This window comes from Pseudomonas sp. WS 5011 (genome assembly GCF_012985775.1).
In the GTDB taxonomy this organism is placed as follows: Bacteria; Pseudomonadota; Gammaproteobacteria; order Pseudomonadales; family Pseudomonadaceae; genus Aquipseudomonas; species Aquipseudomonas peli.
Map to the genome: position 1 here is coordinate 1 of NZ_JAAQXA010000019.1, position 55,562 is coordinate 55,562.

The 55,562-nt window shown below is 58.7% G+C and carries 59 protein-coding genes, 2 tRNA genes and 2 pseudogenes (1 of these 63 running past the window's edge); 23 read left to right on the forward strand and 40 right to left on the reverse strand.

Going from position 1 to position 55,562, the window contains the following annotated elements:
* Positions 1-394: 394 nt before the first annotated feature.
* From HBN63_RS17505 to dapA, 4 genes are all read right to left on the reverse strand, one after another.
* Positions 395-484 (reverse strand) — tRNA-Ser (locus HBN63_RS17505).
* Between the two features lie 193 nt (positions 485-677).
* A complete protein-coding gene (locus HBN63_RS17510) occupies positions 678-1,547 on the reverse strand; it encodes a phosphoribosylaminoimidazolesuccinocarboxamide synthase (protein ID WP_170050296.1) in 870 nt (289 codons plus the stop codon).
* A gap of 87 nt (positions 1,548-1,634) precedes the next feature.
* Complete coding sequence (gene bamC, locus HBN63_RS17515) at positions 1,635-2,753, reverse strand: outer membrane protein assembly factor BamC (RefSeq protein WP_170050297.1); 1,119 nt, start codon at positions 2,751-2,753, stop codon at positions 1,635-1,637.
* A gap of 17 nt (positions 2,754-2,770) precedes the next feature.
* Positions 2,771-3,649, reverse strand: a complete 879-nt coding sequence (gene dapA, locus HBN63_RS17520) for a 4-hydroxy-tetrahydrodipicolinate synthase (RefSeq protein ID WP_170050298.1) — start codon at positions 3,647-3,649, stop codon at positions 2,771-2,773.
* A 226-nt stretch (positions 3,650-3,875) separates the two neighbouring features.
* Here dapA and HBN63_RS17525 point away from each other — a divergent pair, with 226 nt between their 5' ends.
* Positions 3,876-4,433: a glycine cleavage system protein R gene (locus HBN63_RS17525; protein WP_090252644.1), complete on the forward strand. Its 558-nt coding sequence runs from the start codon at positions 3,876-3,878 to the stop codon at positions 4,431-4,433.
* A gap of 14 nt (positions 4,434-4,447) precedes the next feature.
* Positions 4,448-4,921: a peroxiredoxin gene (locus tag HBN63_RS17530; protein WP_170050299.1), complete on the forward strand. Its 474-nt coding sequence runs from the start codon at positions 4,448-4,450 to the stop codon at positions 4,919-4,921.
* A gap of 52 nt (positions 4,922-4,973) precedes the next feature.
* On the opposite strand, the gene HBN63_RS17535 is transcribed toward HBN63_RS17530, so the two are convergent.
* Together HBN63_RS17535 and HBN63_RS17540 are read right to left on the reverse strand one after the other, a co-directional pair.
* Complete coding sequence (locus tag HBN63_RS17535; RefSeq protein ID WP_170050300.1) at positions 4,974-6,038, reverse strand: AI-2E family transporter; 1,065 nt, start codon at positions 6,036-6,038, stop codon at positions 4,974-4,976.
* A gap of 66 nt (positions 6,039-6,104) precedes the next feature.
* A complete protein-coding gene (locus tag HBN63_RS17540) occupies positions 6,105-6,356 on the reverse strand; it encodes a sulfurtransferase TusA family protein (protein WP_090252637.1) in 252 nt (83 codons plus the stop codon).
* Positions 6,357-6,462: 106 nt separating this feature from the next.
* Between HBN63_RS17540 and HBN63_RS17545 the strand changes: the two genes are divergently transcribed.
* Positions 6,463-7,896: a M48 family metalloprotease gene (locus tag HBN63_RS17545; RefSeq protein WP_160087514.1), complete on the forward strand. Its 1,434-nt coding sequence runs from the start codon at positions 6,463-6,465 to the stop codon at positions 7,894-7,896.
* A 60-nt stretch (positions 7,897-7,956) separates the two neighbouring features.
* Here the strand turns inward: HBN63_RS17545 and nadA are convergent, their stop codons facing one another.
* From nadA to aspS, 16 genes and pseudogenes are all read right to left on the reverse strand, one after another.
* Positions 7,957-9,015 (reverse strand): quinolinate synthase NadA, encoded by a 1,059-nt coding sequence (gene nadA, locus HBN63_RS17550; protein WP_160087516.1) that lies wholly within the window; start codon positions 9,013-9,015, stop codon positions 7,957-7,959.
* Positions 9,016-9,181: 166 nt separating this feature from the next.
* A tRNA-Lys gene (locus HBN63_RS17555) sits at positions 9,182-9,257 on the reverse strand.
* A 58-nt stretch (positions 9,258-9,315) separates the two neighbouring features.
* Entirely contained in the window at positions 9,316-9,990 is a 675-nt protein-coding gene (queC, locus tag HBN63_RS17560) for a 7-cyano-7-deazaguanine synthase QueC (RefSeq protein ID WP_170050301.1), read from the reverse strand.
* Between the two features lies 1 nt (position 9,991).
* Positions 9,992-10,639 (reverse strand): 7-carboxy-7-deazaguanine synthase QueE, encoded by a 648-nt coding sequence (queE, locus tag HBN63_RS17565; protein ID WP_170050302.1) that lies wholly within the window; start codon positions 10,637-10,639, stop codon positions 9,992-9,994.
* Between the two features lie 260 nt (positions 10,640-10,899).
* A complete protein-coding gene (ybgF, locus tag HBN63_RS17570) occupies positions 10,900-11,721 on the reverse strand; it encodes a tol-pal system protein YbgF (protein WP_170050303.1) in 822 nt (273 codons plus the stop codon).
* Positions 11,722-11,727: 6 nt separating this feature from the next.
* Positions 11,728-12,225 carry a peptidoglycan-associated lipoprotein Pal gene (gene pal / locus HBN63_RS17575; protein WP_090252626.1) on the reverse strand — a complete coding sequence of 166 codons (498 nt, stop codon included), beginning with the start codon at positions 12,223-12,225 and terminating at the stop codon, positions 11,728-11,730.
* Positions 12,226-12,294: 69 nt separating this feature from the next.
* The gene (tolB, locus tag HBN63_RS17580) at positions 12,295-13,593 is read right to left on the reverse strand and encodes a Tol-Pal system beta propeller repeat protein TolB (protein WP_170050304.1); all 1,299 of its coding nucleotides are present in this window, start codon (positions 13,591-13,593) and stop codon (positions 12,295-12,297) included.
* Positions 13,590-14,540 carry a cell envelope integrity protein TolA gene (tolA, locus tag HBN63_RS17585; RefSeq protein WP_170050305.1) on the reverse strand — a complete coding sequence of 317 codons (951 nt, stop codon included), beginning with the start codon at positions 14,538-14,540 and terminating at the stop codon, positions 13,590-13,592. Before tolA ends, tolB begins: the two co-directional genes overlap by 4 nt.
* A complete protein-coding gene (tolR, locus tag HBN63_RS17590) occupies positions 14,540-14,992 on the reverse strand; it encodes a protein TolR (protein ID WP_170050306.1) in 453 nt (150 codons plus the stop codon). The genes tolA and tolR overlap by 1 nt, the downstream gene beginning before the upstream one ends.
* Before the next feature lie 32 nt (positions 14,993-15,024).
* A complete protein-coding gene (tolQ, locus tag HBN63_RS17595) occupies positions 15,025-15,720 on the reverse strand; it encodes a protein TolQ (protein WP_090252616.1) in 696 nt (231 codons plus the stop codon).
* Positions 15,701-16,175: pseudogene (gene ybgC, locus HBN63_RS17600) on the reverse strand (tol-pal system-associated acyl-CoA thioesterase). The gene tolQ and the pseudogene ybgC overlap by 20 nt, the downstream one beginning before the upstream one ends.
* A gap of 52 nt (positions 16,176-16,227) precedes the next feature.
* Positions 16,228-17,280, reverse strand: a complete 1,053-nt coding sequence (ruvB, locus tag HBN63_RS17605; RefSeq protein ID WP_160087532.1) for a Holliday junction branch migration DNA helicase RuvB — start codon at positions 17,278-17,280, stop codon at positions 16,228-16,230.
* Positions 17,280-17,885 (reverse strand): Holliday junction branch migration protein RuvA, encoded by a 606-nt coding sequence (gene ruvA / locus HBN63_RS17610; protein WP_160087534.1) that lies wholly within the window; start codon positions 17,883-17,885, stop codon positions 17,280-17,282. The genes ruvB and ruvA overlap by 1 nt, the downstream gene beginning before the upstream one ends.
* A 23-nt stretch (positions 17,886-17,908) precedes the next feature.
* Positions 17,909-18,433, reverse strand: coding sequence for a crossover junction endodeoxyribonuclease RuvC (ruvC, locus tag HBN63_RS17615; protein WP_090252604.1), 525 nt, complete (start codon positions 18,431-18,433; stop codon positions 17,909-17,911).
* 242 nt (positions 18,434-18,675) lie between these two features.
* Positions 18,676-19,425 (reverse strand): YebC/PmpR family DNA-binding transcriptional regulator, encoded by a 750-nt coding sequence (locus tag HBN63_RS17620; RefSeq protein ID WP_170050308.1) that lies wholly within the window; start codon positions 19,423-19,425, stop codon positions 18,676-18,678.
* A gap of 103 nt (positions 19,426-19,528) precedes the next feature.
* Entirely contained in the window at positions 19,529-21,304 is a 1,776-nt protein-coding gene (aspS, locus tag HBN63_RS17625; RefSeq protein ID WP_170050309.1) for an aspartate--tRNA ligase, read from the reverse strand.
* A gap of 291 nt (positions 21,305-21,595) precedes the next feature.
* Between aspS and HBN63_RS17630 the strand changes: the two genes are divergently transcribed.
* From HBN63_RS17630 to HBN63_RS21985, 5 genes and pseudogenes are all read left to right on the forward strand, one after another.
* The gene (locus HBN63_RS17630; protein WP_170050310.1) at positions 21,596-22,714 is read left to right on the forward strand and encodes an HD domain-containing phosphohydrolase; all 1,119 of its coding nucleotides are present in this window, start codon (positions 21,596-21,598) and stop codon (positions 22,712-22,714) included.
* Between the two features lie 148 nt (positions 22,715-22,862).
* Positions 22,863-23,333, forward strand: a complete 471-nt coding sequence (locus HBN63_RS17635) for a Dps family protein (protein ID WP_160087544.1) — start codon at positions 22,863-22,865, stop codon at positions 23,331-23,333.
* Between the two features lie 102 nt (positions 23,334-23,435).
* Positions 23,436-24,503 (forward strand): GGDEF domain-containing protein, encoded by a 1,068-nt coding sequence (locus HBN63_RS17640; RefSeq protein ID WP_160087546.1) that lies wholly within the window; start codon positions 23,436-23,438, stop codon positions 24,501-24,503.
* Between the two features lie 167 nt (positions 24,504-24,670).
* A pseudogene (locus HBN63_RS22145) lies at positions 24,671-24,991 on the forward strand (cold shock domain-containing protein membrane protein); the annotation flags it as partial.
* Positions 24,992-25,048: 57 nt separating this feature from the next.
* Positions 25,049-25,273: a cold-shock protein gene (locus HBN63_RS21985; RefSeq protein ID WP_169852850.1), complete on the forward strand. Its 225-nt coding sequence runs from the start codon at positions 25,049-25,051 to the stop codon at positions 25,271-25,273.
* A gap of 53 nt (positions 25,274-25,326) precedes the next feature.
* Here the strand turns inward: HBN63_RS21985 and HBN63_RS17650 are convergent, their stop codons facing one another.
* On the reverse strand, positions 25,327-25,533 hold the full coding sequence (locus HBN63_RS17650; protein ID WP_170050311.1) for a SlyX family protein: 207 nt from the start codon (positions 25,531-25,533) through the stop codon (positions 25,327-25,329).
* A gap of 3 nt (positions 25,534-25,536) precedes the next feature.
* A complete protein-coding gene (locus HBN63_RS17655) occupies positions 25,537-25,962 on the reverse strand; it encodes an HIT domain-containing protein (protein WP_170050312.1) in 426 nt (141 codons plus the stop codon).
* 741 nt (positions 25,963-26,703) lie between these two features.
* On the opposite strand from HBN63_RS17655, the gene HBN63_RS17660 reads away from it, so the two are divergent.
* On the forward strand, positions 26,704-28,002 hold the full coding sequence (locus HBN63_RS17660) for an OprD family porin (protein ID WP_170050313.1): 1,299 nt from the start codon (positions 26,704-26,706) through the stop codon (positions 28,000-28,002).
* A 64-nt stretch (positions 28,003-28,066) separates the two neighbouring features.
* Here HBN63_RS17660 and HBN63_RS17665 read toward each other — a convergent pair whose 3' ends face one another.
* Entirely contained in the window at positions 28,067-28,474 is a 408-nt protein-coding gene (locus tag HBN63_RS17665; protein WP_170050341.1) for a PaaI family thioesterase, read from the reverse strand.
* Between the two features lie 115 nt (positions 28,475-28,589).
* Here HBN63_RS17665 and HBN63_RS17670 point away from each other — a divergent pair, with 115 nt between their 5' ends.
* The 3 genes from HBN63_RS17670 to HBN63_RS17680 are packed head-to-tail and all read left to right on the forward strand — an operon-like array spanning position 28,590 to position 31,865.
* Positions 28,590-30,305: a proline--tRNA ligase gene (locus HBN63_RS17670; protein ID WP_170050314.1), complete on the forward strand. Its 1,716-nt coding sequence runs from the start codon at positions 28,590-28,592 to the stop codon at positions 30,303-30,305.
* Positions 30,306-30,331: 26 nt separating this feature from the next.
* Complete coding sequence (locus tag HBN63_RS17675) at positions 30,332-31,285, forward strand: hypothetical protein (RefSeq protein WP_170050315.1); 954 nt, start codon at positions 30,332-30,334, stop codon at positions 31,283-31,285.
* Positions 31,286-31,292: 7 nt separating this feature from the next.
* The gene (locus HBN63_RS17680) at positions 31,293-31,865 is read left to right on the forward strand and encodes a transglycosylase SLT domain-containing protein (RefSeq protein WP_167144949.1); all 573 of its coding nucleotides are present in this window, start codon (positions 31,293-31,295) and stop codon (positions 31,863-31,865) included.
* Between the two features lie 6 nt (positions 31,866-31,871).
* Here the strand turns inward: HBN63_RS17680 and HBN63_RS17685 are convergent, their stop codons facing one another.
* Together HBN63_RS17685 and HBN63_RS17690 are read right to left on the reverse strand one after the other, a co-directional pair.
* On the reverse strand, positions 31,872-32,147 hold the full coding sequence (locus HBN63_RS17685; protein ID WP_170050316.1) for an acylphosphatase: 276 nt from the start codon (positions 32,145-32,147) through the stop codon (positions 31,872-31,874).
* Positions 32,148-32,150: 3 nt separating this feature from the next.
* Entirely contained in the window at positions 32,151-32,630 is a 480-nt protein-coding gene (locus HBN63_RS17690; protein ID WP_170050317.1) for a TlpA disulfide reductase family protein, read from the reverse strand.
* Between the two features lie 30 nt (positions 32,631-32,660).
* Here HBN63_RS17690 and HBN63_RS17695 point away from each other — a divergent pair, with 30 nt between their 5' ends.
* Together HBN63_RS17695 and HBN63_RS17700 are read left to right on the forward strand one after the other, a co-directional pair.
* Positions 32,661-34,070, forward strand: a complete 1,410-nt coding sequence (locus tag HBN63_RS17695; protein ID WP_170050318.1) for a PilZ domain-containing protein — start codon at positions 32,661-32,663, stop codon at positions 34,068-34,070.
* Positions 34,071-34,209: 139 nt separating this feature from the next.
* Positions 34,210-34,602 carry a hypothetical protein gene (locus HBN63_RS17700; protein WP_160087569.1) on the forward strand — a complete coding sequence of 131 codons (393 nt, stop codon included), beginning with the start codon at positions 34,210-34,212 and terminating at the stop codon, positions 34,600-34,602.
* A 49-nt stretch (positions 34,603-34,651) separates the two neighbouring features.
* On the opposite strand, the gene HBN63_RS21990 is transcribed toward HBN63_RS17700, so the two are convergent.
* Together HBN63_RS21990 and HBN63_RS17705 are read right to left on the reverse strand one after the other, a co-directional pair.
* The gene (locus HBN63_RS21990) at positions 34,652-34,873 is read right to left on the reverse strand and encodes a hypothetical protein (protein WP_262499007.1); all 222 of its coding nucleotides are present in this window, start codon (positions 34,871-34,873) and stop codon (positions 34,652-34,654) included.
* A 167-nt stretch (positions 34,874-35,040) separates the two neighbouring features.
* On the reverse strand, positions 35,041-36,270 hold the full coding sequence (locus HBN63_RS17705; RefSeq protein WP_090252557.1) for a virulence factor BrkB family protein: 1,230 nt from the start codon (positions 36,268-36,270) through the stop codon (positions 35,041-35,043).
* Positions 36,271-36,377: 107 nt separating this feature from the next.
* Between HBN63_RS17705 and arsC the strand changes: the two genes are divergently transcribed.
* From arsC to HBN63_RS17720, 3 genes are read left to right on the forward strand one after another with little or no spacing between them, the layout of a single operon-like run.
* Positions 36,378-36,731 (forward strand): arsenate reductase (glutaredoxin), encoded by a 354-nt coding sequence (gene arsC / locus HBN63_RS17710; protein WP_167144954.1) that lies wholly within the window; start codon positions 36,378-36,380, stop codon positions 36,729-36,731.
* Positions 36,728-37,333 carry an NAD(P)H:quinone oxidoreductase gene (gene wrbA / locus HBN63_RS17715; protein WP_170050319.1) on the forward strand — a complete coding sequence of 202 codons (606 nt, stop codon included), beginning with the start codon at positions 36,728-36,730 and terminating at the stop codon, positions 37,331-37,333. The genes arsC and wrbA overlap by 4 nt, the downstream gene beginning before the upstream one ends.
* The gene (locus HBN63_RS17720; protein WP_170050320.1) at positions 37,326-37,736 is read left to right on the forward strand and encodes a DUF2069 domain-containing protein; all 411 of its coding nucleotides are present in this window, start codon (positions 37,326-37,328) and stop codon (positions 37,734-37,736) included. Before wrbA ends, HBN63_RS17720 begins: the two co-directional genes overlap by 8 nt.
* A 52-nt stretch (positions 37,737-37,788) precedes the next feature.
* Here HBN63_RS17720 and hda read toward each other — a convergent pair whose 3' ends face one another.
* From hda to HBN63_RS17735, 3 genes are all read right to left on the reverse strand, one after another.
* Positions 37,789-38,493 (reverse strand): DnaA regulatory inactivator Hda, encoded by a 705-nt coding sequence (gene hda, locus HBN63_RS17725; protein ID WP_090252546.1) that lies wholly within the window; start codon positions 38,491-38,493, stop codon positions 37,789-37,791.
* The gene (locus tag HBN63_RS17730) at positions 38,490-39,581 is read right to left on the reverse strand and encodes an AI-2E family transporter (RefSeq protein ID WP_090252543.1); all 1,092 of its coding nucleotides are present in this window, start codon (positions 39,579-39,581) and stop codon (positions 38,490-38,492) included. The genes hda and HBN63_RS17730 overlap by 4 nt, the downstream gene beginning before the upstream one ends.
* A 121-nt stretch (positions 39,582-39,702) precedes the next feature.
* The gene (locus HBN63_RS17735) at positions 39,703-40,752 is read right to left on the reverse strand and encodes a DUF2066 domain-containing protein (RefSeq protein ID WP_170050321.1); all 1,050 of its coding nucleotides are present in this window, start codon (positions 40,750-40,752) and stop codon (positions 39,703-39,705) included.
* Positions 40,753-41,063: 311 nt separating this feature from the next.
* Here HBN63_RS17735 and purM point away from each other — a divergent pair, with 311 nt between their 5' ends.
* Genes purM through HBN63_RS17750 form a run of 3 tightly spaced genes read left to right on the forward strand, consistent with a single transcriptional unit; the run spans position 41,064 to position 43,502 of the window.
* Positions 41,064-42,122 (forward strand): phosphoribosylformylglycinamidine cyclo-ligase, encoded by a 1,059-nt coding sequence (purM, locus tag HBN63_RS17740; RefSeq protein ID WP_170050322.1) that lies wholly within the window; start codon positions 41,064-41,066, stop codon positions 42,120-42,122.
* Positions 42,122-42,772, forward strand: coding sequence for a phosphoribosylglycinamide formyltransferase (gene purN / locus HBN63_RS17745; protein ID WP_170050323.1), 651 nt, complete (start codon positions 42,122-42,124; stop codon positions 42,770-42,772). The genes purM and purN overlap by 1 nt, the downstream gene beginning before the upstream one ends.
* Positions 42,773-42,785: 13 nt before the next feature.
* Positions 42,786-43,502: a DUF3108 domain-containing protein gene (locus tag HBN63_RS17750; protein WP_160087587.1), complete on the forward strand. Its 717-nt coding sequence runs from the start codon at positions 42,786-42,788 to the stop codon at positions 43,500-43,502.
* A 77-nt stretch (positions 43,503-43,579) separates the two neighbouring features.
* Here HBN63_RS17750 and HBN63_RS17755 read toward each other — a convergent pair whose 3' ends face one another.
* From HBN63_RS17755 to cysM, 5 genes are all read right to left on the reverse strand, one after another.
* Complete coding sequence (locus HBN63_RS17755) at positions 43,580-44,119, reverse strand: DUF2058 domain-containing protein (RefSeq protein ID WP_090252530.1); 540 nt, start codon at positions 44,117-44,119, stop codon at positions 43,580-43,582.
* Positions 44,120-44,189: 70 nt separating this feature from the next.
* The gene (gene mazG, locus HBN63_RS17760) at positions 44,190-45,020 is read right to left on the reverse strand and encodes a nucleoside triphosphate pyrophosphohydrolase (protein ID WP_170050324.1); all 831 of its coding nucleotides are present in this window, start codon (positions 45,018-45,020) and stop codon (positions 44,190-44,192) included.
* A gap of 27 nt (positions 45,021-45,047) precedes the next feature.
* Complete coding sequence (gene relA / locus HBN63_RS17765; protein ID WP_170050325.1) at positions 45,048-47,291, reverse strand: GTP diphosphokinase; 2,244 nt, start codon at positions 47,289-47,291, stop codon at positions 45,048-45,050.
* 129 nt (positions 47,292-47,420) lie between these two features.
* Positions 47,421-48,773, reverse strand: a complete 1,353-nt coding sequence (gene rlmD, locus HBN63_RS17770; RefSeq protein WP_170050326.1) for a 23S rRNA (uracil(1939)-C(5))-methyltransferase RlmD — start codon at positions 48,771-48,773, stop codon at positions 47,421-47,423.
* A complete protein-coding gene (cysM, locus tag HBN63_RS17775) occupies positions 48,773-49,684 on the reverse strand; it encodes a cysteine synthase CysM (RefSeq protein ID WP_170050327.1) in 912 nt (303 codons plus the stop codon). Before cysM ends, rlmD begins: the two co-directional genes overlap by 1 nt.
* Before the next feature lie 149 nt (positions 49,685-49,833).
* Between cysM and HBN63_RS17780 the strand changes: the two genes are divergently transcribed.
* The 3 genes from HBN63_RS17780 (at position 49,834) to HBN63_RS17790 (ending at position 53,489) form a co-directional block, all read left to right on the forward strand.
* Positions 49,834-52,584 carry an ATP-binding protein gene (locus tag HBN63_RS17780; RefSeq protein ID WP_170050328.1) on the forward strand — a complete coding sequence of 917 codons (2,751 nt, stop codon included), beginning with the start codon at positions 49,834-49,836 and terminating at the stop codon, positions 52,582-52,584.
* Between the two features lie 63 nt (positions 52,585-52,647).
* Positions 52,648-53,088, forward strand: coding sequence for a hypothetical protein (locus HBN63_RS17785; RefSeq protein ID WP_170050329.1), 441 nt, complete (start codon positions 52,648-52,650; stop codon positions 53,086-53,088).
* A complete protein-coding gene (locus HBN63_RS17790; protein WP_170050330.1) occupies positions 53,085-53,489 on the forward strand; it encodes an META domain-containing protein in 405 nt (134 codons plus the stop codon). Before HBN63_RS17785 ends, HBN63_RS17790 begins: the two co-directional genes overlap by 4 nt.
* Before the next feature lie 187 nt (positions 53,490-53,676).
* Here the strand turns inward: HBN63_RS17790 and HBN63_RS17795 are convergent, their stop codons facing one another.
* The 3 genes in view from HBN63_RS17795 to HBN63_RS17805 are tightly spaced (at most 9 nt apart) and all read right to left on the reverse strand, a layout consistent with a single transcriptional unit that may run on beyond the window.
* Complete coding sequence (locus tag HBN63_RS17795) at positions 53,677-54,438, reverse strand: amino acid ABC transporter ATP-binding protein (protein ID WP_160087619.1); 762 nt, start codon at positions 54,436-54,438, stop codon at positions 53,677-53,679.
* Positions 54,439-54,447: 9 nt separating this feature from the next.
* Positions 54,448-55,545: an amino acid ABC transporter permease gene (locus HBN63_RS17800; RefSeq protein WP_090252492.1), complete on the reverse strand. Its 1,098-nt coding sequence runs from the start codon at positions 55,543-55,545 to the stop codon at positions 54,448-54,450.
* 9 nt (positions 55,546-55,554) lie between these two features.
* Positions 55,555-55,562, reverse strand: partial view of an amino acid ABC transporter permease gene (locus HBN63_RS17805; protein ID WP_160087623.1) — the final stretch only. It continues 1,177 nt past the right edge of the window; 8 of the gene's 1,185 nt are visible here — the last part of the coding sequence; the start codon falls outside the window, past its right edge — the gene reads right to left on this strand; its stop codon occupies positions 55,555-55,557.

The window sequence follows — 55,562 nt, forward strand, 5'->3', positions numbered from 1 at the left end:
AATGCCACCCCTGCGTCGCTGCGCTCCGACTGCCCGGCCGGATGGCCGTGGAACAGGTGGCCAGATGGCCCTGGAATGCCTGGCCAGATGAGAGCGGACTGGGTGGCCGGATGGCGTGGAATCCGCATACGCCATTTCCAGCACCTTGGGTCGATGAGAGTGACGGACTCTATTCCCCCATCCTGAGATCTGTCAAACGCCTTTTCCTCATCCGGGCAAAATGATGGGTAAAGGCCAGGCTCTTGTGCAAATCGCTCCCCCAGAATTCCCCCAGCTCGTTCACTTGGAGTGGGAGCGCTCCCCCACAATTCCCCCAAATGCCCAAAAATCGCAGGCAAAGAAAAAGGGCTTAGAGATGTGGAATCCTCTAAACCCTTGATCTGTATAGCTAATATGGCGGGAAGATAGGGATTTGAACCCTAGGAACAGTCGCCTGTTCAACGGATTTCGAATCCGTCCCGTTCGGCCACTCCGGCATCTTCCCGTGGCGGCGCGAATAATAACAGCTGAAGTACGTTTGGCGAACCCCAGTTTTGAAATTTTTCACATACTTTCAGATGCTTGCGATCAAAGGCAGTTAACAACGGCAAAATCTGGCTGGTGGGAAGCTAAACAGTCGCCCACAAAAAGGGGCGCCGCAGCGCCCCTCTCTGTCGCGCTTAAGCGCGTGTTGCTGCTTAGACGGTGAGGCGCGTCAGGGCTTCGCGGTATTTGTCGGCGGTTTTTTGCGCGACGTCGGCGGGCACTGCTGGGGCTGGTGGCTCTTTGTTCCAGCCGGTGGATTCCAGCCAGTCGCGTACGAACTGCTTGTCAAAGCTTGGCGGGTTCTTGCCTTCTGCATAGCTGTCTGCTGGCCAGAAGCGACTGGAGTCCGGGGTCAGGGCTTCGTCCATCAGGGTCAGGGTGCCGTCTTCGTCCAGGCCGAATTCGAACTTGGTGTCGGCGATGATGATGCCGCGTGTGGCGGCGTATTCCACCGCTGCGCTGTACAGGGCAATGGCGGTGTCGCGCACTTTGGCGGCCAGCTCGGCGCCGATGATCGCTTCGCATTGCTCGAAGCTGATGTTCTCGTCATGGTCGCCCACGGCAGCCTTGGTCGAGGGGGTGAAAATTGGTTGCGGCAGTTTGGCCGCTTCTTTGAGGCCCGCAGGCAGTTGAATGCCGCAAACGGTGCCGCTCTTCTGGTATTCCTTCCAACCGGAGCCAACGATATAGCCTCGCACGATGGCTTCCACCGAGACTGGCTTGAGGCGCTTGGCGACTACTGCGCGGCCTTCCACCAGAGGCAGTTCGGCGGCGGGGACGATGTCTTCAACCTTGTCGCCGGTGAAGTGGTTGGGCACCAAATCCTTGAGCTTGTCGAACCAGAAGTTGGAGATGGCGGTGAGGATCTTGCCCTTTTCCGGGATCGGCTCGTTGAGGATCACGTCGAATGCCGAAAGGCGGTCGGTGGCGACCATCAGCATGCGTTTGTCGTCGATCTCGTAAAGATCACGGACTTTGCCCGAATAGATTTTCTTCAGACTCAGGGTGGTGGCTGTGCTCATGTCGGAATTTCCGCCTTTGGTAAACAAAACAGGCGAAACCCGCCGGGTTTCGCCTATTGGTATTGCCGGTGTAGCAGTTGCCTGCTGTCAGCCAAGATTTTCCTGGATCAGGTCCAGCACCTTGCGCGCCACGTCGGCGGGGGCAATGGTGTTGAGGTCTTTTTCCACGGTGACCTGCACGCTGTCGCCAACGGCGGTCAGGCGTACCTGATAGCGTTCGGCACGAGCGTCGATTTCTTCCTTGCTCGGCGCGCTGCCAAATACGCTACCGAAGAAGCCAGGTTTTTCGTCCGGCTTCTGCGCGCGCTCGGCCAGGTTGATGTAGTACACACCCAGGCTGCGGTTGATGTCGTCGATGCGCACATCTGCCATTTCCAGGGAGCGACCCACACCGGACCAGGCGCGATCGAAATCAGCACCCAGGCTCAGCACCGGGTTACCGTTACCGTCTTCGGACAGGCTGACGCGATTCGGTGCATCGTAATCACGGGCGGCCAGCAGAGAGACCGAACCACCCTGCTCTGCGCTGCGCGCCAGGGTCACGAGCATTTCATCGAGCAGCGCGGCATCCAGACTTGGATTGCTGCTGCGGTTGGTGAAGGCGACATCGGCAGTGCTGCCAGCTGGACGCTCGGCACTGACCACGAAGATTTCGCTGGTATTACGCTGCACGCCTGGCTCGATACGCACCCGCACGCGGGTTTCGGCATCTGGATTCACGCCGGAAACGCGGCTGCTCAGGCGACGCGCCATGGATTCAGACAGGGCATCAAAACGCTGCCAGGAGGTGCTGAACTCGCCCGTTTGCGGACGTTCTTCTGCAATCTGGAAGCCGTTGTCAGCAAAAAACTGACGCGCTACAGGCCAGACTTCGGCCGGTACGCGCTGCGCCACAACCCAGCGCGACTCGCCGCTCTTCTGTAGGCTGAACTCGCTGGCATCACCTGCCACAGCCAGAGCTTGCGGGCGCGGTACGATAAATTCGCCGGTATCGGTGGTGGTGGCTACCTGCTGCGGCACTGGCAACAGTGGGTCGATACGCTTGGCGTCGACGTTTGGCGGCATTTGCATCGTGGCCGTCTGACGGGCTTCGAGGTAGTCGCTGCCACGGTCACGGAAATAGCCGTTTTCGCCATAGATCCAGCCGCAACCGCTGGTACCAGCGATGATCAGGGCCAGGGCAGAGAGTCCGGTGAGTCGCTTCATGCGTAGTAATTCCTCAATTAAACCAATACGCCGGACTGGCGCAGGGCCTGACGCAGCGGTTCATGACAACGTGGGCTGAGCCAGGTCAGTGGCAGACGGATACCGTCTGGCATCAAACCCATTTCATGCAGAGCCCATTTCACCGGAATCGGGTTGGATTCGATAAACAGCGACTTGTGCAGCGGCATCAGGCGGTCGTTGATGGCGCGGGCAATCGCCGCTTCACCGCGCATGGCTGCTGCGCACAGATCGCTCATCGCGCGCGGGGCGACGTTGGCGGTTACCGAGATATTGCCCTTGCCGCCCATCAGCATCAGCTCTACGGCGGTGGCGTCATCGCCGGAATAGACCAGGAAATCCTTGCTCACGCGATCCAGAACTTCCTGGCCGCGCTGCAGGTCACCCGTGGCTTCCTTGATACCGATGATGTTGTCGATCTTGGCCAGACGCTCAACGGTTTCCGGCAGCATGTCGCAGACCGTACGGCCCGGCACGTTGTAGAGGATCTGAGGGATGGCAACCGATTCGGCGATATGGCGGAAGTGCAGGTACAGGCCTTCCTGAGTCGGCTTGTTGTAATACGGGGTGACCAGCAGGCAGGCGTCGGCGCCGACATCTTTAGCAGCGCGGGTCAGTTCGACCGACTCTCGGGTGGAGTTGCCACCGGTACCGGCGATGACTGGAATACGTCCGGCAACCTGATCGACCACACGACGGATCACTTCTACGTGTTCACCCACGTCAAGCGTGGCGGACTCACCTGTGGTGCCGACCGCGACGATGGCGTTGGTGCCCTCTTGCAGGTGGAAATCCACCAGTTTGCTCAGGCCGTCCCAATCAAGACCACCTTGTGCATCCATGGGCGTAACCAGTGCCACCATACTGCCCGCAATCATGCAACCGCTCCTGCCGGAAAAAGAGAGCGGTAATGGTACTGGGGCCACCTGCCTTGCACAAGCGAAGTACCTCGGCAACGCGTATACAATCTTTCTCAGGCAAACGCGGCACATTCCACATCGCCAAGCCCTGCCGGCATTCCCCTGAGCGGTGCTTTTCGCTACCCTTCCGGCTTTGATCGGTGCTGTATAAACAGCTCGACCGCTTATTGTTTAGGAAGGCTGCATGTCCACCCCCCCAGTTCGCGAACAATTCCTGCTTATCAGCGCCCTTGGTCCCAACGCCATGGAGCTGACTAACGTGCTCTGCCGCACCAGTCACGAGAACCGTTGCGCCGTGGTCAGTACTCGCCTCAGCCGACATGGTGAGTACAGCGCACTGGTCTTGCAGATATCCGGCAGCTGGGATGCACTGGCTCGCTTGGAGTCAAGCCTGCCGGCGCTGGCGAAGAAGCACAGCTTCTCGGTCAATGTGATTCGCAGCGCCGCCTCGGAAAGCCGCCCACAAGCGCTGCCGTATGTAGCGTATGTCAGCTCGGCCTACCGCCCAGATATTCTTAATGAGTTGTGCCAGTTCTTTCTCGATCACCACGTCGAGCTGGAAAATCTCACCTGTGACACCTACCAGGCACCGCAGACCGGCGGCACCATGCTCAACGCCACCCTGACTGTGACCTTGCCAGCCGGCACGCAGATCAGCTGGTTGCGTGATCAGTTCCTCGACTTTGCCGATGCGTTGAATCTGGACGCTTTGATTGAACCCTGGCGTCCACAGAACCCATAAAGGAGCAGCACGATATGGCCGTAGTACTCGACACCCCGGTTGCAGATTTTCAGGCAGAGGCCACCAGCGGCCAGACCGTAAAGCTGTCCGCACTCAAAGGCCAGCAAGTGGTGATCTACTTTTACCCGAAGGACAGCACGCCGGGCTGCACCACCGAGGGCCAGGGTTTTCGCGACCAATACTCGGCGTTTCAGGCAGCTAACACGCTGATCTTCGGCGTATCGCGCGACAGCCTGAAATCCCACGAGAACTTCAAGTGTAAGCAGGAATTCCCCTTTGAGCTGATCTCTGACAAGGATGAAGTCATTTGCCAGCTGTTCGATGTGATCAAGCTGAAGAAGCTCTACGGCAAGGAATACCTGGGCGTGGACCGCAGCACCTTCCTGATCGATAAAGAGGGTGTATTGCGCCAGGAATGGCGTGGCGTGAAAGTACCCGGGCATGTCGATGCAGTACTGGCCGCAGCCCAGGCACTGAATAAAGCCTGAATCGCGCGCGCAAAAAAGCCGGTCAATTGACCGGCTTTTTATTGTCTGCGGATTAATCCGCCGTTATCTGCTCACTGCGTGGCCAGGCATCGATCACAGCCTTGAATAGCGTGGCCAACGGGATGGCGAAGAACACGCCCCAGAAGCCCCACATGCCGCCAAACAGCAGCACCGCGCAGATGATCGCCACCGGGTGCAGATTGACCGCCTCGGAGAACAGCAGCGGCACCAGGACGTTGCCGTCCAGCGCCTGAATGATCCCGTAGACCACCATCAGGTAAATGAACTGGTCACCAAGTCCCCACTGGAATAGCCCGATCAGCGCCACCGGCACAGTGACCACCACGGCGCCGATATATGGCACTACCACCGACAGACCGACCAACAAGGCCAGCAGCGCGGCGTAGTTAAGCCCCAAGTAGGCAAACGCGATGTAGGTGACCACACCACAGATAATGATTTCGATCACCTTGCCGCGAATGTAGTTGGCAATCTGCTTGTTCATCTCCTCAGCCACTTGAGTGATCAACGCACGTTCACGCGGCAGATAACCACGAAACCACGCACTGATCAGCTCGCGATCCTTGAGGAAGAAGAACACCAGAATCGGCACCAGCACGAGGTAGATCATGATGCTGACCAGCATCGGCAAGCTTGATAAGGAAAACGACAGTGCCCACTGGCCAAACTTGCCAACCTCACCCCGCACACCCTCAATTAACTGCAGCACCTGCACATCGGTAATCAGCGTCGGATAACGCTCCGGCAGCAGCAGAAACAGCGACTGCCACTCGCCAAGCATGCGCGGCAGCTCATTGAACAAGGTGCTCAACTGTTGCCAAAGCAGTGGCATCAACACCAACAGAAACAGCCCTAGCATGCTTAAAAACAGAGTAAACACCAGCCACACTGCCACCACTTGCGGCAAACGCAGACGTTCAAAGGCATTCACCAACCCCTGCATCAGAAACGCCAGCACCAAGCCGGTCAGCACTGGAGCCAACATGCCGCCTAGGTTCAGGATCGCGGCAAAACCCAACACCAACAGCACCGCGAGCACCACCGCCTGCTCATCAGAAAAATAGCGATGAAACCAATCCTGAAACACCTTGAACATCGTGACTCCTTACGTGAGCAGCGCCTACAAAGGCATCCCTATGAACCGCACTTGTCGTCGCAGCTGCTAGGCCTTGCGCAGCCAATAGCGATACACACCACTATCGACCTCTTCACGCAACAGACTATGCCCGGCCAGGCTGGCGAAGGCACGGAAATCCCGCTGCGAGCCGGCATCAGTGGCCTCAACCTTGAGCACCGCGCCACTGGCCAGGCGGTTTAGCTCCAGCTTGGCTTTGAGTAAAGGTAGCGGGCAGTTAAGCCCGCAGGCGTCCAGTTGCGCGTCGAAGTCCTCGGCACGCCATTGCATATCAGTCATTGAGCCACTCCAGGAAGGCCGCAAGGATACCCAAGGGCGTACAACCCTGGCCAGCACCGCCGCCAGCCAGCTACAGTAGCGCCTTTGTTCGACACGAGCTTTGTGCATGAGCCTTCTGCGCCCTACCCTGTTGACGCTGGCCTGCCTGCTGGCAGCCCCCGCCACGGCCAGTGACCTGCCCTCCCTTGGCGATGCCAGTTCCGCCATCGTTTCCCCACAGCAAGAGCACCAGCTGGGCCGCGCCTGGCTGAGCCTGGTTCGCGGCCAGGTCAGCCAGCTCGACGATCCACAGCTCAAGGACTTCGTCGAAACCAGCGTCTATCGCCTGAGCGAAACCAGCCAACTGCAGGATCGACGCCTGGAGTTTGTTCTGCTCAACAGCCCACAGATCAACGCCTTTGCTGCGCCCGGTGGAATTGTCGGGGTCAACGGCGGCCTGTTTCTCTATGCGCAGACCGAAGCCGAGTACGCCTCGGTTATGGCTCACGAACTGGCGCATTTGTCACAACGCCACTTCGCTCGAGGGCTAGAAGCACAGCAGCGCATGCAGATCCCGGTGATGGCCGGACTGCTCGCCGGGATCGTCGCAGCGGCGGCTGGCGCTGGCGACCTGGGCATCGCCGCCATCGCCTCGACCCAAGCAGCAGCGATGCAGGAACAACGACGCTTCTCTCGACAAAATGAGCAGGAAGCCGACCGCATCGGTCTGGTCAACCTGGAAAAAGCCGGCTTCGATCCGCGCGCCATGCCCAGCATGTTCGAGCGACTGATGCGCCAGTACCGCTATGATCGCAAGCCGCCAGAGTTCCTTCTCACTCACCCAGTGTCGGAATCGCGTATCGCCGACACCCGCAACCGCGCCGAGCAGTACAACGCGTCAGGGATCACTGACAGCGTGCGCTACCAGCTGATGCGCGCACGCGTGCAGCTGATCTACGAAGAAACCCCAGGCGTCGCCGCCAAACGCTTTCGCAACATGCTCGACGAGAATCCGCAGCTGGAAGCCGCCCGCTATGGCTTGGCGATTGCGCTGATCAAGAGCGGGCAGCACAAAGAAGCCCGCGAAGCGTTGCAACCTCTGCTCGCCAAATCCCCCAACGACGTCACCTACAACCTGGCGCACGTTGAACTGGATATGGCTGCCAATCGCCTAGGCGACGCGCAAAGCCGGATCACCCGCTTGCTGACCCTTTATCCGAACAATTACCCCGTCAACCAGGCGCATATCGATCTGCTGATGAAGCAGGTGCGCACTCAGGAAGCCGAGCGCGCCCTCGACGACATGCTGAAAAGTCGCGGCAAAGATCCGGATGTCTGGTATCAGGTAGCCGAAGTGCGCGGCCTGAGCGGCAATACCATCGGCCTGCACCAAGCCCGTGGCGAATTCTTCGCCCTGGTCGGCGACTACAACCAGGCCTTGGAACAGCTCGACTTTGCCAAGCGCCGCGCCAGCAACAACTTCCAACTCGCCTCACGCATCGACGCCAGGCAGCGCGAGCTGATGGAAGAACAGCGCATCATCGAGCAGATGCTTCGCTAGCACTGCTCGCCCTAGAGACGAAAAAGCCAGGCAAATGCCTGGCTTTTTTATACAGCTCGCTTAAGCGTTGCCGCTCAGCTTGAGCCGCGCTGCCTGGGTAAAGTCGAGCATACGCTTGAGCGGCTTGATCGCTTTGGGGATCAAAGCCGGGTCGACGAATATCTCGTTACTACCCTCACGCAAGCACTCCAAGGTGCGCTGCAGAGTATTCATGGCCATCCACGGACAATGCGCGCAGCTACGGCAAGCAGCGCCGTTGCCGGCAGTGGGCGCGGCAACAAACTCCTTGTCCGGACACAGCTGCTGCATTTTGTAGAAGATGCCAGCGTCGGTGGCGACGATAAAGGTCTTGTTCGGCAGACGCTGCGCCGCGGCGATCAGCTGACTGGTAGAACCCACTGCATCGGCCAGATCGATCACCGCTGTCGGCGACTCGGGGTGCACCAGCACGGCGGCATCCGGATACAGCGCCTTCATATCTTCCAGCTGCTTGGCTTTGAACTCTTCGTGAACGATGCAGGCGCCGTCCCAAAGCAGCATGTCAGCGCCGGTTTTGTTCTGGATATAACGCCCCAGGTGTTGATCCGGTGCCCAGATGATGCTTTCGCCGTTATCCATCAGGTGCTCAACAATCTCCACCGCGCAGCTGGAGGTCACCACCCAATCAGCCCGCGCCTTCACCGCCGCCGAGGTATTGGCATATACCACTACCGTCCGCTGCGGGTGCTGATCGCAGAACGCCGAAAACTCTTCCACCGGACAACCCAGATCAAGCGAGCAAGTCGCCTCAAGCGTCGGCATCAGCACGCGCTTTTCGGGATTAAGGATTTTCGCCGTTTCGCCCATGAATTTTACGCCGGCCACCAACACAGTCTGCGCCGGGTGCTGATTGCCAAAGCGTGCCATCTCCAGCGAGTCGGAAACGCAGCCACCCGTTTCTTCGGCCAGCGCCTGCAACACCGGGTCGCAGTAATAGTGTGCGACCAGTACGGCATTTTGCTTTTTCAGCTCTGCGGCGATTTCGCTGCGGTAAAAAGCCTCTTGCTCAGGCGTGAGCGGCTTGGGCTGCTTGGCATCGAGGTGGGCTTGTACCAGCAGGCGTTCGGAAATCTGGGTCATGTCATCAGGCTCTGAATATGCTTTCAGTGCAGCGAGTATACCGCCTGCATGGCACGGCGCAGACAGCTTACGGCCAGACACAGGTAGTAAATTACGGATAAAAAAAAACCTGAAAATTCTTTTATAAGAACTTTCAGGCTTCTTTAACCTTCCGAAGAAGGGAATATGGTGGGTCGTGTGGGATTCGAACCTACGACCAATTGGTTAAAAGCCAACTGCTCTACCAACTGAGCTAACGACCCGACGCGAAGCGCATGATACTGATTTAATTCAGGAATTCAACACTTCGCGGAAAATTTTTTAGAAATAACGAGTGGGATCAACCAACCCTGCGGCAGTAAAGCCCGCTGCACGCAGACGACAGCTGTCACATTTACCGCAGGCACGGCCCTGATCATCAGCCTGGTAGCAAGAGACAGTCAGCGCGTAATCAACGCCCTGCTGAACGCCAGCCTGAACGATCTCGGCCTTGCTCATGGCCTGCAGTGGAGCCTGAATGCGAAAGCCCTGCCCTTCTACACCGGTCTTGGTAGCCAGATTGGCCATACGCTCGAAAGCCTCAACAAACTCCGGACGGCAATCGGGGTAACCGGAATAATCCACCGCGTTTACACCGATAAAAATATCCCGAGCGCCCAACACCTCAGCCCAACCCAACGCAAGCGACAGGAAAACCGTATTGCGCGCTGGCACGTAAGTTACCGGAATGCCTTCGGTCGGGCTTTCCGGCACCTCGATACTGGAATCAGTCAGCGCCGAGCCACCCATGCCATTCAGGTTCAGGCCGATCACCTTGTGCTCAACCACCCCCAACTGCCGCGCCACCTGCTCGGCCGCCTGCAACTCGGAGCGATGCCGCTGACCGTAATCAAAACTCATGGTGTAACAGCTGTAGCCATCGGCTTTGGCCAACGCCACCACGGTGGCCGAATCCAGGCCGCCTGACAGCAGAATTACCGCTTTCTTATCGCTCATATCAATGTCCCGGCTCATCATTCCAGAGAATCTTGTGCAGCTGCATTTGCAGGCGAACCGGCAGGTTGTCGGCAATGATCCACTCAGCCAACGAACGCGCATCTAGCTCATGGTGACTCGGCGACATCAGCACTTCGCTAACGCGCTGATCCAGGCGGTACTGGATTAGCTTGCTCACCGCCCAGTCATAGTCCTCACGGGAGCAGATCACGAACTTGACCTGATCATTCGGCGTCAGCAGGTCAATATTCTCATAGCGGTTACGCGCCACTTCGGCCGAGCCTGGGGTTTTCAGGTCGAGGACCTTGCTTACCCGCGGGTCGACAGCGGAAACATCCAAAGCGCCACTGGTCTCCAGTGACACCTCATAACCGGCATCACACAGACGTTTGAGCAAAGGAATGCAGTTGGGTTGCGCCAGCGGCTCACCGCCAGTCACACAGATATAACGCGGCTTGTAGCCGGCCACCTGCAGGGCGATGGCGTCCAGCGACATGATCTCGCCACCACTGAAGGCATAGGCGGTGTCGCAGTATTGGCAACGCAGAGGACAGCCGGTCAGGCGAACGAACACCGTCGGCAAGCCGGCGGTGCGCGTCTCGCCCTGCAGCGAGTAGAAAACCTCGGTAATGCGCAGGGTATCTTGCATATCAGCCACGGGCGTGACAGCTAAACAGGCTGTCCGCCTCCGTTGCGGGAAAAGGGGCGCGGATTGTATACGAAATAGATTAAGGGTGAAATTTTTAACGTCGCGCGGCGACGAACAGAGACTGACCGCCAGGATGGCTGGCCATAAAAATCTGGGAGAACTTTAACGCTATTCAGCGACCACCCCATTGGGGAAAAGCAGTAATGGCTGCCAATAAAAAACCCGCGCTAAGCGCGGGTTTCTTGATCAAGCATTCAGCTTTAAGGCAAGCGCTGCAAATCACGCTGCGCCAGCTGAGCTGCCGAGCTGCCCGGGTACTGCGCAATTACTTGCTGCAGAATGCCCTTGGCTTTGTCACTGTTGCCCAGACGCTGCTCGACATCAGCCAGCTTGAACAGCGAATCTGGCACTTTGGCGTGGCTCGGGTAAGTCTGACTGACCCGCGCAAAGGCCTGGCCAGCGCCCTGTAAATCACCCTTAGCCAGATTTACCTCGCCCAGCCAATACTGCGCGTTGCCAGCGTACTGACTGCTGGGGTATTTGCGCAGGAAAGCGGCAAAAGCCTGACTGGCTTTGTCGAAGTCCTTGGCTTTGATCAAATCAAAGGCCGCTTCGTAGAACAGCTTTTCCTTTGCTGGATCGGCCGGCTCATTACTGGCCGGCGCTTGTGCCTGCCCCACCGCTGGCGGAGTAGGCGTACCACCGGCATTAATTGCACCGGCAGTTGAAGAATTCTGGCCGACTGCAGCACCTGCTGCACCACCACTCACACGTCGATCAAGATCCTGATAACGCTCCAGGCTTTCTTGTTTCAGACGCTGAATTTCATTCTGTTGCTCTTCAAGCGTACCGCGCAGCTGCGCGATCTCTTCCTGCATCTGCTGCAACTGGTTGAACAGCATGCCCTGCGCCGTGACAGGGGCAGCAGCCCCTGTCACGACGGAGGTGCCGGACGTACCGTAACCAGCAGGCGGGTAACTGCTGCCGTAACCGGCATTGTTATCCACCACGGGAACCTCAGCCCACGCCGCAAGCGGCAGGCTGAGCGCCAAAACGGTTAAAGCACGACGGCACGTACGCATATCGAATTACTTACGCAGTTCGACGCGACGGTTTTGAGCCCAGGAGGACTCGTCGTTGCCAGTGGCGATTGCGCGCTCTTCACCGTAGGAAACCAGTTCCAGTTGAGCTGGCGAAACGCCCTGCAGTACCAGGTAACGCTGCACAGCTTTGGCGCGACGCTCGCCCAGAGCCATGTTGTATTCACGAGTACCGCGCTCGTCAGCGTGGCCTTCCAGAACTACGCGAGCGCCATTGCCTTGCAGGTCTTTGGCGTGCACGTCCAGAGCGCGCATGGCCTCTGGCTTCAGGTCGGAGCTGTCGTATTCGAAGTAGAAGGTGGTGATAGCGCGCAGAGCAGCTTCTTCGCTCAGGCTGCCATCAACAGCGCCAGTGTTGGCACCGTAACCAGCGTTTGGATCGGTAGCGCCTTCGCCAGCAGCGTCGCCGCCTTTCGAGGAGCAACCAACTGCAACGGCCAGAGCCAGGCTCAGGGCAGCAAACTTACCAAATTTCAGCATTTCCATCATGTAACTCCTAATGAACCCCAGTGTGTTAAGCAGTATTTCAGACAGCAAAAAAGGTGTAGCACCGCATCAGTTCAGGTAAGGGGACCAAGAAGGCTCTCGAACTTCGCCTTGAGCGGTAGGAAGAGGGAGCCTCACGCGACCATTGGTGGACGCTAATACTAAGACTCCCCGGCCCTGCTGGCGGGTGGCGTAGATTACCATGGTGCCGTTGGGCGCGACAGTAGGCGACTCATCCAGACTGGTATCGGACAGAATACGCAAATTGCCACGCTGCAGGTCTTGTGCCGCCACTTTGAATACTGTGTATCCGTCCTGGCGATGGATCATCACCAGAGTCTTCTCATCCGCCGACAGCTTCGGGTTGGCGTTGTAGTTACCGATAAAGGTCACGCGCTCTGCCGAACCGCCGTTGATATTGGTCTTGTAGATCTGTGGCTTGCCGGAGCGATCCGAGGTGAAGTAAAGGGTCTGACCGTCCTTACCCCAGAATGGTTCGGTATCAATCGATGGCTGATTGGTCACACGACGCAACTGGCGAGAGCCCATGTCCATCACATAGATTTCCGGATTGCCGTCACGCGACAGCACGAACGCCAGCCGATTGCCATCCGGCGACCAGGCTGGCGCGCCATTCAGGCCTTCAAAATTGGTGATCTGCTCGCGGCGACCGGTATCGATGTGCTGGACGAAGATACGTGGACGCTTCTGCTCGAAAGAGACGTAAGCAATACGACGACCATCCGGAGCGAACGACGGCGAAAGAATCGGCTCGCGCGATTGCAACAGAGTCACTGCACGGGCGCCGTCATAGTCGGAACGCTGCAGGGTGTAGCGGGTGTTGTTAACTGCAAAACGCTCGGCTGTTACATACAGCATACGCGTCGAGAACGCACCCTTAACGCCGGTGAGCTTCTCGAAGGACTGGTCAGCGATGTGGTGCGCCATGTCACGCAGCTGATCGACACCGCCACCCACGCTGCCGGTCATGACCTGCTGCTGAGTGGTGACGTTGAACAAGGCGAACTGGATCTGCAGACGACCAGCGTTCGGCAAAATGTTGCCAACCAGTACGTACTGCGCACCCAACGCTTGCCAATCGCGGTAGATCACTTCAGCCGCCTGAGTCGGCAGGCTGATCATGTTCTGCCGCGGGATCGGCTCGAATACGCCGGAATTGCGCAGGTCATTGCCGATGATGTCAGCCATATCCTCGGGTAACACACTGCCGCCCTGCCAGCCAAACGGCACTACGGCGATGGGGGTGGCACGGTCAGTACCACTGCTGATCACCAGCGGATCAGCGGCCTGAGCAGTACCGACCAATAAGGTCAGACCGAACAGAACAATACGCATCAGGGTATTCACAGACCTAAATCCTCCGGTTTGAAGACAGCGCGACGCTGCCGGTATAGGCGATCAAAAGTGGCTCTGTCCAGTTGCTGCATTTCAGCAATACGGCCCACGTTACGCACCGCCTGTACAGCAGAGTTGTCAAAAGGCGAGTCGCCACTGGAGCGCGTCACGCTGGCATTAGTAATGGTGCCATCAGGCAGCATTTCGATCAGCACTTCTACACTCATGCCATTACGCGCAGATGGCGGACGCCGCCATTGCTGGCTGACCAGCATTACAATCAAATCATCCAGGCTACCAGCGACTTCATCGCCGACCGTGTCAGCGATTGCCTGCTGGCGCCCGACATCCTCAGAAAGCAACTCGGCCAGTGCAGCAGCCTTCTTGTCTTCTACAGCTTTACGCTGCGCCGCTTCTGCCGCCTTTTTCTTGGCATCATCCGCTTTTTTCTTCTTTGCAGCTTCAGCGGCGGCTTTCTTCTTCGCCTCTTCTGCCGCTTTTTTCTTTGCATCTTCAGCGGCTTTTTTCTTCGCCGCCTCATCCGCGGCTTTCTTCTTGGCTACATCAGCGAGCTTCTTCTGCTCAGCAGCCTTTTTGTCAGCCTCGGCTTTTTTGGCCTCTTGGGCTTTCTGAACCTCTTGCGCTTTCTTTTGTTCCGCAGCCTTGGCCGCTACTTTTTCCTGCTCAGCTTTTTTCTGTTCAAGCTGCTCGGTTTCGTACACAGGAGCGGTGGTTTTCTTGGTTTCGCCTGCAATCTTCTGATTGGTCTGAGTGGTGGCCTGGCTTTGTGATTTCAGCTTGTACAGGGTGGCTTGCACCACCGGCTTGGCCGGCGGCAGATCCGGGGCAAAGGCGAAACTGACGAACAACATGGCAAACATGATGACGTGCAGGCCCACAGCCCAGACAACCGGCCAAAACAGACTTTCCGAAGGCGAGCGTTCGCGCTGGTCGTGCATCAGGGGGCCTCAGTGATCAGCCCGACGTTACCCACGTCAGCCTGCTGCAAACCGCTCATGGCCGCCATGATGGTGCCGTAATCAACGGTTTTGTCGCCGCGCACAAACACCTGAACCTGCTTACCGGTGGCCCGGCTCTGGCTGATGATCGCCGTCACAGCCCGAGTCATCTCTTCCAATGTCAGCGCTTTGTCCTGAACTGTGTCGACATCGACTTCAGTGCCCATATTCCAGTAATAGGTCTTGTCGGCCTTGATCGAGATGGTCAACACCTGCGCGTTGTTATCTTGCGGCAGGGCTTCACTGCTGACTTTCGGCAGATCGACCTTGACCCCCTGGTTGAGCATGGGCGCGGTCACCATAAAAATCACCAGCAATACCAACATCACATCGATGTAAGGCACCACGTTCATCTCGGCGACGGGCTTGCGTCTGTTGCGAATTCTGGCCATGACTTAAAACCTTTCTTAAGAGCGCCTAAGGCTTAGTCGTCGCTGGTGTGGACTTTACGGTGCAAAATCGCCTGGAACTCGTCAGCGAAGGTGTAATAACGACCGATCAGCATTTCGCCACGGGCGGCGAAACGGTTGTAGGCAATAACTGCAGGAATCGCGGCAAACAAACCAATAGCAGTAGCAATCAGCGCCTCAGCAATACCCGGCGCCACAGTAGCCAGCGTCGCTTGCTGCACCTGAGCCAGGCCACGGAAGGAGTTCATGATGCCCCACACGGTACCGAACAGACCGATGTACGGGCTGGTGGAACCGACCGTGGCGAGAAACGGCAGGCTCTGCTCAAGCTTCTCTTCTTCACGCGAGATGGCCACGCGCATAGCACGCGCTACGGCATCCATCACTGCATCCGGATCGACACCGGCCTGCTGACGCAGGCGCGAGAATTCTTTAAAGCCAGCGCGAAAAATCTGCTCCAGACCTGAGTCCGGGTCCGGGTTGCTGCCCGCCTGGCGGTAGAGCTTTGACAGGTCAATACCCGACCAGAAGCGCTCTTCGAAGTTATCCAGGGCGCGCTTGGCTGCCCGCAGCAGCGCAGTGCGCTGAAAGATCATGACCCAGGACATGACCGATGCGGCCACCAGTGTCAGCATTACCAGTTGCACCACCAGACTGGCGTTGCTGATCAGACTCCACATTGACATGTGGTCAACGGCGTTGGCTTCCACGCTTACTCTCCTGCTCTAGATGTACCCGCGCCGCCCTGCCCGGCAAAGGCCGTGTGCAGAGCTTGGGGAATAGCCCGGGGTTTCAAATTGTCGGCGCGCACACAGGCCACCATAAACTGCCCTTCACAAAGCAGCGTATCATCCGTTGCTCGCCTGACCTGTTGACGAAAACGCAGGCTGGCACGGTTCAATTCACTCACTTCAGCGCTCACCAGCAACTCATCGTCGAGCCTGGCTGGCGCGTGGTAGCGCGCTTCAGCCGAGTGCACAACGAACAACAGGCCCTCCTCGGCCAACGTAGACTGGAGAAAGCCCAGATCACGCAGGCGCTCGGTACGAGCCCGTTCCATAAATTTGAGGTAATTGACGTAGTAGACGATGCCGCCTGCATCAGTGTCTTCGAAATAAACCCGACAACGATGGGTGAACGGCGTAACTCCGTTTTGCGCGCGCATACTCTAGTGCCAGCTCCTGATCTTGCCAATCGTCTTCGACAAGTATTTTTTGTTAATCATCATCACGCTCGAACAAGTCAGCCGTGGGCAGCTCACCCATGCGCTTGGGTATGTTCAGGCCAAAGTGCAAGTAGGCATGCCGAGTCACCACCCGGCCGCGCGGGGTGCGCATGATGTAACCCTGCTGAATCAGATAGGGTTCAAGCACGTCCTCAATGGTGTGGCGTTCTTCACTGATGGCAGCCGCGAGGTTATCGATGCCCACCGGCCCGCCGTCAAACTTCTCGATCATGGTCAGCAGTAAACGTCGGTCCTGGTGATCAAAGCCACGCTCGTCAACATCCAGCAGATTCAGCGCCAGGTCGGCGATCTCACGGGTGATATCGCCTTGCGCACGCACCTCGGCGAAGTCGCGCACACGGCGCAGCAGACGGTTGGCAATCCGTGGTGTACCGCGGGCGCGTCGGGCAATCTCAAAGGCGCCGTGTGGCTCGATGGGCAGGCCGAGAATCCCCGCCGAACGCATGACAATGGTGGCCAGGTCTTCGGTGTTATAGAACTCCAACCGCTGGACGATGCCGAAGCGATCACGCAAGGGGTTGGTCAACATGCCGGCGCGCGTGGTGGCGCCGACCAGGGTAAACGGCGGCAGATCAAGCTTGATCGAGCGCGCAGCCGGGCCTTCGCCGATCATAATGTCGAGCTGGAAGTCTTCCATAGCCGGGTACAGCACTTCTTCGACAATCGGCGACAGGCGATGAATTTCATCGATAAACAGCACATCACCCGGCTCCAGATTTGTCAGCAACGCCGCCAGATCACCCGGACGCTCCAGCACCGGGCCCGAGGTGCTCTTGATCGAGACATTCATTTCCTGGGCAATGATATTGGCCAAAGTGGTCTTGCCCAGACCGGGCGGACCGAAGATCAGCGTGTGATCCAGCGCTTCGCTGCGTCCACGGGCCGCCTGTATAAACAGCTCCATTTGCTCGCGCACACTCGGCTGACCGATGTATTCGGCCAGCTTAAGTGGGCGAATGGCACGGTCAACTTGCTCATCACGGTCACGCGGGGCAGCAGTAATCAGGCGATCAGCTTCTAGCACTAGACCATTCCCTTCAGGGCTCGACGAATCATATCTTCACTGCTCAAACCGTCTTCCTTAATAGCTGAGACGGCGCGACTGGCTTCCTGGGGTTTGTAGCCGAGCGAAATAAGTGCGCTGACTGCATCATTCTCCGCGCTTGTGACTGCACTACCGCCGCGAGGTTCCACCACCAGGTGCGACATGCCAGGCACGGTTTCCCAGGCTTTGAAGCGGTCTTTCAGCTCAACCAGCAGGCGTTCGGCGGTTTTCTTGCCAACACCCGGGATTTTCACCAGCACCGACGTGTCTTGCGCTTGCACGCAACGCACCAACTCATCGACCTCCAGGCCGGACATCAGCGCCAACGCCAGCTTCGGGCCGACGCCGTTAAGGCGAATCAGCTCGCGAAACAACTCACGCTCGCGCTTCTCAAAAAAGCCATACAGCAGATGCGCGTCTTCGCGAACCACCAGATGGGTGTGCAGGGTCAGTGGCTCGCCCACTGCGGGCAAACGGTACAGGGTGGTCATGGGCACTTCCAGCTCATAACCCAAACCATTTATGTCAATAATCACATGCGGCGGCTGTTTTTCCGCCAAGGTGCCACGCAAACGTCCGATCACCGCAACTTTCCTTAAAAATGACGTTACAAACGAAGGCGACCGGCACGCCGCTTGGCACCGACCAGGCCATGAGGAATCAGGCTCTGCCGATGGTGGGCATGACACAGGGCAATCGCCAAGGCGTCAGAAGCATCGATCTGTGGCTTCTGCACCAGCTTGAGCAAGTGCATGACCATCATCTGCACCTGCTCCTTATCCGCGCCACCGGTGCCGGCAATGGCCTGTTTGACCTGAGTCGCGGTGTATTCGGCAATATCCAGCCCCGCCTCAATACCCGCAACGATGGCCACACCGCGCGCCTGACCGAGCTTGAGCGCTGAATCCGGGTTGCGCGCCATAAACACCTGTTCGATGCCCATGGTCACTGGCCCGTAGGTTTCGATCACCTCGCGTACACCGCGAAACACGACCTGGAGACGCTCTGGCATCGAACCATTGCCCGTGCGAATGCAGCCCGAGGCGACATATTCGCAGTTGCGCCCAGTATCACGCACCACACCGTAACCGGTGATGCGCGAGCCGGGGTCGATGCCAAGGATCAAGGTCATGCCTTACCGCCCACTCAAGGCGCCTGCCAATTTGGCCGACACACTGTCTATTTATCCAGCTCGCGAGTATAGAGCCCGCCTTAGCCCGCGTCATCCGGCGCAGGTTATAAAAATGACCGCACATCATTCATATCGGGTCACAGCGGCATGCCGCTTAGCAGCCTAGACAACCAGCCATAAAAAAACCGGAGTGCTCAGGCCAATAACCTGAACACCTCCGGCTCTGCTCTACCCGCAAACACTCAGCCAAGCTGCTCCATGATCTCGTCAGGAATCTCAGCGTTGTGGTAGACCTCTTGCACATCATCAAGGTCTTCGAGCATGTCGATCAGCTTGATGACTTTCTGCGCAGTTTCCAGATCGGCAATCGGTGCACTGATCGACGGGATCATGGCAATTTCCGCCTCTGCAGCCTTGAAGCCAGCCGCACGGAGCGCCTCGTTAACCCCATGGAAATCAGCGAAGCTGGTGGACACCAGCGCTGAGCCGTCTTCGGCCATTTCCACGTCATCGGCACCGGCCTCCAGCGCGGCTTCCATCAAGGCATCTTCGCTCACACCTGCAGCAAAGCTGATTTGCCCCTTGCGATCGAACATATAGGCCACCGAACCATCGGTACCCAGATTGCCACCACACTTGGTAAAGGCATGCCGTACTTCAGCCGCCGTGCGATTACGATTGTCCGTCATGGCTTCAACGATGATCGCCACGCCGCCCAGCGCATAGCCTTCGTAACTCAGCTCGACCACGTTATCGGCTTCGTTATTGCCGGCACCACGGGCGATGGCACGGTCGATTACATCGCGCGACATGTTGTTGGTCAGCGCCTTGTCCACCGCCAGACGCAAACGCGGGTTGTCCGCCGGGATCGGACCGCCATGTTTGGAAGCGACCGTTAACTCACGAATCAGCTTGGTGAATATCTTGCCGCGCTTGGCGTCCTGACGCCCTTTGCGGTGCTTGATGTTGGCCCACTTGGAATGACCAGCCATAACTCACTCCGGTTGTTTCATATTCGATTTCGAGGCGGGAGAGTTCGAGTCTCTCAGGCCGCTATAAAGAAGAAGCCTGGTAAACCAGGCTTCTTGTGACGCTTTATTCCGCTTTCGGCTGCTCACGCAGGCGAATATGCAGTTCACGCAGCGACTTGTTATCCACCTCACCCGGCGCCTGAGTCATCACACAGGCCGCGCTCTGGGTTTTCGGGAAGGCAATCACTTCGCGGATCGACTGCGCACCGGTCATCAGCATCACCAAGCGATCCAAACCGAAGGCCAAGCCACCATGGGGTGGTGCGCCGAACTTCAAGGCATCAAGGAGGAAGCCGAACTTCTCCTGCTGTTCGTCTTCGCTGATGCCCAGCACGCGAAAAACGGTCTGCTGCATGGACTTGTCGTGGATACGGATCGAACCGCCGCCCAACTCGGTACCGTTGAGCACCATGTCGTAAGCACGCGACAACGCAGCCGCCGGATTAGCCTCCAGCTCAGCCGGGCTGCATTTTGGCGCAGTGAACGGGTGGTGCATTGCAGTCAGGCTGCCGTCGTCGTTCTCTTCGAACATTGGGAAGTCGACGACCCACAGCGGCGCCCACTCGCAGGTCAGCAGGTTGAGGTCATGACCCAGCTTGATGCGCAGCGCGCCCAGGGCCTCGCTGACGATCTTGGCCTTGTCGGCACCGAAGAACACGATGTCGCCATCCACGGCACCGACGCGATCAAGGATCACGTTGATGTTGTCCAGTGGGATGTTCTTGACGATCGGCGACTGCAGGCCTTCGGCACCATTGGCGCGCTCGTTGACCTTGATGTAAGCCAGGCCCTTGCCGCCGTAGATGCCGACAAACTTGGTGTATTCGTCGATCTTGCTGCGCGGCATGCTCGCCCCGCCCGGTACGCGCAGTGCGGTAACGCGGCACTTCGGATCGTTGGCCGGGCCGCTGAACACCTTGAAGTCGACTGCTTGCAGCTGGTCAGCTACGTCCACCAGTTCCAGCGGGTTACGCAGGTCTGGCTTGTCGGAACCAAAGCGGCGCATGGCTTCGGCCAGGGTCATATGCGGCAGCTCACCAAACTCGACGTTCAGCACTTCTTTAAACAGCTGGCGAATCATCTTCTCGGTGATGGCCATGATGTCGGCTTCATCGAGGAAACTGGTTTCGATGTCGATCTGGGTGAATTCCGGCTGACGGTCAGCACGCAGGTCTTCGTCGCGGAAGCACTTGGCGATCTGGTAGTAACGGTCAAAGCCGGCGACCATCAGCAGCTGCTTGAACAGCTGCGGCGATTGCGGCAGAGCGAAGAAGCTGCCGGCATGAGTGCGGCTCGGCACCAGATAATCACGCGCGCCTTCTGGTGTGGCACGGGTGAGGATCGGCGTTTCCACATCAAGGAAGCCGTTGTCGTCCAGGTAGCGACGAATGCTGCTGGTGATGCTCGAACGCAGTTTCAGCTTGGCCGCCATTTCCGGGCGACGCAGGTCGATAAAGCGATAGCGCAGACGGGTTTCTTCGCCGACGTCGGTGTATTCGTTGAGCGGAAACGGCGGGGTTTCCGCTTCGTTCAGAACTTCCAGCTCATAACCCAGCACTTCGATAGCGCCGGAGGCCATGTTAGCGTTGCCGGCACCGGCCGGACGCAGACGCACCTTACCGGTGATTTTCACCACGTATTCACTGCGTACTTTATCGGCAGTGGCGAAAGTCGCCGCGCGATCCGGGTCGAATACCACCTGAGCCAGACCTTCACGGTCACGAATGTCGAGGAAAATCACCCCGCCATGGTCACGACGGCGATGTACCCAACCGCAAAGGGTGACTTCCTGGCCGTCCAGGCTCTCGTTCAGTTGGCCGCAATAATGGCTGCGCATCATGGTGGTGGTCGCTTCTCTTGAGTCTTGAATTCGTTGGGCCGCAATGAATGCGACGCTCGTGGGCCGGTCAACCGGCTGGCGCAGGCGCCATTTTCCGCAATTGTGCTGCCTTTAAGGGGCGCGCAACGATCAGCGGCGCATACGCAGCCCACTGTTCGCCCGACAAAAGCGGCAAAGCGCGGGATTATATATGGTTAAGCCGCCACTTGCAGCCGCCGCCCCACGCGCTTTTGTCAGCCCTTCCTATACTCAGGCATGCAGCTCTTTAACTGTCGATAAGTGGAGAGGCTTATGGCCACACCGAACCTGGCTGAAATACCCAGTGATTTGCTGGCTGACTTTCGCCTGGAATCCAGCGAACAATTCCAGCGTTGCGAGCAATTACTGATCGAGCTTGAGCACGCCCCCGATGACCGCGAGCGCCTGCGCGAGCTATTTCGCCTGGTACACACCCTCAAGGGAAACCTGGGCTATATCGGCCTAGATTCGCTGATGAGCGTACCGCAAGCCATGGAAGATGTGCTGTCGTGCCTGCGCGAAGGCCAGTTGCACTTCGACAGCCTACTCGGCGATATCCTGCTACTGACCCTCGATCACCTGAAAGAACAGATCCGCCATGCCCTTGGGGGCCAAGCGCCACAGCTTAGTCCGGCTCAAAGCAAGGCACTCAGCCGCTCTCTCAGCGCACTGGCTATCGCGCCAACAAGTCAACAAATCGGCATCCGCAGCGCACTACTACAAGAGCTTGATCCCAGCTCCACACCTCCTGAGGTTGTTGCTGCAGACAACCCAGCTGCCGCTGACCTACTCAGACGCTACGGGATCGAACCCGACGCTGACCTGCTGTTCTTTGTCGACCTGATGCAAGCCAGCGAACGCCGCTCACACTTCTGGCAAGGTCGCGGCCTGCGCCAGCTTGACCTGGCCCTAGCGATCAACCAAATGGGCGGCAACCCGGAACAACCTGAGCAACTGGCCGCAGCCATTTGCCTGCACGACCTGGGCATGGCTTTTCTGCCACTGGAGATGCTGCACAAGGAAGCCCACTTTAACCGCGAGGAGCGCCGGCAAATGCAATCCCATCCGCGGCTCGCTTACGACCTGCTCAAGCGGATGCCACGCTGGGATGCTGCGGCTGAAATAACGGTGCAGCATCAGGAGCACGCCGACGGCAGCGGTTACCCTAAAGGCCTGAAAGAGATCGAAACCAGCCCCGGCGCCCTGATAATCAATATCGTCGACACCTTTGAAGCCCGCACCCATGAGCGCGCGCACCAGACTCTGAATAAACGCCCACTCCTGCGCGCCATTTTGGAAATCAACAACCTCGCCGGGCGGCAATTCAGCGCGCACTGGGTCGAGCTATTCAACCAGACCCTGCAACAGCACCCAGAACTGGCACATCGTTAACCCAAGAAAAATTGAACCCACACCCCTTAATAGCCTCCAATCATCACTCGCATTGATATAAACCACGATAAAGCTCGGTAAAACCCATGGTAGTCTCTGCCCATTATGCGGGCAGCCAAACCCCGAGCCACCTGAGAGGAGAAATGGTATGGAAATCAATATTGGAATTGCCGAACAGGACCGCGCAGCCATCGCCGAAGGCCTGTCGCGCTTACTCGCAGACACCTACACCCTGTACCTGAAAACCCACAATTTTCATTGGAACGTCACCGGCCCGATGTTCAACACTCTGCACTTAATGTTTGAGGGCCAGTACACCGAACTGTCGCTGGCCGTCGACCAGATTGCCGAACGCATTCGTGCCCTGGGGTTCCCAGCGCCCGGTACCTACGCTGCTTACGCCCGCCTTTCCTCGATCAAAGAAGAGGAAGGCGTACCAAGCGCACAAGATATGATCAAGCAGCTGGTTCAAGGGCAGGAAGCCGTCGTGCGTACAGCCCGTGGCATCTTCCCACTGCTGGACAAAGTCAGCGACGAGCCCACTGCGGACCTGTTGACCCAGCGCATGCAGGTGCATGAAAAAACCGCCTGGATGCTGCGCAGCCTTCTAGCCGCGTAGGTAAATCATGCAAAAGGCCCGCTTCTGCGGGCCTTTTGCTAGGCGCTTGCCCAGCAGCTGTTCTATGCTTTGGTCAATTGCAACTTGGCCACAGTGACGTGCATGAACAAACCCGCTAAAGCTCCCAGCATTTTGGAACTGTACCCCGAGGAAACCCGCGACGCTGCGGCGCTTCTGAAGAAGGCGGTACCACTCATGATGCGCCATGACATCCCTCCCAACCCCGTGCATTACGCCCTCTGGTACACCTACAGCAAAGGCCTGGAACCCGAACTCAATCGTCGCCTGGAAAAAACCGTCGCCGACTTTGACAGTTTCCCGCCTGAAACCGCAGCCAAGCTGTTCCGCGACTACATCATCAATGGTGAGCTCGAAGAGGCGCGTGCCGGCCAACAGCAGGTCATCGAACTGGTCGACGACATCGAAGGCAATGTATCGCGCAGCATCATCGGCAGCCGCAATTATCAAATCAGTCTTGAGCACGGCCTAGCCGCCCTGCATGAGCCAGTCATTGATGACCTGCCCAATGTTTTGAATGAACTGCAGCAGAGCACGCAGTTAATGCAGGACCAGCAAGACAAATTCCTCTACCGCCTAAATGCCGCCCAGCAAGAGATCAAGAGCCTGCGCAGCCAGCTTGAGCGCGCGCACATCGCCGCGACACTGGACAGCCTGACTCAGGTGTTCAACCGCAACGCCTTTAGCAAACTGCTAGAGCAGACACTGAGTACAGAACACGACGGTGTCGCACTGGTGATGCTCGATATCGATCACTTCAAGCAGTTCAACGACCAATACGGTCACCCCCTGGGTGATCGCGTCCTTCAGCACGTTGGCCAGTTGTTGCGCGACCTACTTCCCGCTCGCGCCATAGCAGCACGTTACGGCGGCGAAGAATTCTGCATCATCCTTCGCGATTGTTTTGATAACGCCACGGCCTATGCCTTTGCCGAACAATTACGCCTGAAGATCCAGTCTTTACGCATCAAAGTGCGCCGCACAGATGAAGTACTCGACAGCATTACCGCGTCTTTCGGCTTCGCCCTTGCCGAACGCGGTGACACACTGGAAACCTTGCTCACACGTGCCGATGACGCGCTTTATCAAGCCAAGCGTGATGGCCGCAACCAGATAAGCCCCATACCAAGTGAAACAGCGCTTAGTGCTTGATTGAGAACCCCACCTCTTTGCTGTTAAATACGTGCCGTGCTGCTGACCTGCATCCATAGGTCAGCACATAGGCTGGTACCACGCGCTTTTACTACTCCCCTTGCAATGCCCAATACGCGCAGCCAGCCATTTCTGCTGACTCTTTGAATTAAGCGAGCCCATTGAACATGTTGAAAATTGTCCACCTTCTGACGGGCGCCCTCGCCCTGCTGCTTTCTTTTGCTCCCCACTTTGGCGACACGCCCCAACCACTCCTGGAACAACCCAGCGCACTGTGCCTTGCTCTGTTTGGCTTGCTGAACCTTCTGCTTGCCCCACAACTGCCTATCTGGCATGCCGGTCTGCGCCACCAAGCGCAAAACCTGGTTTCCGCATTGCTGGTACTCGGCACGCTGCTGCAAGCCTTGATTCTGCTCGCCCCACTGCCAGTCATTGCCAACCAACCGGCCAGCCTGTTTAGCCTACTTATTATCGCTGCCGCCGTAGCCGTTCACCTGGCGGCCAACTTGCGCCTTAAATCGCGCAACACCTCAAGCTCGCAAGATCTGGGCGACCGCGAAACAGGTACCGTTAAGTGGTTCAACACCTCGAAGGGTTTCGGCTTTATCTCGCGTGACTCGGGCGACGACATTTTCGTGCACTTTCGGGCCATCCGCGGTGAAGGCCACCGTGTACTGGTCGAAGGCCAGCGAGTTGAGTTTGCCGTAATGCAACGTGACAAAGGCTTACAAGCCGAAGATGTCATCGCCGCACTGCCCGCACGGCGCTAAATGCCACAACGCAAAAGGCCCGCTCATTGCGGGCCTTTTGCGTTTATGGACAATCAATAATGGGGCGGCGGCGCCTCATCCTCAGTCATCCCGAACTGCGAACTCACTTCATCCTGACGCTTGATCAACGCAGCCACCTGCAGCTGCAAACGCTCCAGAAGCCGCTGTTGCGCCACCAGCGCATCATTGAGCGCCTGAATAGTGTCGTCCTGAAAGGCCAACCGGCTTTGCAAGTCGTTAATGCGTTCGTCTATGTCCACCTGTCAGCTCTCAGCAAAACAAAAATTCCCGGTCAAAACCAGGCGTAAACGGGCTTTCAATACGGCCAATTGCTCAGGCGTGTATGGCTGCGCTGGATGCTTACCCCAAACAGGCGCCGGCCATGCAGCATCCTCGCGACGCCGAACGATGACATGCATATGCAGCTGACTCACCACATTGCCCAAGGTCGCGACATTCATTTTGTCCGCTGCAAAACAATCCTTGAGTACTTCGGCAAGGCCGTTGGTTTCCTGCCATAGCTGCAGCTGGTCAGCACCATCCAGCTGGAACAACTCACTGACGTCTTCACGACGCGGCACCAGGATAAACCAGGGGTACTGCGCATCATTCATCAGCAGCAGGCTGCATAACGGGTAATCCCCGACCCAGGCTGTATCTTGCTGCAAACGTGAATCCAGAACGAACATAACCATCCACCTATTAGAAAACCCACTGACTAGTATTGAACGCATTCGAACCCAGCACACAGTGATACTTGGCCAGCGATCTTACTGCCGCCCAGGCAGTAAGTATGGGCCGAGCAGGATACGCCGAAGCTGAAAACGTGGCACCCGCGAACCAGGCCCACCTCAGCGCACCAATAGACAGCACACCCCAATACCACCCCAAACAAGCGCACCAAAACTGTTCCCTTCTGTAATCCTCACAGAACAGCCTCCTGCCGCACCACAAGCGCAAGACAGCAAGCAATTGAAAACAGAACAGAATCAGCCCAGAAAAACGCCTATCAGCCCCATAAAAAACAGATGGAACCGCTGAAAAACCTGACGTAAACCGACGCAACCCCCGAAAACCTTGATCGGAAAGATCAAATCGAAGATAAAAATTCAGATTTTAGGGTTTTGTGCACGACTATTGCTAAGCAAACTGTGACGAATCGACCTGCACCGTTTGGCAGCCCATGCGACCAACATTCAGGCGCAAAAATCCGTCAGCTTTGACTGTGATCACGCCAAGTGCATCTACAAAAATGCGACATGACTCATAAGCTTTTGCGACACAGCCGTGAAGAAATCGTAATGAATAGATTGCAACTATCGCCAACATTGGCAGCGTGCTATAAGTTACCGCCGACACAAAAAGAAAGAGTCGTCCATATAACAACCAGCCGGACGGCGCAACTTTTCTAAACCAAAGGAGCAATCACGATGCAAGTGATGAAGTGGAGCGTAATCGCCCTCGCAGTAGCAGCGGGCACCACCCAAATGGCAGTGGCTTCCAGCCAGTCCGAATCCAAGGGCTTTGTTGAAGACAGTAGCTTCAATATCTTCAATCGCGCTCTGTACCTGAACCGTGATTTCAAGAACGGCGCCAATAGCAGCGACGATGATTACAACGCCAAAGAAAATGGCTACATCGAAGAAACTGGCCTGGGTATCCGCCTGCTGTTCGAATCCGGCTTCACCCAAGGCACCGTTGGTGTCGGCTTCGATGCGCACAGCCTGAGCAGCATCAAACTGGATAGCGGCCGAGGCCGTACTGGCACTGGCCAGTTCGCAACAACCGACGATGGTCGTGGTGATGACACCCAGACTGAAGTTGGCGGCGCAATCAAGTTCCGTATCTCCGACACCGTGCTGAAACACGGTAACCAGTTCGTTGGCAGCCCGGTATTTTCCACCGACGACGCCCGCATCCTTCCAGAAGTTGCAACCGGTACGTACTTGGTTAGCAATGAAATCGAAGGTTTAGAGCTGAGCGCAGGTCGTTTCACCGCTCTCAACTCTCAAACCGCAACAAGCCGTGATAGCAAAACCAAAAAAGGCCACACGCTGAAATCAGCAAATATCGTCGGCGCAAGCTACAGCTTTACCGAAAACTTCAGCGGCGCCATCCACGCTTCCGATATTGAAGATTTCTGGAAAAAGAAATACGTCAACCTGAACTACAACCTGCCAATCGCTGACGAGCAGGCGCTGGCATTCGACTTTAACTTCTATAAAACCGATGATGAGGGCAAAGCCCTTGCTGGTGAAGTAGACAATAAAATCTGGAGCCTCGGTGCCGTTTACTCCATCGGCGCTCATAGCTTTGGTATTGTTCACCAGCGCTCTACCGGTGACACCGGCCACGACTATGGCATTGATGGCGGCGGCACAATTTGGCTGGGCAACTCCGTCCAAATCTCCGACTTCAACAGCAAGGATGAGCGGTCCTGGCAAGCCAACTATAACTTGGACATGACAACTTATGGCGTGCCAGGCCTGAGCTTCATGGCTCGCTATATCACTGGCGATAATGCTGATTGGGGCGTAGGCGTTGAAGACGGTGAAGAGAACGAATTCAACTTCGAGACCAAGTATGTAGTGCAGAACGGCGCGGCCAAGGATCTGTCCTTCCGCATTCGCAGCGCAATCTACCGAGCAAACAGCTCGCAGAACGATAACTACTCGGCCGACCTGAACGATTTCCGCCTGATCGTTGAATACCCACTAAGCGTTCTGTAATTCAGACTGTTTAGCTGGTAAAGAAAGCCCGACCTAGGTCGGGCTTTTTCTTGCCTGATAAAACTTACAATGGCAACGCGTAAGTTCCCGTTACATGCGCCACCAACTCATCTTCATTACCCTGCGAATACACCGACACTTCGCAAACAGCCTGCCTGCGACTCAATCTCAATATCCGCGCTTGGGCTAGTAGATCAACCGGCTTGGGTTTAACCAGAAAGTTGATATTCAAATTCGAGGTCACGGCCATTTCCACCCGGCCGAGACTGCCCAGCACCACCGCATACATCGCCGCATCTGCCAGGGCCATAATGGTCGGGCCGGACAAGGTGCCGCCGGGACGCACCAGCTTGCTGTGAAATGGCACCCGCGCCAGTGCTCCTTCTGTGTCCAGTCGATCAATACACAGATTGATGTCTTCTGCCATCGGTAGCCCCGCCCGAATCAGCGCCTGCACCTTTTCCGCCGTCAATATCGACACACTCCCCTCCTTTTATAAGCACACGCCATCATCCTGTACGCATCTGTACAGGCACCGTACAATGCGGGCCATTCAAAATCCCTTGCAACCGACAGAACAGCCAAATATGCGTACCAGCCAGTTCCTGCTCTCGACTCTGAAAGAAACCCCGTCCGATGCCGTGGTGATTAGCCATCAGCTGATGCTGCGTGCCGGCATGATCCGCAAGCTGGCTTCTGGCCTGTATACCTGGCTGCCCATGGGCCTGCGTGTGCTGCGCAAGGTTGAGAAGGTCGTGCGCGAGGAAATGAATGCCGCTGGCGCGCTGGAAGTGCTGATGCCCGGCATTCAGCCAGCAGAGCTGTGGCAGGAATCGGGTCGCTGGGAGCAGTACGGTCCTGAGCTGCTACGCATGAAGGATCGCCACGGCCGCGATTTCTGCGCCGGCCCAACCCATGAAGAAGTGATCACCGATCTGGCGCGCAATGAGCTGAACAGCTACAAGCAGCTACCAATCAACCTGTATCAGATCCAGACCAAGTTTCGCGACGAGATTCGCCCGCGCTTCGGCCTGATGCGTGGCCGCGAATTCATCATGAAGGACGCCTACTCCTTCCATGTCGACCAGGCTTCGCTGCAAGAAACCTATGACCGCATGCACCAGGCCTATTGCAACGTATTTACCCGCCTGGGCCTGAACTTCCGCCCTGTGCAGGCAGACACCGGCTCGATCGGTGGTACTGGCTCCCATGAGTTCCACGTACTGGCCGACTCAGGCGAAGACGATATCGCCTTCAGCGACAGCTCCGATTACGCCGCCAATATCGAAAAAGCCGAAGCAGTTCCGCGCGAAGGCAGCCGTGGCGCGGCGACTGAAAGCATGCGCATGGTTGAAACCCCGAACACCAAGACCATCGACGCGTTGGTACAAGGCTTTGGTCTGGCCATCGAGAAAACCATCAAGACCCTGATGGTGCACGGCGCGAAAAAAGGCACCTTGGTCGCCTTGATCGTACGTGGCGACCACGAACTCAATGAGATCAAGGCCGCCAACCTGGAACTGGTTGCCAGCCCGTTGGTTTTCGCCAACGAAGCCGAAATTCGCGCAGCCATCGGCGCTGGCCCTGGCTCGCTAGGCCCGGTCAATCTGCCGATCCCTTGCATCATCGACCGCTCGGTTGCTCTGATGAGCGACTTCGCCTCCGGCGCAAATATCGACGACAAGCACTATTTCGGCGTCAACTGGGAACGCGACCTACCGTTGCCGGAAGTAGCGGACCTGCGCAACGTGCTGGCAGGCGACCCGAGCCCGGATGGTAAAGGCACCCTGGAAATAAAGCGCGGTATCGAAGTCGGGCATATCTTCCAACTGGGCACCAAGTACAGCGAAGCGCTGAACTGCCAGGTGCTCGGCGAAAACGGCAAGCCGGTCACGCTGACCATGGGCTGCTATGGCATTGGCGTTTCCCGCGTAGTGGCGGCCGCTATCGAACAGAACAATGATGACCGCGGCATTCTATGGAATGACGCCCTTGCGCCTTTCCATATCGCCCTGGTGCCGCTGCGCTACGAAACCGATGCCGTGCGCGAAGCCACCGACAAGCTGTATGCCGAGCTTACCGCTGCCGGTTTCGAAGTACTGCTCGATGACCGTGACAAAAAGACCAGCCCGGGCATCAAATTCGCAGATATGGAACTGATCGGCATCCCGCATCGCATCGTAGTCAGCGATCGCGGCCTGGCCGAAGGCAACCTGGAATACAAGAGCCGCCAGGAAACCGAAGCCCAAGCAGTGCCTGTGGCCGATATCCTGAGCTTTATCCAGGCCCGCATCAGCCACTGATCTCAGCCCCTTTAGCAAGAGTCGTCATGTTCAAGCGAAACACCCTCAGCCTCATCGCCATCCTTACGGGTGGCTGTCTGCTACTCAGTGGTTGCGCCAACCAGTTGCCGCAACGCAGCGAGCATGAGGAGCGCGTCGAGCGTAAACTGCTCGATCACAGCCTGCAGATCGATGTGGGTGAACCACGCGTGCTGGAGTTGCCGCAACGCCGCGTGCGCGTGCATGAACAGAAGACCTTCGAGGTCACGGCGTTTGACGTGACACGCCGCTACGACCGCTACACCCCCTACCAACCCTGGCGCGAACTCTATGAAGTACCGCTAGGAGCACTGGCAGTGGTCGGCGGCATCGGCGCCAACGTGTTGAACGTGGTACTGCTCGGCAGCCTGCCGGATAGCGTCACCAAAGACTGGATCAGTTATGGCTTTGCAGGGCTTAACCCGGCAATGAACGTCGAATCGAATGGCCGCTCACAGCAGAATCTCGCCAGCCTCGAAGAGCGCCGCCAGGATGCGCGCATGGAGTATTCCAGCCTGCCGTGGGCCGAACGCCCGGTACGGGTCAAGGCCGGCGAACAGAACCATGAACTGCTCACAGACCGTAACGGCATCCTGCGCCTGAACCTGCTCGACAGTCCGTTTGCCGAAGAGGATGTCACGCGCATCAGCACCCTGCTGCTGACAGTTGAAGATGATCAGGGCTCGGCGCGCGCCGATGCCTCACTGCTGGTCAGCCGTACCTTGCGCGGCAAGCTGCAGGAAGCCCACGACTTGATTTATGACGACCTTGAGGGTGATGACGTTGCCCAATGGGTTCACCGAGTCAAACGCCTGTCGGAACTGGGCCTGGAAGAGGAAGCCAGCGAACTTGAACAGAGTCTGATCGAACTGACGCGCAACGATCCGGAGCTGCAGAAAATCTTCCTGCAGGCCCTAACCAAAGACGCCGGCCGCCTGGTTGCCGACCCTGGCAACGACTGACACATTCATGCGGCAGCGCCTGATCTGCGCCGTACTAAGCCTGCTGCTCTGCGGTGCGGCGTATGCCGACGTGCGCCAGGCGCCTGAGCCGGAACTGCGCGCGCTGCTGCAACAGACCGTGGCCCAGGCGGACAGCTTTCAGGATCGTTTCGAGGCCGAAGTCTGGCTGCTGGATATGTCCACACGCCTGCGCCGCTATATTCCGGATGCTGAGGAGCGCCTGAGCCTGCTGCGGCTCGTGCATCGTGAAGCCAGCAAGGCGGGCTTACGTCCTGATTTAGTAATTGCACTGATTCATGCCGAAAGCCATTTCGACCGTTTCGCCATCTCATCCGTTGGCGCTCAAGGCATGATGCAAGTGATGCCTTTCTGGAAAGCCGAACTGGGCCGGCCGCAAGATAACCTCACTGACACGGCCACTAACCTGCGCTATGGCTGCACCATCCTCAGCTTCTATCTGCGCAAGGAAAACGGCGATCTGAACCGGGCGCTGGCACGCTATAACGGCAGCCTGGGCAAACACACCTACTCCGCCAAGGTGGTCGGTTTCTGGCACGACTTCTGGTACGTCAAACCCTGAGCTTATTTAGCGGCGTACGATAAATCCGGCGATCCCCTGCAAGGCATGATTCTGCAGTTCCAACTGGGTTACGTCGGCAGCCTCGGGCCCCCGCTCTAACCAGCTTGCCAGTTCAGCCACAGCAGCCTCATCGCCTTCAAACAGTACTTCGACCCGACCGTCGACCACGTTACGCACCCAGCCATCCAGATCCAGACGCTCAGCGTGCGTTGCAGTCGCGTGACGAAAACCGACACCCTGTACGCCACCGCTGACGTAACCATGCTTGCAAATGCGCGCCACGACTTAGCCCTCCGCCTTGAGTGCAGCCAAGCGAGCCGTTAAACCAGCAGCAGTCTGTTCACCCAGTAAGCGCTCACGCATGCGCCCCTGATCGTCAACGATGTACGTCACCGGCAGCACTTCTGCACGCGGCAACTGATAGCGATCGGCCGGGTCCTGCGCCAACACCGTAAACGTAATGCCCATATCTTGCGCGGCCTTACTGAGTTTCTCGCCCTGCAACGCGTCGAAATTCACCCCAAGCACCTGCACAGACTGTTTCTTGAGTTGTTTTTCCAAGGCATTGAGTTCAGGAATCTCGGTACGGCAAGGCGCACACCACTGCGCCCAATAATTAATCACTAACCACTGGCCTTCCAGGCGCTCAACCGCTACCTTTCGTCCATATTGATCGACGCCAATGTCTTCAGCGCAGCCGGCCAGAATCAGACCTATGCCTAGAACCGCAACAGCACGAATGATCGCCTGGAAATGCATTGCCATGCATTCGCTCCCTGATTCAATAAGGTTGATATGACGTTAGATGCCTTGCGCCTGGAAGTGCCAGACATCCTCGAAACCGAGGTCGCGCCATTGGCCGATCTCAACGAGCAACTGGCTCAGGCTCGCTTACAACCCGCAGAACTGGCCTTGCAGCAGGCACTAAGCCTGCTCTTCAAGCTCAACCGCAGCGCCATGACCTTACTCGAAAGGCAGCGCGCACTGCAAAGCTTCAGCGACCAGTACCGGCATTACAGCAAGGCCTATCAAGGCGAGAATCCCCCCACGGCATTGTTCGTACACCTGTGCAGTGAATTGGCCATCGGTTTCAAACGCCTGCTCCTACAAATCCTGCAAGGCCGCCAGCCCTCACGTCCGCATCTGGCCTGGTGCTTGTACATGGCCCAGCACTTTCTCGCACAAAGCCTGCTGCGCCACTACCAGCTGTATCAGGAGCCACCGCCTAGCTTATGGCGCGACAGCCACCTGCTGTACTGGATCGGCGAACATCAAAATTGCCTGGATGAGCCAGTGGCGGCAACGTTTACACCGCAACCGGCAAACACCATGCGCGGCATTTACCAGCAGATGCTGTTGCTTGCACTGAGCAACCCGTTTCACCTTGCCGATGGCGAATGTGCGCTGCTGTTCGGCGCCCTATCGCCGCTGGCGGAACTCGCGCGCTTGCTGCCCTGGGATGAGGACGATGAGATCGAAGGGCCGACCATCGACCTGACCGAGGTGCAGCCCTGCCTGAGTTATGCACAAACGCCAGAAGGCAGTGCCGACTATCTACGCCGCTTCGAGCTGGGCGCCTTGTTAGTGGCGCTGCATGAGCCAGCGCCATTGCAAAGCAAAGCGGAACGCCAACTGCTCGAGCGTGTGCAGCAGCATTGGCTGGGGCGCCAACAACGTCGGCATACCCGTGCCGACCATAGCTCTGAATGCAGCCTGGCGGTTGGTTTACCGGCTATTCATGCGCAGCTACTGGAACAACGGCCTTTGCGCACCAGCGCACAAATGCTTGATGCCAGCGCGGGCGGCGCACGTTTGCTGTGCAATGCCGATCAGGCCGCGCAGCTGTCGGTTGGCCAACTGGTGCTGCTGATCACCGGCAGTGATACGCCCACCCTGGCTTTGGTGCGATGGCGCCATCTCAACAGCGAAGGTCTGCACCTGGGCCTGCGCTACCTTAAAGGCTTGCCGCGCTCGGTCTGGTTACGCCGCGCACCCAGTGCCCAGACCCACCCCGGCGTCCTGCAGAGCACACCAGCACCAGGCAACGGCTGGCACCATGGGTTATGGCTGCCTAATGGACAGTTTGTTGAAGGGGAGAATGTCTGGCTGCAACTGGCCAGCGCACACAACCAGGCGATCCTGCCATTGCCGCCCGCCAATCTGGTTACCGCATCAGTCACCCGCTACCCAATGCAGCTGGCATAGACACCGGTACCAACACGCTAAAAGTGCGAGAAAGGTCACGCCGAACGTCGGCCGAGCGCACAGTTTCATCGGGTGGGCCAAGCTTATAATTCATCGCAATCACGCTTGATGCGATCCGTTATTAGCCTGGAACACAACCATGACCCAAGCCCTCGATAAGTTGGTCGGCCCTGTGCCATCTGCCATCGTCAACCTCGCCCGCTTGCAGGTCACCCCGTACGAAGGGCGCGTCGCTGAGTTCAATGTTGCCGCCTGGCTGCACCTGCCAGGGCTGGCCAACCTGCCCGTATCCCTGTTGATCAGCTACCGCGATGGCACCACCCGCCGCGAAGTGATGGTCGACCATGGCAACGTCAACCAGCACAGCAAAATCCTGCTATCCAGCGTGGCTCGCCTGCCTGTGAAGCAGAAGATTGAAGAGATGCAGGTGCGCCTGCGCTCTGCCGTACCGGCAACCAGCCTGGTGGTTGAGGAGTTGTTTGTACAAGCCGTCGAATTACCCCAAACCGATAGCCGCCAAGCACTCGCCTGATAGCAGTCAGCGACACACAAACCCCGCGCACCGACGCGGGGTTTTGCATTTAGCGCGAGAGCATTCCTGCCGGCCCGCAAGTGGCATCGGAATCTATCTGGACTGGGGTCTCAGGTGAATTCGAGACGATTGAAGGCTCAGGTGGGCTGGAATTGACCAACGACTGCGGCCAGCTGCTGAAGCGCAGGCCAGTAATGCGATTGAGGCGCTCAAGGGCCTCTTGCGGGTCACGCTGATACAAATGAATCACTTTGCCGTTAGTGGCTGTCATAACGCCTTCACACTCCGCCAATCCCTGCCCTGCTGGCAACCTGATCGCTATCTGCAGGACAGATAGCCAAAAGCGTGCCAGCTTCCCTTTAACCGCGTTTGGCGACCTTCATGGTCACCAGTGCCATCATGCGCCACCAGTTCAGCGCCGCAAACTGACGTTTTACGTCATGTTGCAGCGTCAGCCTCTACCTGCAACCACGTCGCCAGGTCCTCACCAAATAGCGCCGTTTGCTCTTCCTGCAACTTCATCAAGCCATTGCGCAGCGCTGGGTACCAGGCTTCGTCGAGCTGTTCGGGTAGATTCTCAGCCCTAGGCAACGGCCAAGGACTGTGGCTGAGCAGTTGTTGCAGCGAATAGTGGCCAAGATCACGGCTCAATACCCAGGAACCTGAACCGGTCGGGGCAATCAGTTTCTGCTGCTCGAGAAACACCAAAATCTCTTCCCATTCATGTTCCGCCAAAGACCAGCCCTGACGCTGCACGTCCAGCAAGCGCACTTTCAAACCCGACTGCTGACGCTCATAGAACACCCGCAAGACGCCAAGCGCCATCAACAAGCGTGGTATTGCGCGCTTGCGCCATTGTTGGGAGAACCCCAGGTTGCAGACCAGTTCAGCGCCAAACAGCACAATCAACCAGGACAGATAGATCCACAACAGAAACAGCGGCACCGTGGCAAATGCCCCGTAGATCAGCTGATAACCGGGAAACAGGCGCACATACAGGCCGAATAGCATCTTCGCCACTTCGAACAACACCGCTGCAAATAAGCCCCCCAGCAACGCATGGCGAACTGGTACCTGTGCATTCGGCACCGTCGCATAGAGCAAGGTGAATGCGGCCACACTGAATACCAGCGGCATGAATTTCAGCAGGGCCTGCGCCCCAAGCAAAGCATCCGGACCCGAGATCAGCGACAGTGACGTGAAGTAGGTGCTGATGGCAAAGCCACCGCCCAGCAGCAGCGGGCCCAGGCTGAGGATCGCCCAGTACAGCAAAAAGCTCGAAACACCCCGACGCGGCTGACGCACACGCCAGATGGTGTTGAAAGTTTTCTCGATCGTCACCAGCATCCAGAACGCCGTCGCAGCCAATACTGCTACACCAATCCAGGTCAACTGGCGCGCCTGGGTAGTGAAGTCACGCAGGTATTGCTGCAGGGTCTCGCCAGCTGAGGGCACAAAATTTCGGAAGATAAAGCTCTGAATCTGCTCGCCGGTATCCTGAAACGCCGGAATAGCCGAGAGCATGGAAAAGGTCACCGTCATCATTGGCACCACCGCAAACAGGGTGGTGTAGGTCAAGGCCGCCGCATTGCTGGTGCCTTGGTCGGCGATAAAGCGCTGCAACAGAAAACGCCAGAACTCCAACAGGTTGTTAACACGTTGCAGCATGCTCTCTCCTTAGCCATTTGCATCCCGACAACCTGACTCACAAGCGCAGGCGGGAATGCTGTTAGCGGTTAGAATAGCCACCATCGAAGGTAATCGGCGACCCGAACATGACCGCTATGACGCTCTACCATAACCCGCGCTGCTCGAAATCACGCAGTGCATTGCAATTACTGGAAGACCGCGGGCTCAGCCCAACCATCGTGCGCTACCTGGAAACACCGCTGAGCGCCGACCAGCTGCAGGCACTGTTGGATAAGCTCGGCATCCGCGCACGGCAGCTACTGCGCACGGGTGAAGATGAATACAAGGCTCTCGGTCTGAGCGACCCGCAACTGACTGACACACAGCTGATCGCGGCCATGGCCAGCCAGCCCAAACTGATTGAACGCCCCATTCTGGTCGTTGGAGACAAAGCCGTCATCGGTCGCCCACCTGAAAATGTTCTGGAGATTCTGCCGTGAGCACACCCTACATCCTGGTGCTGTACTACAGCCGCCATGGCGCCACTGCTGAAATGGCCCGCCAGATTGCACGCGGCGTAGAAATGGGTGGCCTCGAAGCGCGTGTACGCACCGTGCCTGCTGTCTCCAGCGAATGCGAAGCAGTGGCCGCGGATATCCCGGCAGAAGGCGCTTTGTACGCCAGCCTGGATGACCTAAAGAACTGCGCCGGCCTGGCACTCGGCAGCCCGACCCGTTTCGGCAATATGGCCGCACCGCTCAAGTACTTTCTCGATGGCACCAGCGGCCTGTGGCTGACCGGCGGCCTAGTTGGCAAACCGGCCGGCGTGTTCACCTCCACCGCCAGCCTGCACGGCGGCCAGGAAACCACCCTGCTGTCGATGCTGCTGCCCCTGCTGCACCACGGCATGCTGATCACTGGCCTGCCCTATAGCGAAGCTGCATTGCTGGAAACCCGTGGTGGCGGGACCCCTTATGGCGCCAGTCACCATGCTGGTGCAGATGGCAAACGCGCCCTCGATGAACATGAAATTGCCCTGTGCCGCGCACTCGGTCAACGCCTGGCGCAAACCGCTGCAAAACTGGAGAACACCCGTGGCTAAAACCGCAAAACCGCTGCCGCCCCTGGAGTGGCTAGAGCCGCGCCTTAGCATCAGCCGCATCGCCAGCCTGCTGAGCTTTTTTGGCCTGGGCGCATTACTGCTGGTGTGGAACCTATGGTTCGCCAATGTTCCAGGGAAACTTCTCTGGGTGATCCTTGGCGTACAGCTCGCCCCGCTGCTTTTACTCGCCCCTGGTCTGATCCTCGGCAACGCTCGCGCCCACGCCTGGGCGTGCTTTGTGGTGAATCTGTATTTTATTCAGGGCGTTCTTGCGGCCTTCGACCCGAGCAAAGCTCTGTACGGCTGGCTACTGACAGGGCTGAGCTTCAGCTTGTTCTGCGCAGCACTGATGTTTACCCGCTGGCGCTTTCAGTACGAGCGCAAGTTGGCAGGGGAAAACTAAGATAAACGCTGAGCCTGGCTGCACGCAGGCTCAGCGTTATATGGCGGGAGCTTTACCAGCCGAGGGTTTCTTTCAGGAAGGGAATGGTCAGCTTGCGCTGAGCCTGCAATGACGCCTGATCCAGGCGCTCAAGCAAATCGAACAAAGCGCTCATGCTGCGCTCACCACGAGTCAGGATAAAACGCCCGACTTCATCACTCAGGTGCAAACCGCGACGCGAAGCCCGCAGTTGCAGAGCACGCAGTTTGTCCTCATCGGAGAGTGACTGTAGCTGGAATACTAGTGCCAAAGTCAGGCGTGATTGCAGGTCCGCCAGCTGCACCGGCAATTCGCGCGGTGAAGTGCTGGCGCCCAGCAACAGACGCCGACCGCTGTCGCGTAGACGATTGAACAGGTGAAACAGCGCTTCTTCCCAGTCGCTGCGCCCGGCCACCGCATCCAGATCATCCAGACAGACCAGTTCGCACTGCTCCAGATTGTCCAGTAGCGCCGGGCCGTACTCGACCACCTCAGCCAGCGGCAGATACACCGCCGGCTCGCCGCGCTGCTCAAAGCGCAGACACGCCGCCTGCAGCAAATGACTGCGCCCAACGCCTTCGCCACCCCACAGATAGATCAGGCTTTCCGTCCAGCCGGCATCCGCTTCGCACAGACGCTCGACATAGCCCAACGCCGCAGCATTGGCTCCAGGGTAGTAATTGGCGAAAGTGGCGTCATCACGTAGACGCACACCTAAAGGCAGTTGTATGGGTGTCATGCTGGGTTGGGCGGCTCGTCGGAACCGTTGGCTGGCTCACCGTAAAGATCGGAAAGTTTATAGAAATCATGCAGATGACGCACTAACACCATGATCACCGCTGCCACTGGCAAAGCCAGAAGGATGCCGGTAAAGCCGAACAGTTGGCCGCCGGCCATGATGGCGAAGATCACTGCGACCGGATGCAGGCCGATGCGGTCGCCCACCAGCATCGGTGTCAGCAGCATGCCTTCGAGCATTTGCCCGACGATAAAGACTGCAGCGATGGCCACCAGTGGGTAGGGGTCCATGCCGAACTGAAACAGACCGGCCGTTAATGCCGCACCGATGCCGACCACCACGCCCAAATACGGCACGATGCTGGCAAGGCCTGCCAGTACGCCGATCAGTAGCCCGAGTTCCAGGCCAATCACCATCAGTCCGGTGGCATACATCACACCTAGCGCCAGCATCACCAGTAACTGACCGCGCAGGAAAGCGCCGAGCACTTCGTGGCATTCGCCGAACAGCTGCACAACCAGGCCTTCACGACCGCGCGGCAGCAGGCTGCGCAGCTTGGCGACCATCAAGTCCCAGTCGCGCATCAGGTAGAAGCTCACTACTGGAATCAGCACCAGGTTCGCCAGCCAAGCCAGCAGCGCCAGGCCTGAAGAGGTGGCCGTGGACAGCAGCATGCCGACGATATCGGTGGTTTTACCCAACTGCCCGGACAACGCGGTTTTCAGTTGATCAAAGCGCCAGAAGCCTTCGCTAAGCCCCAGCTTGAGTTGAACCCATGGCAGGGCCTGATTCTGTGCCCAGTCGAGCATCTCCGGGATCAACTCGTACAAGCGCACCAGCTGCTTGCCCAGCATGGGCACCAATACCAGCAGCAGGATGGCCATGATCAGGGTGATCAGTGCAAAGACCACCACCACGCCCCAAGTCCGCGAGAGTTTCCATCGCTCAAGACGGTCGACCAGCGGGTCGCCCATATAGGCCAGCAGCACGCCGATCAGAAACGGCGAGAGAATCGGCGCCAGCAGGTACAACAGGCCGCACAGCAGCAGCGCCGCGACTATCCATATCCAACGGTGCGAATCGATCATGCCCAGCGCTCCATATGCCAACGTTTTATCCAGAAATACTAAACCCGAGCCCCGTTACATAAGAAAACCGCAGCTCGATAGCTGCGGTTTTCAAATCAGGGACCGGAGTAATTGCCGCAGTCTACCAGCGAAACCTCAGCACATTGTCAGGCGCCACCACTGCGGAAGCGGGCTCAGCCGCAGTATCCGGCGGCGTAACCGACTGGCTGGCGTCAACCACTGGTGCTTCTGCCGGCACTTCCTGCAAGCGCGCCAGGCCCAGTTGCGCACGTAACTGCTCGGGATTGGCATTGACGGCAAAGGTCAGTGTATCGCCCTGCACCTTGCGCAGTTGCGCCGCGAACGGCTCAAGAATGCGCTGCAGCTCGGCGTAACGCGCCAGGTCAACGCCCTGCACTTCCACGGTCAAACCACTGGCCGCGCCGGCGGCGACAATAAAGCGTGGTGCCAGACGTTGGTTGACCGCCAATAGAATGGCATCGGCCAACGCGGCTTGATCGGCACCCTGCACAGTGCCCTGCTCCCGCTCATCCCCAAGCCACAGGCGCCACTCAGCCTGCCATGTTCCGTTTGCTTCGCCTGCCACAACGGCCAGCAAAGCATCGGTGGCGTAGCGTTCGGAGACTTCACGCAGGGCAGCCGGATCATTCGCCGTAAGGTTTTCCGGCACCGCAACCAGTTGCTCGGCAAGGTCAGCCAACGGCAGACGCAGTGGTAGGCCACGGTGCTGTGCAGCCTGATTAAGTGATGCGGCAGCAGCTTGGCCATCACCGAGCAGGCGACTGCCATCACTGGCATCGCTCAACCACCACAGCAGAATGCTCGGACGATTGGCGCCCCACAGCGCCAGGCCCGCCTGACGTAGGCTGCGATCGGTGCTCAGCGGGTCAAAATCGACCAACAGTTTGTCGCCTTCATAGCCGTATTGACTGACGATCTGTTGCGGATCCTTGCGCAGCGCCGCCAGTGCCGGGTTCTGCGCTGCATCGGCCTTGCCGGTCAGGCGCACCACCAGGGTATCCAGCGCGCGGCTCAGGGCGGCAGCACGTTCTTCCGGTTGCTGACTGCTGACCGCTTCGCGGACTTGGTACAAATCACTTACCGGCGCGGCAAACGCCGGCAGGCCGGACAGCGACAAACAAACTAGAAGCAGGCGAGCGGTCAAACGCATGGATGAGTTCTCGACAGACGGAAAGTGGCACGCAGGCCAGGTTTAACAACAGTTGCGGCAAACCCACGCTACATAAAGCAGGAGGCGCTGGCTCAAGAGTGCGAGTTTAGGTGCTGTTAAGGCGCATTCCAAAGCCCTTTTCAGCCGCAGACTGCCAACAACAGCCAGATTTCGAGCTTAAACAGCCGCCCCAACAGCCTCAACCTTAGCGGGTGGCCGCTGCCGGGTAAGCCTGATAAAATCGCGCGCCTTCGCAGACCGCCGCCATAAGCGGTGGTGCCAATCCGAATTTCCCCTAAAGGCCTGGATCTATGAGCAAGCAACCCTCCATCAGCTACAAGGACGCAGGTGTAGATATCGACGCAGGCGAAGCCCTGGTCGAACGCATCAAAGGCGTTGCCAAGCGCACCGCGCGTCCGGAAGTCATGGGTGGGCTGGGTGGCTTCGGCGCCCTGTGCGAGATCCCGGCGGGCTACAAGCAACCGGTGCTGGTCTCCGGCACCGACGGCGTCGGCACCAAGCTGCGCCTGGCACTGAACCTGAACAAGCACGACAGCATCGGCCAGGACCTGGTCGCCATGTGCGTTAACGACCTGGTGGTGTGTGGCGCCGAGCCGCTGTTCTTCCTCGACTACTACGCCACCGGCAAGCTCAACGTCGATGTCGCCGCCACCGTAGTAACCGGCATCGGCGCTGGCTGCGAACTGGCTGGCTGCTCCCTGGTTGGCGGTGAAACTGCTGAAATGCCGGGCATGTACGAAGGCGAAGACTACGACCTGGCCGGTTTCTGCGTCGGTGTGGTGGAAAAAGCCGAAATCATCGACGGCTCGAAAGTCGCCGCTGGTGACGCGCTGATCGCCCTGCCGTCCTCCGGTCCGCACTCCAACGGCTACTCGCTGATCCGCAAGATCATCGAAGTCTCCGGTGCAGACATCGAAAGCACTCAAGTTGATGGCAAGCCGCTGACCGACCTGCTGATGGCGCCGACCCGCATCTACGTCAAACCGCTGCTCAAGCTGATCAAAGATACTGGCGCCGTCAAAGCCATGGCCCACATCACCGGCGGCGGCCTGCTCGACAACATCCCGCGCGTACTGCCAAAAGGCGCGCAAGCCGTGGTCGACGTGGCCAGCTGGACGCGCCCGGCGGTCTTCGACTGGCTGCAGGAAAAAGGCAATGTGGATGAGCACGAGATGCACCGCGTACTCAACTGCGGCGTCGGCATGGTCATCTGCGTGGCGCAGGATCAGGTCGAAGTCACCCTGCAAACCCTGACCGCCGCAGGCGAGCAGCCTTGGGTGATCGGCCAGATCGGTGAAGCAGCCGATGGCGCTGCACAGGTCGTATTGAACAACCTGAAACAGCACTAATGCCAGCACAGTGCAATGTGGTGGTACTGATCTCCGGCTCCGGCAGCAACCTGCAGGCGCTGATCGACAGCATCGCCCATGACGGCAATCCGGCACGTATCAGCGCGGTGATTTCCAACCGCGCCGATGCCTATGGCCTGGAGCGCGCAAAACAAGCCGGCATAGCCACCGCCGTGCTCGACCACAAGCAGTTCGACGGCCGCGAAGCCTTCGACGCTGCGCTGGTCGAGGCGATTGATGCGTTTAATCCGCAACTTGTTGTACTGGCCGGGTTTATGCGCATCCTGACGCCCGGCTTCGTTCGTCACTACACCGGACGCCTGCTGAATATCCACCCTTCCTTGCTGCCGAAATACAAAGGTCTGCACACCCATCAGCGGGCGCTGGAAGCGGGTGACAGCAAACACGGCTGCAGCGTGCACTTCGTCAGCGAGGAACTCGATGGCGGACCACTGGTCGTACAGGCAGTGGTACCGGTACAGTCGGATGACTCGCCCAGCAGCCTCGCGCAGCGCGTACACGAGCAAGAACATGTGATTTACCCGCTGGCCGTGCGCTGGTTTGCCGAAGGCCGTTTGCAGCTGGCCGCGCAGGGGGCGATGTTGGACGAGCAACTGTTACCGAGCACTGGACAGCTAATTCGAACGTAATCAAGGAGACACCATGGGTCGCGCCTTACTGTTCGCACTGACACTTTTGAGCCTGCCGGCACTGGCCGTCGAGCTGAAACCCTTCTCCGCCAGCTACACCGCCGACTGGAAGCAACTGCCCGTCAGCGGCAGCGCCGAACGCAGCCTTGAAGCGCTGGATAACGGCGTATGGAAGCTGAACTTCGAAGCCTCCATGCTGGTCGCCAGCCTGACAGAACAAAGCACTCTGCGCGTGGATAAAGAAGTATTCCTGCCGCAGACTTACCTGTATGAACGCAACGGCCTGGGCAAGGGCAAGAAGATCGAGCACGACTTCGACTGGAGCGCCAAACAGGTCATCGGCAGTGATCGCGACACCCCAGTGCGTCTGCCGCTGAACCGTGGCCTGCTGGACAAGTCGACCTACCAACTGGCCCTGCAATATGACGTGGCCGCCGGCACCAAGAGCATGAGCTACCAGGTGGTCGATGGCGACGAAGTGGAAACCTACGATTTCCGTGTGCTGGGTGAAGAAACCGTGCGTACCAAAGCTGGCCTGATCGACGCCATCAAGGTAGAACGCGTGCGTGATCCGACACAAAGCAGCCGCAAGACCATCCTCTGGTTTGCCAAGGACTGGGAATTCCTGCTGGTACGCCTGCATCAGGTTGAGAAAGACGGCAAGGAATACCAGATCATGCTCAAGGAAGGCACCGTCGACGGCAAAGCCGTTGAAGGCCGCCAGGACTGAGTTAGTCCGATGAAAAAAGCCGAGCTAAGTGCTCGGCTTTTTTGTGGGTGGGTGTCTGTAGGTAATGCTCGGTGCTATCACCACATCAGATCATCTGGCACCTGATAGGCCGCGTACGGATCATCGGCATCAGGCGCTTCGGTTGGGGTGTTGAGCAGCACCACGCGCTGAGGATCCCGCTCCTGGATTTTCAGTGCGGCCTCACGCGGGATCACTTCATAGCCGCCGCCGTGGCGAACAATGGCCAGCGAGCCACTGCTGAGTTTGTTGCGCACCAGGGTGTTGACCGACAGACGCTTGACCTTCTTGTCGTCGACGAAGTTGTAGTAATCCTCGGTGGTCAGCTTGGGAAGACGCGAGACTTCAATCAGCTGCTTGATCTGCGCGGCTCGGGCCTTCTGCTCGATCTTTTCCTGCTGCTGACGGTTCAGTTCCTGGTCACGTGCGGCTTTCTCAGCCATGGCCTGCTGGGCGGCGAGCTTTTGCGATTCGTCCTTCTCGGCCTGACCTTTATGCACCAGGCGCTGTTGTTTCTGCTGCTGCTTGCCGGCCTGCTTGGCCTGCTTTTCATTGACCAGCCCGGCTTTGAGCAGCTGATCGCGTAGTGAGAGAGCCATAACCTACCTTTCCAACCATCAATTTAAAGCGGGCGTGCCCACCATCAGCGGGCAGACCGCACTCGCACAATCAACAACTCGGGGTCCGCTTTTCCAGCTTTTTGGCTTCGCCCCAGAGCGCGTCCAATTCATCCAGGGCGCAATCTTCCATGTTGCGCCCCGCTTCGCGCAATGCCTGCTCGATAAAACGAAAACGCCGCTCGAATTTGGCGTTGGCTGCACGCAGGGCGGTTTCCGGATCGACCTTCAGGTGCCGCGCCAGGTTGCTGACCACAAACAGCAGATCGCCGATCTCCTCGCTAATCGCCTCAGGGTCGTTCTCGCTCATGGCTTCGAGCACTTCATCCAATTCTTCGCGCACCTTGTCGACCACCGGCAAGGCCTCGGGCCAATCGAAACCGACCTGGGCAGCGCGCTTCTGCAGCTTGATTGCACGGCTTAGCGACGGCAGCGCCGCAGGCACATCGTCGAGTAACGAAAGTTGCTCCGGTGCTGCGGCCTTCTCGGCGCGCTCTTCGGCTTTGATCTCTTCCCAGAGTTGTTTGACCGCGGCCTCTTCCAGCTTGGCCACGTCCACAGCGCCATACAGATCGCCATCAGGGAACACATGGGGATGACGGCGAATCAGCTTGGTGGTGATTGCATCAACCACCTGGGCAAACTCGAAGCGCCCTTCTTCGCGCGCCAGCTGGCTGTAATACACCACCTGAAACAGCAGGTCGCCCAGCTCACCCGGCAGATGATCGAAGTCACCGCGTTCGATGGCATCGGCCACCTCGTACGCCTCTTCGATGGTGTGCGGCACAATCGTCGCGTAGTTCTGCTTGAGATCCCACGGGCAACCATGCAGCGGGTCACGCAGGCGGGCCATCAGGTGCAGCAGGTCGTCGAGTTGGTACATGGCAAATCCAGTTAGATCGTAATCGCCTCAGGAAACCCGATGGCGGCGCGCTTCGATAATATTCGGCAGCTGCGAAATACGCCCCAACAAGCGCCCAAGCGCATCAAGCCCCGGAATCTCCACGGTGATCGACATGGACGCGGTGTTGTCGTCCTTGTTCGAACGGGTATTCACCGCCAGCACATTGAGCTTCTCGTTGAGCAGCACCTGGGTCACGTCACGCAGCAGGCCGGAACGGTCGTAGGCCTTGATGATGATTTCCACCGGGTAGGTCTGCACCGGCACCGGGCCCCAGTTGACCTGGATAATCCGCTCCGGCTCACGACCGGCCAGTTGCAACACCGACGCGCAGTCCTGACGGTGGATGCTCACGCCACGGCCCTGGGTGATATAGCCGACAATCGGGTCGCCCGGCAGCGGCTGGCAGCAACCCGCCATCTGCGTCAGCAGGTTGCCGACGCCCTGAATCTGGATATCGCCGCGTTTGCCCGGTTTGAAGCCCAGCGCCTTGCGTGGAATCAACTCCAACTGCTCGTTGACTCGATCCGGCTCGACTAGCTGCTGCGCCAGGTTGACCAGCTGCGCCAGGCGCAAGTCGCCGGCACCGAGGGAAGCGAACAGGTCCTCGCTGGTCTTCATATTGGCCTTCTCGGCCAGTTTTTCGAAGTCCACATGCGGCAGTGCCAGACGCTGCAGCTCGCGCTCCAGCTGGACCTTACCCGCCGCCACGTTCTGGTCGCGGTCCTGCAGTTTGAACCAGTGGACGATCTTGGCTCGCGCCCGGCTGGTGGTGACGTAACCGAGGTTAGAGTTCAGCCAGTCGCGGCTCGGCGTGCCGTGCTTGCTGGTGATGATTTCCACCTGCTCGCCGGTCTGCAGGCTGTAGTTGAGCGGCACGATCCGGCCGTTGATCTTCGCGCCACGGCAGTTGTGGCCGATCTCGGTGTGCACGCGATAGGCAAAATCCAGCGGCGTGGCGCCCTTGGGCAGGTCGATGGCGTGACCGTCGGGAGTGAATACATAAACCCTGTCCGGTTCAATATCCACGCGCAGCTGTTCGGCCAGACCGCCGATATCGCCCAGCTCTTCGTGCCATTCGAGCACCTGACGCAGCCAGGAAATTTTCTCTTCGTAATGGTTGGAACTGGCTTTGACGTCGGTGCCCTTGTAGCGCCAGTGCGCGCACACGCCCAGTTCGGCTTCTTCGTGCATGGCCTGGGTGCGGATCTGTACTTCCAGCACCTTACCTTCCGGGCCGAGCACAGCGGTGTGCAGCGAGCGGTAGCCATTTTCCTTGGGGTTGGCGATGTAGTCGTCGAACTCCTTGGGAATGTGCCGCCACAGGGTGTGCACGATACCGAGGGCGGTGTAGCAATCGCGCACTTCCGGCACCAGCACGCGCACCGCGCGCACGTCGTAAATCTGGCTGAACTGCAGGCCCTTGCGCTGCATTTTGCGCCAGATCGAATAGATGTGTTTGGCCCGCCCGCTGATGTCAGCCTTGACCCCGGTGGCCTCCAGCTCAACGCGCAACTGACCCATCACTTCATTGATGTAATGCTCACGGTCCAGCCGGCGCTCGTGTAGCAGTTTGGCGATCTGCTTGTACTGCTCAGGCTCCAGATAGCGGAACGACAGGTCTTCCAGTTCCCACTTGATGTGGCCGATGCCCAGGCGGTGAGCCAACGGGGCGTAGATGTCGAACACCTCGCGGGCCACGCGCTGACGTTTCTCATCATCGGCTTCTTTCACCGCGCGGATCGCGCAGGTGCGCTCGGCCAGTTTGATCAGCGCCACGCGCACGTCATCGACCATGGCCACAAGCATCTTGCGCAGGTTTTCCACCTGCGCTTGGGAGCCGAGCACCAGGGAATCACGCGGGTTCAAGGATGCGCTGATTGCCGCCATGCGCAGCACGCCCTCGACCAGTTTGGCCACCACCGGGCCGAAACGCTGATGCACCAGCGCCAAGGGCACCTTGCCTTCGCGCACGCAGCGGTAGATTACGGCTGCGACCAGGGAGTCCTGATCGAGCTTGAGGTCGGCGAGAATTTCGGCGATTTCCAGACCGGAGCGAAAACTCGACGCGCCCTCAGTCCACAGATTCTTCGCGGCATTGGCCTGCTGCTCAACCTCACGGGCGAACTCGCAGGCCTCGCGCAGGGCTTCGCGATCCAGTGCCGGATCGACGCTCAGCACATGCCCGAGCCAGGCTTCAAGGTTGATGCTGCCGTCATCGTTGATCGGCTGATGCGCTCTGACCTGAACCATCTTGCTTACCTTCCCTACGGTGCGCGGCATGCACACCGAACAGTCGCCGCCTTCTATGAGCCGGTCGGTTTAACCACTTAAGGCGCACTCCCTGCGCGCCCCTGCAGCGCCGGGATACGGCGCTTCTATCTACTGCCTGACAAACAGCGCCATCGCTTCGACGTGCGCGGTTTGCGGAAACATATCGAGGATACCTGCACGTTCCAGCCGATAGCCTTGCGCCAGTAACTCGGCGCTGTCACGGGCCAGGGTCGTCGGGTTGCACGACACATACAGCACCCGTTTGACGCCCAACGCCGTCATTTGCTTGACCACCTGCAACGCGCCATCCCGCGGCGGGTCCAATAGCACCGCGGCGAAACCGCCCTGAGCCCAGCTCGCATCGACCAGCGGGTTGGACAGGTCGGCCTGGAAAAAGTGCGCATTGCCCAGACCATTGCTCACGGCATTCTCGGCGGCGCGCTCGACCATCGCTTGCACGCCCTCCACCGCAACCAGTTCACGCACTCGCTGAGCCAATGGCAAGGCGAAATTGCCCAGACCGCAGAACAGATCCAGCACCCGCTCATCGGCCTGCGGCGCCAACCAATCCAGCGCCTGCGCGACCATGGCGTCATTCACCGGCTGGTTGACCTGCACAAAGTCACCGGGCCGATACGCCAGGTCGAGAGCAAACGCATCCAAGCGATAACTAAGCTGCTGCGCTGGATCAAACGGCTGCGGCTCGTCCGTACCGTGCAACCAGAGCTGCGCATTCTGCGCCATGCAGAACGCCTGCAAACGGGCCAGGTCCGCTTCGCTCAATACAGCGGTATGCCTTATCAGCACAGCACTGGAGCTGCCGCTGAACAACTCGACATGACCAATGGCCTGAGGTTTATCCAACTCACGCAGCACCTGGGGTAACGCGCGCAGGATCGGCTGCAAAGGTTGTACCAGCACCGGGCAATCGCTGATGGCGATAATGTCCTGGCTCGCCGCTGCGCGAAAACCCACATCCAGGCGTTTGGCCTTGTTGTCCCAGCGCACGGCAATCCGTGCGCGGCGGCGATAGCCCAGCTCAGGGCCGACCAATGGCGCAGCCCACTCTTGCGGCTCAAGATTGGCCAAGCGGCTGAGTTGCTCGGCGAGCATGCGCTGTTTCAGGGCAAGCTGATCGGCATGGGGCATATGCTGCAAGCTGCAGCCGCCACAGACCTTGGCATGCACGCAAGCCTCGCTACGCCGATCAGCACTGGCGGTGAGAATGCGCTCAACCCGCGCCTCGACTACCTTGCCGTGGGCACCCAGCACCCGCGCTTCAATCTGCTCGCTGGCCAGTGCGCCGCTGACAAACCAGGTACGCCCTTCGCTGAAAGCGATGCCACGACCATCGTTGGTCAGGCGCTCGATGGTGAGCTTCTGCTTCTTGCCCACCGGCACCTGCGGTGCACGAGAACCACCGCTGGGTTGAAAGCGCAGACCGCCGTCTTTCTTGGCCATCAGTTGCTCTTGCCATCAGTGTTCGGGGCGTCGTAAATGCCACTGGACAGATAACGGTCGCCCCGGTCGCAGATGATCGCCACCATCACCGCGTTCTCGACTTCCAGGGACAGGCGCAGCATCGCCGCCACCGAACCACCGGACGACACGCCGCAGAAGATGCCTTCCTCACGCGCCAGGCGGCGCATCACGTCTTCGGCTTCCTGCTGGCCCATGTCGATAATGCGGTCCACCCGCTCGGCCTGATAAATCTTCGGTAGATACTCTTGCGGCCAACGGCGGATACCGGGAATCGCCGCGCCTTCCATCGGCTGCAGACCGACGATCTGCACGTCCGGTTTCTGCTCTTTCAGGAAACGCGAGACGCCCATGATGGTGCCGGTGGTGCCCATCGAGCTGACGAAATGGGTGATCTGCCCGCCCGTCTGCTGCCAGATTTCCGGGCCGGTGCTGGTGTAGTGGGCAATCGGGTTGTCGCCGTTGGCGAACTGATCGAGCACTTTGCCCTTGCCATCAGCCTGCATCTGCAGGGCCAGGTCGCGGGCCTCTTCCATACCGCCGACCAGAATCAGCTGCGCGCCGTAGGCAGTCATCGCCGCCTTGCGTTCGGCGGTGGAGTTGTCCGGCATGATCAGCACCATGCGGTAACCCTTGATCGCCGCGGCCATGGCCAGGGCGATGCCGGTGTTGCCGCTAGTGGCTTCGATCAACACATCACCGGGCTGGATGTCGCCGCGCTGCTCGGCGCGAATGATCATCGACAACGCCGGACGGTCCTTCACCGAACCCGCCGGGTTGTTGCCTTCCAGCTTCAACAGCAAGGTGTTGCTGGTGTTACCCGGCAGGCGCTGCAAACGCACCAGCGGGGTGTTGCCGACGCAATCGGCGATGGTTGGGTAATGCGGGCTCATGGCGAACGAGATGATCCAGAAGCAAAGAAGGCCGCCATGATAACGGCAAACCTCGCCCGGCCATATAACAGAGCCAATGTGAGCAACAGCATTTGCCATAAGAACAGGCTCAGCCGCTAAACTGCATAGGTCAACACAGGAGGCAGCGCGTGTTAAAGGATTTAGGCATTAAAGGTCGTGTGCTCATGCTCACCCTGCTGCCCACCAGCCTGTTAGCGCTGGTGTTGGGCGGCTATTTCACCTGGGTGCAATTGTCCGGCCTGCAGGGACAACTGCTGCAGCGCGGACAGATGATCATCGAGCAGCTCGCGCCATTGGCCGCACCAGCGCTGCATGCCGGCGACAGCGACGTGCTGCAGCGCATTGCCAACCAGGCACTCGATCAACCGGATGTGCGTGCCGTGAGTTTTCTCGCCGCCGAACGCAACACCCTGGCCCATGCCGGGCCGAGCATGCTTAATCCCTCGCCGGCAGCTGGCGAGCCGCAACCCGCGCAGAACAGCAACCAGAACGCCACGCGCTTTCTGTTGCCGGTGTATCAGCAGCACCTGAGCATCACCGGCAAAACCACAGGGGAGCCTGACACCCGGCTGCTCGGCTGGGTCGAGCTGGAGCTGTCCCACCACAGCACCCTGCTCAGCGGCTACCGCAGCCTGCTGGCCAGCCTGCTGCTGATTGCCACCGGGCTGATGGTCACCGCCCTGCTCGCCGTGCGCATGAGCCGCACGATCAACGACCCGCTGCGGCAGATCAAACAGAGCGTCGCCCAGCTCAAAGACGGCCACCTGGAAACCCGCCTGCCGCCACTCGGCAGCCATGAGCTGGACGAACTGGCCTCTGGCATCAACCGCATGGCCGAGTCGCTGCAGAACGCCCAGGAAGAATTGCAACACAGCGTCGACCAGGCCACCGAAGACGTGCGGCAGAACCTGGAAACGATCGAAATCCAGAACATCGAACTCGACCTGGCGCGCAAAGAAGCCCTGGAGGCCAGTCGAATCAAGTCCGAATTCCTCGCCAATATGAGCCACGAGATCCGTACTCCGCTCAACGGCATCCTCGGTTTCACCAACCTGCTGCAGAAAAGCGAACTAACCCCACGTCAGCAGGATTACTTGAGCACCATCGAAAAATCCGCCGACAGCCTGCTGGCGATCATCAACGAGATTCTCGATTTCTCGAAGATCGAAGCCGGCAAGCTGGTGTTGGAAAATATTCCGTTCAACCTGCGCGATCTGTTGCAGGACACCCTGACCATCCTCGCCCCCGCCGCCCACGCCAAACAGCTGGAGCTGCTCAGCCTGGTCTACCGCGACACGCCGCTGTCGCTGATCGGCGACCCGCTGCGACTCAAGCAGGTGCTGACCAACCTGGTAAGCAACGCGATCAAATTCACCCGCGCCGGCACTATCGTGATTCGCGCCATGCTCGAAGACGAAAGCGCCGACCGCGCGCAGCTGCGCATCAGCGTGCAGGACACCGGCATTGGCCTGTCCGATGAAGACCTGCGCGAACTGTTCCAGGCCTTCAGCCAGGCTGACAATTCGCTCAGCCGCCAGGCCGGCGGCACCGGCCTGGGCCTGGTGATTTCCAAGCGTCTGATCGAACAGATGGGCGGCGAGATCGGCGTCGACAGCACGCCCGAAGAAGGCTCTGAATTCTGGATCACCCTGAGCCTGCCCAAGGCCCGCGACGATGCCGAAGACCTGCCGCGGCCACCGCTGCTCGGCCGCCGCGCTGCCGCCCTGGAACACCACGACCTGGCGCGCCAGGCTCTGCAGCATCAACTAGAAGACTGCGGCCTGCAGGTCAGCGGCTTCGACAACCTCGACAGCCTGCTCAGCGCCGTGGCCGAGGCGCGACATAGCGCCCAGCCAATTGAACTGGCGGTACTCGGCGTCAGCACCCAAACCTTGCCTCCGGAGCGCCTCGATCAACGCATCTGGGAGCTCGAACGCCTGGCCTGCAAGACCCTGCTGCTGTGCCCCACCACCGAACAGTCGCTCTATCACAGCCTGTTGCCGGATGCGTACAGCCAACTGCAGGCCAAGCCGGCCTGTACGCGCAAGCTGCAGCGCGGCCTGGCTGAGCTGGTGAGCCCACGGCAGAACCGAGCAGAAAACAAGCAGAGCGCACCGAGTCGCCCGCCGTTGATTCTCTGCGTCGACGATAACCCAGCCAACCTGCTGCTGGTACAAACCCTGCTGGACGACATGGGCGCGCAAGTCAGCATCGCCAACAGCGGCTATGAAGCCGTGGAGAGAGCTGCCGAGCAGCCATTCGACCTGATCTTTATGGATGTACAGATGCCCGGCATGGACGGCCGCCAGGCCACCGAAGCCATTCGCCAACAGGAAAGCCAACGCGGCCGGAGTCCGGTGCCGATTGTTGCGCTGACCGCCCACGCCCTGGCCAACGAGAAACGCGCCCTGCTGCAAAGCGGCCTGGACGACTACCTGACCAAGCCGATCAGCGAGCGTCAACTGGCCCAGGTGGTACTCAAATGGACCGGCCTGGCCCTGCGCAACCAGAGCAATGAGCACACAGGCATCAGCGCCACGCATAACAACCTCAGCGTGTTGGATGCCGATGAAGGCCTGCGCCTGGCTGCCGGCAAGGCGGACCTGGCCGCCGATATGCTGAGCATGCTGCTCGCCGGCCTGCCCGGCGACCGCCAGGCCATTCGTCAGGCGCGCGACAGTGGCGAGCGCAACAGCCTGATCGAACGCGTACACCGCCTGCACGGCGCTACCCGTTACTGCGGCGTACCGCAGCTACGTGCCGCCTGCCAGCGCAGCGAAACCCTGCTGAAACAGAATGATCCGGCCGCCCAGCACGCCCTGGATGAGCTGGATGCCGCCATCGACCGGCTGGCCCGCGAAGCTGAAGTCAACGCCTGAAGCAGCAGGCCAACGCAGCCAATAGCGGCTGCGTGGTAGCATTTGCGCCTATTTGGAGGCTCCATGGCTGAACACGATTTTCGCTACAACCTGCTCAACCCCGAACACACCCTGATTGAATGCCGTGCTTTGGCACCGGGCCGTTACCAGGTCACCGGTAATGGCGGCTCGATCCAGAGCGGCGACACCTTGCTGGTGACCCTCAAAGGTAGCCGCGAATTGTCGATGCGCCTGCAGGCCGACAAGGTTCGTCATCTGATCAACCCGCGTGGCCAGTGGGTCGCCGTGGCCACCGGCCCGGCCTTCAAGGAGTTGGCGATCTTCAATTGGCAGGCCTACTGCGACAGCTGCAATGCTCAGCTGGACTTCGAGTTCGCCGTCGACGCCGCCCTCGGCAAAAAGGCCCAGGCACCTGCCGCCGAAGCGCGCATCAAGGAACTGGGCTGGCTGTCGAAAAATGCCAAGCACCTGTGCCCGAAATGCATCAACAAGGAGGCTATATGAAACGCGTACTGACTATCAGCCTGCTGGCTGCCGGCCTCGTGGGCTGTGCCACATCCGCACCGCAGCTGGAAACCGAGCACAGCTACCAGGTGGAATGGATCGGCGAGCGCCCACTGATCGACCGCAGCCACCTGACCATCACCCTCGGTGACGACGGCCGCGCCTATGGCAACGCCGGCTGCAACCACTGGTTTGCCAGCTACACCCTGGAGGGCGAAACGCTGAGCTTCAGCGCCCCCGGCAGCACCCGCAAGATGTGCGCCCCAGCCTTGATGGAGCAGGAAGCGCGCTTTCTCGCTAGCCTGAGCACAGTAGAGCGCTGGGATTTTTCCGCCACCGAGCAGCTGCGACTGTGGCCCGCCGAAGGCAAGCCATTGCGCCTATGGCCTGAGAGCAAATAAGAGCCCGTCTCGGATCAGCTGCGCGTCGGCCAAACTGGGTAGCAATGCAGTAACAGCTACAGACTGTTACTAACGTAGCGCCTTGTTTTGCTCTAGCTAGCTAGATCCGAAACAGACTCTACGCGCACAAACCATGCGCAACAAAAAAGGGAGCCCGAAGGCTCCCTTTTTTTGTTGCGGCTGAAACTCAGTGAATGATCTGGCTGAGGAACAGTTTGGTGCGTTCGTTCTGCGGATTGGTGAAGAAGGCGTTGGGCTCGTTCTGCTCCACGATCTCACCCTTGTCCATAAAGATCACCCGGTTCGCCACGGTGCGGGCGAAGCCCATTTCGTGGGTTACGCAGAGCATGGTCATACCGTCTTCGGCCAGGCCGATCATGGTATCCAGCACTTCCTTGACCATTTCCGGATCGAGGGCCGAGGTCGGCTCGTCGAACAGCATGATCTTGGGCTTCATGCACAGCGCACGGGCAATCGCCACACGCTGCTGCTGGCCGCCAGAAAGTTGTCCTGGGTACTTGTGGGCCTGCTCCGGAATGCGCACGCGCTCAAGAAAGTGCATGGCAATCTCTTCCGCCTGACGCTTGGGCATCTTGCGTACCCACATCGGCGCCAGGGTGCAGTTCTGTAGCACGGTCAGATGCGGGAACAGGTTGAAGTGCTGGAACACCATGCCGACTTCGCGGCGCACCGCTTCGATGTGCTTGAGGTCGTGGGTCAGCTCGGTGCCATCAACCACGATGCGACCTTGCTGGTGTTCTTCCAGCCGATTGATGCAGCGGATGGTGGTCGATTTGCCCGAGCCCGAAGGCCCGCACAACACGATACGCTCGCCCGGCTGCACGCTCAGGTTGATGTCCTTGAGCACATGGAACTGGCCGTACCACTTGTTCACGCCCTGCAGCAGGATCATCGGCTCGGCGCTGGGTTGCTTGTTGGCTTCACTCATAACTCACTCCTAACGCTTGTGGCCGGTGTCCAGCTTGCGCTCCAGATGCTGGGAGTAGCGGGACATACCAAAACAGAAAATCCAGAAAATCAGCGCGGCGAACACATAGCCTTCAGTGGCCATGCCCAGCCAAGCCGGATCGGTGGTGGCTTGCTTGATGCTGTTGAGCAGGTCGAACAGGCCGATGATGATCACCAGGCTGGTGTCCTTGAACAGCGCAATAAAGGTGTTGACGATGCCGGGAATAACCAGCTTCAGGGCTTGCGGCAGAATCACCAGACCCATCATCCGCCAATAGCCCAGGCCCATGGCCGCAGCGGCCTCGTACTGACCTTTGGGAATTGCCTGCAGACCACCGCGCACCACTTCGGCGATATAGGCCGACTGGAACAGAATCACCCCGATCAACGCACGCATCAGCTTGTCGAAGCTCAGACCCTCGGGCAGGAACAGCGGCAACATGACCGAGGACATAAACAGCACGGTGATCAACGGCACACCGCGCCAGAACTCGATAAAGGTCACGCAGATCACGCGGATCGCCGGCATATCCGAACGCCGTCCCAGCGCCAGCAGAATGCCCAGCGGCAAAGCGCCGGCAATACCCACAGCGGCAATCACCAACGTGAGCATCAGACCGCCCCACTGGCTGGTGGACACAGTCGACAGACCGAAGAAACCACCGTGCAGCAACCAGAAGGCCAGCAGCGGATAAACCACCAGGAAAGCCAGGCCATACATGGCCTTGCGCGGCATTTGCGGCACGAACAGCGGTGCAGCACCGATGACCGCTAACCACAGGGTCAGGTCAACACGCCAGCGCAGCTCACTTGGGTAGAAACCGTACATAAACTGGCCGAAACGCTGCTGCACAAACACCCAGCACGCGCCGCCACTGGTGCAGTCGGCACGGGTGGTACCGGTCCAGTCCGCATCAATAAACGCCCACTGAATCAGCGGTGGCAGCATCAGCCAGACCAAATAGGCTGCAAACAATGTCAGCAGGGTGTTGAACCAGCTGGAGAACAGGTTGGCGCGCAGCCAACCCACCACACCAACGCTCAGCGCGGGTGGCGGTAGATCAGGTTTGAACGTATGAGTTTGCATGGCTGCTCCTTACCGCT

Excerpts from the sequence above, each read along its gene's own strand:
- HBN63_RS17730 (WP_090252543.1), bottom strand. The coding sequence starts at position 39,581 with ATGATCGATTCGCACCGTTGGATATGGATAGTCGCGGCGCTGCTGCTG.
- purM (WP_170050322.1), top strand. The coding sequence starts at position 41,064 with ATGAGCAAGCAACCCTCCATCAGCTACAAGGACGCAGGTGTAGATATC.
- HBN63_RS17785 (WP_170050329.1), top strand. The coding sequence starts at position 52,648 with ATGGCTGAACACGATTTTCGCTACAACCTGCTCAACCCCGAACACACC.
- HBN63_RS17790 (WP_170050330.1), top strand. The coding sequence starts at position 53,085 with ATGAAACGCGTACTGACTATCAGCCTGCTGGCTGCCGGCCTCGTGGGC.
- HBN63_RS17535 (WP_170050300.1), bottom strand. The coding sequence starts at position 6,038 with ATGTTCAAGGTGTTTCAGGATTGGTTTCATCGCTATTTTTCTGATGAG.
- HBN63_RS17690 (WP_170050317.1), bottom strand. The coding sequence starts at position 32,630 with ATGGCAATGCATTTCCAGGCGATCATTCGTGCTGTTGCGGTTCTAGGC.
- tolA (WP_170050305.1), bottom strand. The coding sequence starts at position 14,540 with ATGCACGACCAGCGCGAACGCTCGCCTTCGGAAAGTCTGTTTTGGCCG.
- cysM (WP_170050327.1), bottom strand. The coding sequence starts at position 49,684 with ATGAGCCCGCATTACCCAACCATCGCCGATTGCGTCGGCAACACCCCG.
- HBN63_RS17675 (WP_170050315.1), top strand. The coding sequence starts at position 30,332 with ATGTTCAAGCGAAACACCCTCAGCCTCATCGCCATCCTTACGGGTGGC.
- HBN63_RS17800 (WP_090252492.1), bottom strand. The coding sequence starts at position 55,545 with ATGCAAACTCATACGTTCAAACCTGATCTACCGCCACCCGCGCTGAGC.
- hda (WP_090252546.1), bottom strand. The coding sequence starts at position 38,493 with ATGACACCCATACAACTGCCTTTAGGTGTGCGTCTACGTGATGACGCC.
- HBN63_RS17735 (WP_170050321.1), bottom strand. The coding sequence starts at position 40,752 with ATGCGTTTGACCGCTCGCCTGCTTCTAGTTTGTTTGTCGCTGTCCGGC.
- HBN63_RS17635 (WP_160087544.1), top strand. The coding sequence starts at position 22,863 with ATGGAAATCAATATTGGAATTGCCGAACAGGACCGCGCAGCCATCGCC.
- HBN63_RS17530 (WP_170050299.1), top strand. The coding sequence starts at position 4,448 with ATGGCCGTAGTACTCGACACCCCGGTTGCAGATTTTCAGGCAGAGGCC.
- HBN63_RS21990 (WP_262499007.1), bottom strand. The coding sequence starts at position 34,873 with ATGACAGCCACTAACGGCAAAGTGATTCATTTGTATCAGCGTGACCCG.
- HBN63_RS17670 (WP_170050314.1), top strand. The coding sequence starts at position 28,590 with ATGCGTACCAGCCAGTTCCTGCTCTCGACTCTGAAAGAAACCCCGTCC.
- HBN63_RS17545 (WP_160087514.1), top strand. The coding sequence starts at position 6,463 with ATGAGCCTTCTGCGCCCTACCCTGTTGACGCTGGCCTGCCTGCTGGCA.
- rlmD (WP_170050326.1), bottom strand. The coding sequence starts at position 48,773 with ATGGCCAAGAAAGACGGCGGTCTGCGCTTTCAACCCAGCGGTGGTTCT.
- HBN63_RS17755 (WP_090252530.1), bottom strand. The coding sequence starts at position 44,119 with ATGGCTCTCTCACTACGCGATCAGCTGCTCAAAGCCGGGCTGGTCAAT.
- HBN63_RS17750 (WP_160087587.1), top strand. The coding sequence starts at position 42,786 with ATGGGTCGCGCCTTACTGTTCGCACTGACACTTTTGAGCCTGCCGGCA.
- relA (WP_170050325.1), bottom strand. The coding sequence starts at position 47,291 with ATGGTTCAGGTCAGAGCGCATCAGCCGATCAACGATGACGGCAGCATC.
- HBN63_RS17620 (WP_170050308.1), bottom strand. The coding sequence starts at position 19,425 with ATGGCTGGTCATTCCAAGTGGGCCAACATCAAGCACCGCAAAGGGCGT.
- pal (WP_090252626.1), bottom strand. The coding sequence starts at position 12,225 with ATGGAAATGCTGAAATTTGGTAAGTTTGCTGCCCTGAGCCTGGCTCTG.
- mazG (WP_170050324.1), bottom strand. The coding sequence starts at position 45,020 with ATGTACCAACTCGACGACCTGCTGCACCTGATGGCCCGCCTGCGTGAC.
- HBN63_RS17640 (WP_160087546.1), top strand. The coding sequence starts at position 23,436 with ATGAACAAACCCGCTAAAGCTCCCAGCATTTTGGAACTGTACCCCGAG.
- HBN63_RS17695 (WP_170050318.1), top strand. The coding sequence starts at position 32,661 with ATGACGTTAGATGCCTTGCGCCTGGAAGTGCCAGACATCCTCGAAACC.
- dapA (WP_170050298.1), bottom strand. The coding sequence starts at position 3,649 with ATGATTGCGGGCAGTATGGTGGCACTGGTTACGCCCATGGATGCACAA.
- queE (WP_170050302.1), bottom strand. The coding sequence starts at position 10,639 with ATGCAAGATACCCTGCGCATTACCGAGGTTTTCTACTCGCTGCAGGGC.
- HBN63_RS17660 (WP_170050313.1), top strand. The coding sequence starts at position 26,704 with ATGCAAGTGATGAAGTGGAGCGTAATCGCCCTCGCAGTAGCAGCGGGC.
- queC (WP_170050301.1), bottom strand. The coding sequence starts at position 9,990 with ATGAGCGATAAGAAAGCGGTAATTCTGCTGTCAGGCGGCCTGGATTCG.
- tolR (WP_170050306.1), bottom strand. The coding sequence starts at position 14,992 with ATGGCCAGAATTCGCAACAGACGCAAGCCCGTCGCCGAGATGAACGTG.
- HBN63_RS17700 (WP_160087569.1), top strand. The coding sequence starts at position 34,210 with ATGACCCAAGCCCTCGATAAGTTGGTCGGCCCTGTGCCATCTGCCATC.
- ybgF (WP_170050303.1), bottom strand. The coding sequence starts at position 11,721 with ATGCGTACGTGCCGTCGTGCTTTAACCGTTTTGGCGCTCAGCCTGCCG.
- HBN63_RS17655 (WP_170050312.1), bottom strand. The coding sequence starts at position 25,962 with ATGTTCGTTCTGGATTCACGTTTGCAGCAAGATACAGCCTGGGTCGGG.
- HBN63_RS17525 (WP_090252644.1), top strand. The coding sequence starts at position 3,876 with ATGTCCACCCCCCCAGTTCGCGAACAATTCCTGCTTATCAGCGCCCTT.
- aspS (WP_170050309.1), bottom strand. The coding sequence starts at position 21,304 with ATGATGCGCAGCCATTATTGCGGCCAACTGAACGAGAGCCTGGACGGC.
- nadA (WP_160087516.1), bottom strand. The coding sequence starts at position 9,015 with ATGACCCAGATTTCCGAACGCCTGCTGGTACAAGCCCACCTCGATGCC.
- HBN63_RS17705 (WP_090252557.1), bottom strand. The coding sequence starts at position 36,270 with ATGCTGCAACGTGTTAACAACCTGTTGGAGTTCTGGCGTTTTCTGTTG.
- ruvC (WP_090252604.1), bottom strand. The coding sequence starts at position 18,433 with ATGACCTTGATCCTTGGCATCGACCCCGGCTCGCGCATCACCGGTTAC.
- HBN63_RS17540 (WP_090252637.1), bottom strand. The coding sequence starts at position 6,356 with ATGACTGATATGCAATGGCGTGCCGAGGACTTCGACGCGCAACTGGAC.
- HBN63_RS17795 (WP_160087619.1), bottom strand. The coding sequence starts at position 54,438 with ATGAGTGAAGCCAACAAGCAACCCAGCGCCGAGCCGATGATCCTGCTG.
- HBN63_RS17630 (WP_170050310.1), top strand. The coding sequence starts at position 21,596 with ATGGCCACACCGAACCTGGCTGAAATACCCAGTGATTTGCTGGCTGAC.
- bamC (WP_170050297.1), bottom strand. The coding sequence starts at position 2,753 with ATGAAGCGACTCACCGGACTCTCTGCCCTGGCCCTGATCATCGCTGGT.
- purN (WP_170050323.1), top strand. The coding sequence starts at position 42,122 with ATGCCAGCACAGTGCAATGTGGTGGTACTGATCTCCGGCTCCGGCAGC.
- arsC (WP_167144954.1), top strand. The coding sequence starts at position 36,378 with ATGACCGCTATGACGCTCTACCATAACCCGCGCTGCTCGAAATCACGC.
- HBN63_RS17680 (WP_167144949.1), top strand. The coding sequence starts at position 31,293 with ATGCGGCAGCGCCTGATCTGCGCCGTACTAAGCCTGCTGCTCTGCGGT.
- HBN63_RS17510 (WP_170050296.1), bottom strand. The coding sequence starts at position 1,547 with ATGAGCACAGCCACCACCCTGAGTCTGAAGAAAATCTATTCGGGCAAA.